This window comes from Pseudomonas sp. NPDC086251, assembly GCF_044746405.1.
Classification (GTDB): domain Bacteria; phylum Pseudomonadota; class Gammaproteobacteria; order Pseudomonadales; family Pseudomonadaceae; genus Aquipseudomonas.
The window spans coordinates 1-56,396 of record NZ_JBIVBY010000035.1 but is presented as its reverse complement, the minus strand read 5'-3'; the positions used below and the strand labels follow the sequence as shown (position 1 = coordinate 56,396).

Sequence of the window (56,396 nt, the reverse complement as noted above, 5' to 3'; positions counted from 1 at the left end):
GCCATGTGGGGCATTGATGCGCAGGGTGCCGCTGGGTTCGTCGGGGCCGACGCTGGCTTCTTCGCCGGCACTTTTGATCTGCTCCAAGGCAGGCGCGATGCGCTCCACATAACGTTGCCCGATGTCGGTGAGGGCAACACTGCGCGTGGAGCGATTGAACAGGCGCACCTTCAGGCGCGCTTCCAGGCCGGCCACCGCGCTGCTCACGGCGGTGGTGGACATGCCCAATTCCTGTGCCGCACCCCGAAAACTGCTGCGGCGCGCGACGGCCAGCACCACTTCCAGCTCGGTCATACCTGTTCTGTGCATGGATTGTCCTGAAAATACGGATGCTTCATACGCAAAAGGATAGCTTATCGGAACAATAAGTCCCTCATAGACTCGTTGCACACAGGCTCGTGTCAGGCGAGTCATATTGAACGAGGAGGCGCCATGCAGCGCATTGAACACATCTACGTCAACGGCGAATTTGTTACCCCGAACGGTCAGGAATGGTTCGACCTGCACAACCCGAGCACCGAGCAAATCTTCGGTCAGGTTCGGCTGGGCGACGCACTGGACGCACAGCGTGCCATTGCGGCCGCCAAGGCTGCTTTCCCGGCCTGGTCTCGTACCAGTCGGGAGGAGCGCATCGCGGCACTGCGCCGCATGCACCAGGCCGTGGCGGCGAGGGAGGAGGAGTTGCTGGAAGCCATTCTTGTGGAATACGGCGCACCTGTGGTCCGCGGGCGCTGGATGGCGACTTATCCGGCTGATGTGATTGCGCAAGCGATCGATGCATTACAGACGTTCGATTTCGAGGAACAGGTCGGCATGGCCAGGGTCATTCTGACGCCCGTGGGCGTTGCCGGTCTGATCACGCCCTGGAACAGCAATGCGGGTTTCATCTGCAACAAACTGGCCACCGCGCTGGCGACAGGTTGCACCGCCGTTATCAAGCCCAGCGAGATGAGCGCATTGCAGACGCAGGTCGTGGTCAGGGCGTTGCACGAAGCGGGGCTGCCACCGGGTGTATTCAATGTCGTCAACGGACGAGGCGATGTGGTTGGCGAAGAAATCGCCCGCCATCCCGACGTTGCCAAAATCTCGTTCACAGGGTCGTCCGCAGTCGGGCAGCATCTGGTTAAAACCGGCGCGAACACCCTGAAGCGCGTGACGCTCGAACTGGGCGGCAAGTCGCCCACCGTGGTGCTTGACGATGCGGACTTCCAGGCGGTAATGCCCTTGGTCCTGCAGGCCGGATTTCTAAACAGCGGCCAGGCATGCGTCGCGGGCACTCGCATCCTTGTGCCGCGCAGGCGGCTAGCAGAGTTCGAGAGGGTGGCGGAGCAGGGTGTCTCTCAGATCCAATCGGGCGATCCGCGCAACGCAGACACTGACATCGGCCCGATGGTGAGCCAGAAACAATGGGAACGGGTACAGCACTACATTCGTATTGGCCAGGAAGAAGGTGCGAGGTTGCTGGCGGGTGGCGAGGATCGCCCGGAAGGCTTGCACGTCGGATGGTTCGTGAAGCCCACGATTTTCACCAATGCCAACAACCGGATGCGCATCGCGCGCGAGGAAATCTTCGGCCCCGTGCTGACGATCATTCCCTACGACGATGACGCTGATGCGATCAGTATTGCCAACGACACGGACTATGGGCTGAGCGCCCTGGTGCTGGGCAAGAGTCCCGAGCGCTGTTTGAATATCGCCCGGCAGATCGATTCGGGACGTGTGCTCATCAACACCCTTGTCCACGAACCGCGTGCTCCCTTTGGCGGCTTCAAGCATTCAGGTCTGGGGCGCGAAATGGGCAAGTGGGGGATGAGCGCTTATCTGGAGCCGAAAACATTGATCATGCATGACCCGTTGAAATGACTGTGTGGGTTTCCTGCTTGGGGGCACTGGGCGGGAAATGGCAGCAAGCGTCTCCTTCTGGCCGTTTCTGCCGGTCAAGACAAGCAGAAAACGTCCAGAAGCAAACGGTGACATCAGGCAGAAACCGACCGAGAGTAAAGGGGGCACTCCAGGAAAAAAAATGGTTCCTTTGGCGGTCGGAGGAGGGGTTTGGCCGGCGCTACTGCGGTAATTTGGCGATCACCTTGATCTCGAAGTCGAAGCCGGACAGCCAAGTCACGCCGATAGCGGTCGCCGTCGGGTAGGGCGCTTCGCCCCAGTACTCGGCCGCTACTTCCCAGATGGTTTCGAATGTCGAGTCGGGGTCGACCATGAAGATGGTCGTGTCGACCACATCCTCGAAACGACTGCCAGCCTCGGCCAGGATCGCGTTGAGGTTGGCGAAGGCCAGGCGAACCTGCGCCGCGAGGTCCGGCTCGGCCGAGCCATCCTTGCGGCTGCCGACCTGACCGGAGACGAACAGAAAACCGTTGGAGCGAATTGCCGGCGAGTAGCGGTGGAGCTCGTACAGTGCATGGCGGTCGGGCGGGAAAACGACATCACGTTTGCTGGTCATTACATACTTCCTTCGGGGCCATTGCGGCCCGCTGTTGATGATGGAGCCACTGTAAAAAAGCCATCGACCTGAATAAACGGGCAACTCTGGTCATCACTGTTTGTAGAATCCAAACTATCCAGACCCGAGTGAGGCGTGAAATGGACCGTTTCGATGCAATGCAGGCCTTTGCCCGAGTGGTGGAAACCGGCAGCTTCACCAAGGCGGCAGCCACCTTGCACATGAGCAAGACCACCGTGACGCAGCTCGTTCAGCAACTGGAAGCGAGACTGCGCGTGCGCCTGCTCAACCGCACCACACGCAAGGTCAACGTCACCGCCGATGGCGCGGCCTACTACGATCGCGTCATCCGGCTTCTGGTCGATATGGACGACGCCGAGACCAGCTTGTCCAGCGCGTCGATGACACCGCGCGGGCGGCTGCGGGTGGATGTACCCAGTCCGCTGGCGCGAATGCTGCTGATACCCGCCTTGCCGGGGTTCTTTTCACGCTACCCGGAAATCCAGCTGACCCTGGGTGTGAGCGATCGCATGGTCGACATCATTGGCGAAAACGTCGACTGCGTGGTGCGTGGCGGCGAGATCACCGATCAGTCCCTGGTGGCAAGACATGTCGGTGATTTGAAACTCGGCATTTATGCCGCGCCTGGCTATCTGCAGCGCTGCGGTACTCCGGCGCACCCCCGTGAGCTGGAGGAAAGCAGGCACAGTACCGTCGGTTTCCTCTGGTTTCGTACAGGCAAAACCTTGCCTTACGCCATGCAGCGGGATGAGGAGCGCATCGAGGCTCAGGGCCGCCCGCAACTGACGGTCGACGACGGCAATGCGTACCTCGCCGCCGGCCTGGCGGGTCTGGGCATGCTCTGGTTACCGCAGTACATGGCCAAACCGCACCTGGTCAACGGCGAGCTGCTGCCGCTGTTTGAGGACTGGCACATGGCGCCAATGCCGATGTATCTGGCCTTCCCGCCGAATCGTCATGTCAGCGCCAAGGTGCGGGTATTTATCGACTGGGTAATGGAATTGATGGCCGGGCATGCGCCGGTGATCGGGCGGGTTTGAGAGGGCTTTCGGCTATCGGCCAGAAGTGTCGGGTAGGCCAAGGGGGAAACCATGACCACGCAGAAGTTAACCGTTAAAGGCTTGCAGTTGAACGTTTCCATCCGCGGGCAGGGCTCACCGTTGCTCTTGCTCAACGGCCTGGGTGGTTTGATCCATACCTTCGATCCCCTGCGTGATGAACTGGTGGACTACACGACCATTACGCTGGATGTGCCCGGGGTCGGCAAATCGCAAATGCCCCGATGGCCGATGCGCCTGCCGCACCATGCCGACCTGATCGCCGAGATGCTCAAGCAATTGGGAATCGACCAGATCGATGTGTTCGGCGTGAGTTGGGGCGGTGCATTGGCGCAAGAATTCGCCCTGCGCTACCCGCGCAGGGTGCGCCGGCTGATCCTCGCGGCGACCTCGGCCGGCCCGGCGCTACTGGTGAAGCCCGCCGACATCCTGGATTTCTTTGGCAGGAGCAAAACCGCCAAACGGCCCAAGCAAGAAGGCTCGCGAAATTCGATACAGACTCTGCTGCGCTTCGGTGTAGTAAACGGGATGCTCACGGCCAACCCGCGGACCTACTACCATCAGCTCACCGCCTTGGTCGGCTGGACCAACCTGCTGCGGCTGTTTCGCCTGCGCCAGCGCACGCTGATTCTCACTGGCGAACGCGACACCCTGGTGCGGCTGTATAACGCGCACATTCTGCACCGCACCATTCGCCGTGCGAAACTGCACGTCCTGCAGGGCGAGGGGCATTTTTTCGTGGTGACCAGCGCCAGGCGAACCGCCGAAGCGATACGCGAATTCCTCTGCCAGCAGCACGGCGATTAAGAGCCCGCGCTAATGATCGCTAAGGACATCTTCATGCTAAGCCTGCTGCAAGCCGAGCGGAATTGATCGGAGGAAAATGGAGGGGAAGGGGCAGGTTTATTCTCCTTTCCCAAACGACAGCACAGGACCAGCACTTTCAATATCATCGGGTTTGTGAAATCACACCGCCCATGTATTGATTTAAATCGCGCAGATCGTTAATGCTCCATGCGTGCGGCGGTAGCTTTACACCATTCTCACGCAAGGTTCTTGGAATCAAGTCTCCATTTGGGCGAAGTATTATCGAAGATACAATCACGCCCGGATAATCAACTAATCGTTTTTTGAAAGCGAACGTTGTTAGATCAGGTGTGGGTGGATTGCTTTTATTGGCCAGTGGTCCTGTTGCTTTGAGATCCACTCCGTGGCACATGCTGCATCGCTGTAGATAGAGATTTTTTCCATTAGCCTTATCCGCGAAGGACAGTGATGTTTGAATCAGCGCTAAAATGCCTAGCGTCACGATGAATAATATTTTCATTGTTCGTATCTTCCTTGATGGGATCAGCGTTGATTGGACGCGATTTTGAGCGCGGGAAAGATATCAGTCGGCGCGTTGGCCTCACAGTCCTTTCAGATGCTCAACTCGTTTTCCCGGCGCCTCCCAATGACCGCTTCTGGCCGATAACACCCTGTCGCGAAGGGCGGCACTCAACCCTTTGTCGCCTCCCGACTGATCAGGCCTTTTAGGGTCTCTACTTCTAGTTAGGCGCTGTATAGACAGAGGGGCGCGTGTAATGAGCAACGAACAGGCGGCACCTGAGACGAAAGGCGTTACGGTGACCTTACTTGCCACGATTGACCTGGGGCCTGAGATCGAGGGGATGGCAGGGCGCCAACTCAGGATGCGCAGGGTGACCATCGAGCCCGGAGGCGTCTTCGGGCCGATTCACAACCATATCGACAGGCCCGGCACCGTCTACATTCTGCAAGGAACGATCACTGACCATCGAAATGGAATCGCCACGGATTATGGACCGGGCGTGGGCTGGCCCGAGGACAGAAACACCACACACTGGCTTGAGAACAGAGGCACGGTTGAGGCGGTGGAGATCTCGGTCGATATTGTCCGGCAAGCGTAAGTACGCGACCCAAAGCGGGAATGCCAGTCAGTTAAAACGCCGAACCTGTAGGAGCGAGCTTGCTCGCGATAGCCGACTGGCAGAAAAGGTATGTGTTGAATGTGAGACCGCTATCGCGAGCAGGCTCGCTCCCACAGGGATAGCGGTGTTCAAATCCTTAGCTGATCGGCAGCGAAAAGGGGACGCTCGCGATTGACGTCACTTGAACTCAGCCACCAGCCAATCCTTCAAACGCCCACACGCCGGGTCCTCCGCCTTCTTCTCGTTGATCATCAAATACTGCACGGATTCCCTGAGCGTAATCTCCTCCGGCAGCGGCCGAACCAGGCGCCCTTGCTGTACCAGATGCCTCACCAAATGATCCCAGCCCAAGGCGATGCCTTGATCATCCAGCGCCATTTGCACGAGCAGGCTGTAGTCGTTGCTGCTGAAATAGTGCGGGCTTTCCGAGGCCGGGATCTGCAGGTCCTGGGACTGGAAAGCGAACCACACATTCCAGTCGACCTGTTCTGACAGCTGGGAGCGGCCATAAGGGTTCAGGTCCAGCAGCACACTGTTGCGCATGCCCTCAAGGGTGCTCAATTCCGGATGCGCCTCCAGATAACGCGGCGTGCACACGGGATAAACGACTTCATGAAACAAGGGAATTCGCAGATAGCCGGGGCGCAGATCGCTGTTCTTGGTGATGAAGATATCCGGATTGATCCCGGGCTCCATCACCAGAAAATGCTGGGTGGTGATGACATTCAAATCGACATCGGGATGGGCGCTGAAGAAGTCTTTCAGTCGGTGGGACAGCCAGAGCGCCGACAAGGCGGGTGAGCAGCAAAGGGTCAGGGTGCGCTTATCGTTTTTTTCGCGGCGGATTCTTTCGGTGGCTTGAAAGATGTTGAGCAGCGACAGTTGTGCCGCATCGAAGAGTGCCGTGCCCGACGCCGTCAGCCTGACTTCCCGCCCGGTGCGGGTGAATAACTCCGTCCCCAAGTACAGTTCAAGTTCGCGAATCTGCCGGCTGATCGCCGCTTGGGTGACGCACAATGCCTCGGCGGCTCGGGTAAAGTTCCGGTACTTGGCGGCGGCCACGAAGGATCGCATCGCCTTGAACGACGGCATTGAGAGCAGGGCCTGATCAGGCTGGGAGCTTTTAGCCATAACAAAAACTACCTGTTTTCGCGAAAAAAAAGTCGGTTCTGCCCATCGGGCTGCGGGTCCACACTCTACCGCACGAAGGGCTGCGAGCCACGGGCCAGTCAACGGTCGATCAAACGGGTGGCGTGAACACAACATCAAGGAGACGAAATGCCGTACCAATCAGGAAGGGAAGCGTTCATGCAAGGTGTCCGGGCGCTCATTCCATTGAGTCCCGGTGTCATTCCTTTCGGTTTGTTGACGGGGGTCATGGCGATCAACATGGGCCTGTCACCCGGCACGACCATGGGCATGACGCTGCTGTTCTACTCGGGGTCCGCGCAGATGGTTGCCCTGCAACTGCTCCATACGGGCGTGGTGCCGCTGGCGATTGTGGTGACGGCCCTGGTCATCAACTTGCGCTTCATCATGTACAGCGCGTCACTCGCCCCCGATCTGCACCACTTGCCACGGCGCTGGACCTGGCCGCTGTCCTACATGCTTTCTGACCAGTCCTACGCACTGTTCAGTCTCAAGCTTTCCTCTGGCGAACTGGGTCAATTCGCCCACTACTACTATGCCGGCACCGCCGCTGGCATGTGGCTGACCTGGAATGTGTCGGTATTGGCCGGCATCTACCTGGGCGCAGGCATCCCCGAGACCTGGTCATTGGGCTTTGCTATACCGCTTTCGTTTCTGGCGCTGCTGGTGCCCGGCCTCCGTAGCGCGGCAACCCTGGCCGCCGCCTCGGTCGGCGGGTTGCTCGCCGTGGTGGCGGTGAACATGCCCTACAACCTTGGACTGGTCACCGCGTCCATCGGCGGTGTCATCGCGGGCCTGGTGATCGAGAGCATTCGCAAGCGCCCATTGAGCGATGCGCTGACACCAGACATCGAGAGGGAGACACCATGAGTGATCTAGCGATGTGGGGGATGTTCCTGGCGGTCGGTTTGGGAACGTTCGCGATGCGCCTTTCCTTTGTCGAACTGTATGGCCGGCTGCGCATCCCGTCAGTGCTGAGCCGGGCCTTGCTTTACGTACCGGCGAGTGTGCTGGCGGCCCTTGTACTGCCCGCCGTGGTGTACCCCAACGGGCAGGGGGAATTCGTACTGAATAACCGCAGATACCCGCCGCCATTTTAGCGGCGTGGGTGGCTTGGCAGACTCGTAATACGCTGCTGACGCTGGCGGTGGGGATGGGCGGGTTGTGGTTGTTCAAGTATTTAGGTGTGTAATGAGTCTATCGTGCTGCCGGAGGAGGGTGTCGCAAGCTACCAAAACCGCAGTCATCAACCATAAACAAAACGGGCGCCTTCCTTCATGGCGCCCGTTTTCATTCATTCCCATCACTGAAACCGTTGATGCAAATCCGGAAAAATATCTTGAGCAAACCAAGCCGGCAGGCCGGGCGTGACGAACCGGGATTTAGGCGTTCGGCTTTCCACCAGGCGCCGACTTTGATTAGCCGTGAAAGCTCATCGATTGCCGGGCGTGATGTAAGGCCGGTGAAGGTACGCAGATAACCACCGCAATACAAAACGGGCGCCTGAATAAGCGCCCGTTTTCATTTACTCCTTCGCCTGCGCTCGCAAGCGTCGACCGATCACGTCCATCAAGTCGCAGCCGTCGCGTAACGGAATGGCCAGCAGTTGAGAAAAGTCCTTCAAAACCACCGTGTCGCAACCGAGTTCGGCGCGAAAGGCGATGTTTTCCAGCACCTGCGTGACCGTACGAATGCGGTAGTCAGCCATGGCTTGCAGGACGTCGAGTGGGGCTTGGGTGTCGATAAGCAGGGAGGCCGGGATCAGGTCGATTCCGGTGAGGGGCATGTATCTTTCCATAGATGAAACTCCGATCAAATCAAAGGTTGATGCATTCCGATTCGATCAGGTCGCCAAACCCGAATCGCCATTTTGGGCGACGAGATGGACTATAGGCCTCATCAGAACGGCGGGGGAAGGTGAGGGTTTCCGAGGTTTGTGTAGGAGTTTTCATGATGGTGCAAGGACCGTTGTGCTCCTTTCGCGGGCGACGGCTATCGGCCAAAAGCGGCCCCACAGATCTGCCGAGGCACGGGTTCCTTGTCGATGTGCCTGGTATCAATTGGCTTCATCGACGGCATTGATCTTTGTCAACCGTACCCGCTCAGCTTACGCAGCCCACTCCTAAAGTGACTTGCATTGGGGGGCTGGGATACCCACCTGATATGCGGTAAAGGTCCACTGGTTGTGTACCAATCAGCGCTTCACGGATTCACACTGTTCGCGCAGATCATGATTGCCGATATTCCCACAACTACTGCTGCCTGTAGTGGCATTGCAGTAGGCGCGCTGATCGTTGTCATCAATGTTGCCGCATGAACTACTGCCCGTCTCGGCGTTGCACCGCGCACGCAAGTCATGATTATCGATGTTGCCACAACTGCTGCCGCTCTTCTTGGCATTGCAATAGGCGCGCTGGTCATGATCACCGATGTTTTCGCAGGAACTGCTCCCCTTCTCCGCATTACATGCCGCACGCAAATCGTTATTATCGATGTTGCCGCAACTGCTGCCACTCTCCCTAGCATTGCAATAGGCGCGCTGGTCATGATCATCAATATTGCCGCAACCGGCAAACGCGTAACCGCTGAACATCAACATTATGGCAAGAATCAGTTTCATTTCACACTTCCTTGGGCTCTCCAGGAAACAGCCTGGCGCTGGTTGATCCTGTTTCAATGAGCGTCGCGAAACGCTATCAAATTGACATCGATTTATGGGAAAGTTCCGGAAGCGGATTGGGGGGCTGCAGATCAGCGGAACGCCGTCCGAACTTCACAATCACTCGCATTGCGACTTGCCATGGAAGCGCAGATTGATGCCGTGTTTCGAGTGCCCGCTTCGGGTCGATTTCAGCCGGTCGTGGCAGGCAGAAACCGGCCAAGAGCTGCCATTCAACGCGACTCGATAATACTCACCCGACCGTGCATCATGATGCTCGCCATCATCTCCTGTGGCACCAGTGCCAGAAGAGCAGAACACTGTTATCGCGAATCAGGTATTTACACTGCCCGCCCCTGGCGAATGAGCCTATTGAAATGGAAGTCATCTCATGTTTGAACGTAACAAACTGGTTCCAGAGTTAATGGTCACTGACCTGAATAGCAGTCTGGCTTTTTGGGTGTCTTGCCTAGGGTTCGAAGTAGCTTATCAACGCCCAGAGGTTGGATTCGCTTACCTCGACTTGAACGGTGCTCAAGTAATGCTTGAGCAGGTTGATCCGGACGCAGGCCAATGGCTGACTGCTCCCCTTACCAAGCCGTTTGGAAGAGGAATAAACCTGCAGATTGACGTTATGGCCGTAGTACCAATCATCCAAAAACTTGGCCAGGCTGGATTTCAACTCTATCGAGAATGCAAAGACACCTGGTATCGGGCTAGCAATGTAGAAGTAGGCCAGCGCGAATTCATCGTCCAGGATCCCGATGGTTATCTTGTGAGGTTGGTAGAGCGGTTGGGTGAGCGGCCGGTTTGATGAATCTGAACACAGACCAGGGCGACCGTCCGTTTAGGGTCGGTTTCAGCCGGTCGTGGAAGGCAGAAATCGGCCAGAAGCCACCATTCAGCTCGACTCGATAATACTCAGCCGACTGTGCATCAGGATGCTCGCCACCTTCTCCTGTGACACAAGTGCCAGAGGTGGCCACGAAAGGATGTGAGCGATGATTGTTATTAGCGAGCCGGTCTCGGTTGCTCAAGTTTTTGCGCAGCGAGCTGAGTTTCAGTCCAGCTTCAGCCACTTGGGCCGAGATCTGAACCGGCTTGGGCATCAACCTCATGCTGTGCCTGTGGTCTCCCGCCAGAAGGGGACCAGAACGGGCCTTGCCTGACCACTGTAGGCTCCTTGTCGGAGCACTGGACAAGGCTGGTAGGGCATGTTCTATTCTTGCCTTTGATTCGGGAAATTTCCTATAGCCCGGGTCGACTCTGATGAGGCGCTTCAGGATTAAGCGTCTCCGCCAGCTCGCTAGCCACCGTCGTTGTCACTTATCAGGGATGAGATTCATGCAAAGCGATTGTCCAACCAATAACAACGTGCCCATGCAGTCCGTCGACGTGCACCAATTACTCGATGCCGAACTGAGCAGACGCGGCCTTGGGCATTTCGAGGTGTATCAGTGTGGGCCGACGCTGGATGAAGCGGAAATCATCACCAATTATCCCGATGCGCTGGACCGCGGTGACTCTGCGGATGACTTCTACCAACGCGGTCAATTGCTGTCGTTGTCCAAGCGCCGCATAAAACCGTTTTTCTGGAGCGATGAAAACATCCTCGCGCCCGCAGCAGAAGCGGTCCCGGTGCCGGGGCCCTGTGCACCCGTCGGTGAGGGAGCCAGTTTTATCGTGCATGGCAATCGGGGTTTTTATTCCATCCTCAACCTGTGCAGCTTCGGCGAACACCAGCAGTTTCGCGAGAGAGTACTGGCTAACAAAAGTGAGCTGCAGATGCTGCTGGTCTCGGTCTACGACGAGGCCTTGGAAAGCGACGTAGCCGTGCGCGCCCCGGTTTTACCGGAAACTGTACTCACGCCTCGGGAAACGGAGGTGTTGTCCTGGACCAGCCTGGGCAAGACCTATAACGAAATAGCGCTCTTGGTTTCAATGAGCCCGCGCACCGTCAAGTTCCATATGAAGAATATCTTCAGCAAGTTGGACGTCACCAACGGAAAGTCCGCAATTCGCAAAGCCTTGCAACTGGGCTACATCCGCGAACAGGCCTGATCAGCCGGCACTCCCATCTGCCAATGCCACGCCAGCCGGTGAATTTTCACCGGCTGGCGTGCGCGCGCGCGTGATTTGGCCCTACCTGTCTAAAAGGGCAGCTTGTTCGCGATCAAGCGGTGCTTTAGTTTTTTTGCAGCCGATGAGACTAGCTCAGGCCAAAAAACAATAGCCGCAACACCTGAAAAAACCTTCGCCCAGCAATGAGCCTGGTGTTGCAGCGTGCCGCTTAATTATGGAGTGATTATGCTGGTCGATAAAAACAAAGAGCCTGTTGGCGAATACGCTGCGGGTATTTCCCGAGAAACCTTCGGGATGCTCAAGCATCTGTGCAAGAAAGATAACTATCACTGGGCCATAGCGCTGGGTAAGGACTACGCAATCATCGTCTTTGCCATCTACCTGTCCCTGGGTGTCAGCTACTGGTTCTATCCGCTTTCGCTATTTCTGATCGGTACCACCCAACGTGCCCTGACGAACGTGCTACACGAGTCAACCCACAAGGTCTTGGCGAAAAACCGTGCGATCAACGATTTCGCCGGTACATTTCTCTCGGGCTACCTGGTTTTCCACCTGTATCAGTCCTACAGCACATCGCACATCAAGAACCACCATGTGCACTTGGGGCATCCGGAAAAAGACCCTGACTACAATTTTCATCTCAAATGCGGCCTGTACGACTTGCAACAGAGCGAGCATGAGTTTTTCTTGAAAAACGTGGTGATGGCGCTGTCCGGCTACAGGACCCTTCAGTACATCAAGTACGTGGTCAAGGACCGGGTCCAGGGCCAGGACCCGCGCATCCGCAATGAACGCTGGGTGATGTGGGCCTACTGGACGGTCATTTTGGCGGTGAGCGTGTGGTTTGGCGTGGTCGCTGAACTGGTGCTGTTCTGGCTGGTACCGCTATTCACCACCGCCGTAGCCGTAGGCTGGATCATCGAACTCGCCGAGCATTATCCGCTGCCTGCCGCAGAGACCGACAAGCTCCTGCTGACCCGTAACCGTAAAGGCAACGCGCTGGAAAACTTCTTTTTTGGTCGCCATGACGATAACTATCACCTTGTGCACCACCTGCACCCGTCGATACCCCATTGGAATATGCGCAAGGCACATAAGCTGCTGATGTCACACCCTGAGTACGCGCGCTGGGACAACATGTGGGCCGGTATTTTTACTCGCGACCGCAATAGCCGCCATAAAGAAACCCTGCTCAGTTACGCGGCCAAGTTCCGCGCCCACAAGATTGTCAATCAGGGCGACGATTCGAGTTTCGCACGTCGCATGCTCAACCAGGCTTCAGGGGTTTAACGCCATGAACACGACTCATAACAGCTTGCTGGCTACCCTGGCCCTGAAGAAACTGGCGGCGAACAAGACCTATCGTGACTTGTTCCTGGCCAGCGAGACGCTGCGTGATTTCCTGCGTCCCGCAGCCCTTCGCTACATCATTTCCGAAGACCGCCTGGAGATGCTCGACAAGCTGGCTGCCCTGTTGGGAAAAGGCTATCGCACGGGTGTCGAGTTCGTCGGCGAGGAAGCGACGACGTTGGCCGAAGTGACCACTGCAACCGAGGAATACCTGAAGCTGATCGACTTGATCGGGCAGCATCCCGAGCTCGGCGAACCACCTCAACTGGGGTTCGACCTGTCTAACGTCGGCACTATCATTTCCCGGGAACTGGCGATCGAGAACTGCTCGAAGATCCTGACCCATGCGGCCGACAAGAATGTCGGTGTGATCATCAGTATGGAGCGCTCCCAATGGACGGATTCGATCCTCGATATCTTCCTGCAACTGAGCGGGCGCTTCCCCAACGTGGGGGTCACCCTGCAGGCGCAGTTGAACCGAACCCCGGATGATCTGGGGGCGGTCCTGGAAACCGGCTGCAAAGTGCGTCTGGTCAAAGGCGTCTACGCTGAGCCTGCCGCGATTGCTTTGCCCCGTGGTGAGGCCCTCAACGAGCGTTACCTGGGGCTGCTGGACCGGATCAATGGCGGCCGTGGGCAGTTTGCTTTCGCGACCCAGGACCCGTTGCTGATTGAAGAAATCCTCACCAGCCACATCGCCAACCGCGGCGAGCTGGAGATGCTCCACGGCGTGCGCCCTGAACTGATCAAGGCGGTAAAAGACCAAGGCCAGGTCAGGGCCCGGGTATCGGCGGTGTATGGCATCAACTGGTACTTGCATCTGCTGCACCGTGTGGCTGAGTTTCCGCAGAACATTTTCCTGGCGCTGGATGACGTGGCTTCGCCACGGGCCTCTGAAACCGCCACTCATTACTGAAAAGGACATTCTTATGAAGCAGTACGTCGCGTTGGTGGATGTCTACTCGAGCGGTAATTTCCTGCCGCAATATTTCCGGGATGCCGGTTTCAGCCTGATCCATGTACAGAGCACCCCCGAGTTGATGCCGAGCATGCTCGGGCCGAACCTGTCGGAGTTCGAGCACAATTTGGCCTTCAACGACAATGCCGAAGACATCGTGCGACGTCTGCGTGAATTCAACGTAGTCGCCGTCATTGCCGGCCAGGAGCCTGGCGTGCCCTTTGCCGACTACTTGAGTGAACAGTTGCAATTGTCCACCTCCAACGGCAGCGCTGGCTCACGCGCTCGCCGCGACAAGTTTGAAATGATCAAAAAAGTCGCTGCCGCGGGCCTGTTGACTGCACGGCAGATCAAATCGTCGGACCCCGCCGAGCTGCTGGCCTGGGTAGAGGCCGGTCAAGTGTTTCCCTGCGTGATCAAGCCGCTGAGCTCAGCCTCGACCGACGGGGTTTCGATCTGCCATAACGTCGAGGACGTCAAGCGTGCTTGTGAGGAAGTGGTGTCTAACCTGGATATCTTCGGCTTGGCCAATACCGAGATTCTTTGCCAGTCCTACCTCAAAGGCCCCGAGTACATCGTCGATACCGTCAGCCGTGATGGGCAGACCTACGTCTGCGGGATCTGGCGCTATGTGAAGCGCGAAATCAGCGGCGGCAAGAACATCTACGACCGCGACGTGCTGATTGCCCCGGACAGTGCCGAAGCCGATGTGCTGGTGGACTACATCGTGCCGGTACTCAAGGCGTTGGGTATCAATAACGGCCCGGCCCATTCGGAAGTGATCCTCACCGAAGCCGGCCCCGCTCTGGTGGAAGTCGGTGCTCGCTTGAACGGCAACATGGAACCCAAATTCCATGACATCAGCCTGGGCGGCAACCAGGCGCACCTTACCTATCTGGCGTACTGCGACAGTGAGGCGTTCAAGGCAAACTACGCCGGCAAGCGCTACCTCAAGCTCAAGGAAGCCTGTGTCATCAACACCGACACCACGCTGCAAGGTGAGGTGACCGGATTCAATGAAGCGGCCATTCACCTGATTGAGGGGCTGCGGTCGGTGCATAAGCTGAGTGTCAAATACAAGGCTGGCAAGCTGATGAAAAGGACCGTGGACCTGCTCAGCAGTCCGCTGCGGGTGTTCCTGGTATCGGAGAGCCAGCGCGATATTGACCGGGATTACGAGCAGATCCGCCAGCACAAAGACACCGTCTATGTGATCCGCTGAATATGGGCACTTATCGCGCGGTACGCGGGCTCAACGCTCGCTTGCAGTTGCTGTTCCTGATCACCCTGGTGTTCCGGATGGGCACCATGGCGTTCCCTTTCTATGCGGCGTACCTGATTCATCAGCACGCCGTATCGGCGGGCACCGCAGGCTTGCTGGTGGGTGTCTATGGCGCAGGGGCGTTGTTTGTCGACTTGATCATCGGCGGAGTGATCAAGCGGTGTTCCGCCAATCGGGTGATCCTCGGTTCGTTGCTGCTCAACGCGCTGCTGCTGCTGATCATTCCATCGGTGGATAACCCCGCCGTGCTGTTTGTGCTGTCGTTTCTGTGGGGCGCCTGTTATGAGGCATTCACCCCCGCGACGTTCTCCGAAACCGTCAGCCATAGCAGCAGTGAGTCGCGCAAAGTGGCGTTCTCTTGCAACCGCCTGGCGATCAATATCGGCATGGCGATCGGGCCACTGCTGGGCAGCCTGATTTTCCTGAGTAACGCCGACGCGGTGTTCTACATCAACGCGGCGTTGTCCCTGGTGGCCTTCGTTGCCTGCCTGTGGTTCGGGCGTGCGGTGCCAGTCGCCCAAGGGGCTGCCGTCGTCAGCAAGGGCAGTGGGTTGCCGGAGAGCGCACCACACGAGCGCTCGCGCTTGCTGGTGATTTTACTGGCCGCATTGCCGGTGCACATTGCCTATGCGCTGCCACCGACCTTCCTGTCGGCCTACATCATCAATTACACCGAATTGCCGGCGTACTACGTCGGTCTCATTTTTTTCGTCAATGCACTGTTGGTGATCGTGTTCGAAGTGCCGATCAACCAGCGTATGTCGCACCTTTCGAGCAGCCGGTCGCTGGTGGCCGGTTTCCTGGTGGCCGGCGTGGGGTTCTTCCTGATGGGCTTCAGCCATATCGGCGCAGTGTTGCTGGTGGCCACGGTGTTCTGGAGCCTGGGGGAGATGATCGTGTTTCCGGGCATCACCCACTACGTCAGCAGTATCTCCAGCCGTCATACCGTGGACCGCAACCTCGGCTACTACTCGGCGGGCGTCAATATCGGCGTGATGCTCACGCCGTCGCTGGCGTTCATGCTGGTGTCGCAGCCATCCCTGCCTTCCCCGTGGCTGCTGGCGGGCACGGTATTGCTATTGTTCGCGGTGGCGGTGGGGGTGATGAAAGCGTCGACTGTCTTGTGGAACAAGGAAGCGTGAAATGAATGGAGTACATCTGAACACTGCCGGTGCGGGCCTTATGTCGTCGGCCACTCTGAATGCGATCCAGCGTTTTACCGCCATTGAAGCGCAAATGGGCAGCTATGAGACCGAACTGGCCTACGAAGAATTGCTCAACGTCGACCTGTATCGGGTGACGGCCGGGCTGTTGAATGCACAGCCTTCGCAGATTGGCTTTTTCAGCAGTGCCACCGAAGCCTGGACCAGCATTCTCAGCAAACTGCAATTCCCCCGAGGTAAGCGGGTTTGGGTGTCGACCTCGGAATACGCGGCGAACCTGATCTTCTTCAACTACCTCAAGCAATCGCGTGAGATCCGCGTCGAAGTGATCCCGACCACGGCCACCAGCCCGCTCGACCTGGAATGGGTGCAGCGGCATTTGGACGAGGACGTGTTTCTCGTCAGCGTTTCGCACCTGCCCTCGTGCTGTGGGGTGATCAATCCAGTGGAAGCGCTGGGTAGACTGCTCAAAGGCTCGAACGCGTTGTATGTGGTGGATGCGTGCCAGTCGTTGGGGCAGTTGCCGCTGGATGTGCGCGACATCCGCTGTGATCTATTGACGGGCGCGGGCCGCAAGTTTCTCTGCGGGCCCCGTGGCAGTGGGATTGCCTACGTGTCGCCGCGCCTGCTTGGCCAGTTGCAGCTGAATTTTGCCGATTTGCACGCCGCCAGCACGGATGGCCAGGTCAACCGGGTGGACCTGTCCGGCGCGCGGGTGCTGGAGATCGCTGAAAAGAGCTTTTCGGCGCTGGTGGGGTTGCACACAGCGTTGCAGGAGTACGTGCAGGTGGGCGGCGGGCAAGTGAGCACGGAGCCCTATGCGCTGTTGGTGCAGGAGTTGCGGCGTCTGCCGCAGTTAACGCTTATGTGTGACCAGTTCGAACAGACCGGGATTGTTTCTTTCGTGCCGCACAACATGCCGGCCCAGGCATTTGTCCGCCAGGCCCGCGAGCTGGGGCTCAACCTATGGGCGGGCACAGCCGCCCATACCCCTTTGCTGCTCAAGGACCTGGGCGTCACGCACTTCGTGCGTGCCTCAGTGAGCCGGCACATCACCCTCGCCCAGATCCAACAGGCGCTGGTGATCCTGCGGAGTCTTTAGCTGCGGCCACTCAGAGGCGGGTAGCCAGAGGCCAACCGACTCGCGCTGCACGGAGGAGGGTGGCCTTAACCACCAAGCGGTGAAAGGGGGCAATGACGAAGAGGTAGGTGCGGCCTAGACGGTTGTGGCACTGGACCACGGTTGAAAGAACGAGTTGGTGACTGCCTTCTGGTTCTGCCTCTCCAGCGCATAGAACCGATATCCGGAAATCGAGGTGCTTGTCGTCCTCTCCCAACACGATTTCGGTCTGGTCCGTGCTGTAGACCTTGAAGGCGCCAACCCGATGAGCAAGTGAGGCCAAGTGCTTGGTTGTCTTGAGACCAAAAGACGCAACGATAGTGTCGCGGACTTTCAGGAGCCATCCGACCCAGAATGGCTGGTGGGAAAAGATGAATCGAGCCAGCAAGTCTGGATTGCTGGATGTGCCCGCAGGGAGCCGAATCGCAAAAGCGTCCGCCAGGTTCGTCGACGTGTAAAGGTGGGTGATGCCGGACCTCGAGGGGACTGGCACGGACGTAATGAGCTCGAATTCTCTAAGCATTGGGGATCTCTCCTGAGGTGTAACTACTCGTCAGACGACCTGCCATATTGCGTTTTTTGTTGCGATGGCTTGTCGTATAACGCTCCTTTTCGCCCTGCAAGTGCTTGTCCAGCTTAGAAGTGATTGCTGCAAACGCGGCATTATCCTGAGGGACACACGACAAGTGCGGCGCCAAGCCCTGCGGCCTTCTGGATTCGAAAGCAGCGTCGATAACGCTACCCATTTGCCCTCATGGTGTCCACCGGTTGCATCCACAGCCGACAACGGACATTGCCCATACGTTCTAATCTTCACAATGGGAACGCGTTGGTGTTGGCTGCCTAGCGTAGAATTTCCGAAACACGAGCCCACCCGAGACGGACCCTCAATGCAAACCCCCGCCACCCCACACTCCCTCTGGAAAACCTACCTCCTTTTCCTGGCCCCCATGGTCCTCTCCAATTTCCTCCAATCCATGTCGGGCACCATCAACAGCATCTACATCGGCCAAATGCTTGGCACTCAAGCCCTGGCCGCCGTCTCCGGCATGTTCCCCATCGTCTTCTTCTTCATCGCCCTGGTCATCGGCCTCGGCGCGGGGGCGGGCGTGCTCATCGGCCAGGCCTGGGGCGCCCGTGAACCGCATCTGGTGAAGACCATCGCCGGCACAACTCTGTTGTTGGGCGCAATGATCGGCCTGACCGCCGCCGTACTCGGCAGCGTGTTCGCAAGGCCCGCGCTGGAAGGCTTGGGTACACCGGCCGATGTGATCGACGACGCCGTGTCCTACGCCCACGTGATGATGTGGATCATGCCGTCGCTGCTGGTCTACGTGCTCTTCACCCAACTGCTGCGCGGGGTGAGCGATACCGTGTCGCCGCTGATTGCGTTGGTGGTGTCGACGTGTATCGGGTTGGCGCTGACGCCGGCGTTGATTCGGGGGTGGTTCGGGTTGCCGATGATGGGGATTCAGAGTGCGGCGTATGCGGGGTTGGCGGGTAATTTGTCGGCGATGGGGTGGCTGGCGTGGCGGTTGATTCGCAAGGGGCATCCGTTGGCGCCGGATCGGGAGATGTTCGCGGCGATGCGCCTGGACCTGGTGATTCTCGGCAAGGTGTTGCGCATCGGGTTGCCGACCGGGTTGCAGATGGTGGTGTTGTCGGTGTCGGAGCTGGTGATTCTGGCGCTGGTGAATCAGCACGGTTCGCAGGCGACGGCGGCGTATGGCGCGGTGACGCAGATCGTCAATTACGTGCAGTTTCCGGCGCTGTCGATTGCGATCACGGCGTCGATTCTTGGCGCGCAGGCGATTGGTGCAGGGCGGCTTGAGCGCATGGGGCCGATTCTGCGCACGGGGCTGTTGATCAACGTGTGCCTGACCGGTGGCCTGGTGGTGTTGGGTTATCTGTTGTCGCACTGGTTGCTGGGGTTGTTCCTCACGGATGATTCCACCCGGGCGAAGGCGGAGCATCTGTTGCACATCATGCTCTGGAGTCTGTTGGTGTTCGGCTTCCAGGCGATTGTCGGCGGCATCATGCGCGCCAGCGGCTCGGTGCTGGTGCCGATGGCGATTTCGATTGTGTGTGTGGTCGGGGTGCAGTTGCCGGTGGCGTATGTGCTGGACGGGCACTTCGGGTTGCAAGGCGTGTGGATGGCGTTTCCGGTGGCGTATTTGGGGATGCTGGTGTTGCAGACGGCGTATTACAAAATGGTCTGGCAGCATCAGAAAATCGAGCGGTTGGTGTAGGGGCGCGACCACCGCGATCTGTCCCTGATTGAAACCCGGATCGGCGGCGCAAGTTTCGCCGATTATCAGGACTTCACCTTAGTGGGTGAGTGGAATGATAAAAGTATGACTTTTCAGTGGGGTAGGTCGCAAATACGATCAGCACGCTATTACACTTTTCGTAAGGTGCCTAACAACTAATGGATCCAATAAGCCGTATTGGAAACCACCAGTAATTCACCAGACTAGTTGTCATGGGCCTGACAGGGAAGTTGATACGTTAGTACACGAGTGTGCGACGTTCACACTAACCGCCGTTTGTCGGTGGGTTGCTCAAAAAATGAACATTCCAGGCTCCCGGGCCTCTGATCCTGCAGCACGTCACCCAAGACCTGCTCCTGCAGCCGCAGAAAAGAAGTGGAAAATTAACCTCATGTGCATTGAATGCGATGGGGGTTTTTTTACCTGAAATTCAGGAGGCAATAATAAGCCGGTATTGATTTGCCAAGCGAATCAATGGGCTAAGCAGTGCCAAGTCGATGAGTTGGCATATCTTATAAAAGTAAGATCGCGCAGGGTTTTAAAGAGTTGAATGCCCTGTTAAATACCGATCTGTACTATCGAATAAGGTGGAGAAAGTACCGTGGCGATAAATACAATTATGAGCCTGCTCGAAAATAAAGAATGTATGGAGTTTTTGCGGTTGGGCGTTATATACGTTCATCTAGTGTCGTGTTGTGTGGCCATTGGATTGGTATTGACCAGCGATATTGCGATGGTCAGAGATTTGTTAAAACGTAAAACATTCACTGAGCATGATAACGCTCACATGGAAAGTCTCCAGAAGTCTGTCATCGCCGCATTGATAGCGTTGTGGGTGACAGGTGCCGCCATCATCGGTATTGATTACCTGGAAAAAGGCATGAATTACTTTATGAACCCGAAGCTTCACGCCAAAGTGATTATTGTCGTGTTGCTGAGTTACAACGGCCTCTTGTTGCATCGCCTGGTATTGCCCGCGCTGCAAAAGGCCGGTTCGTTGCTCAATCTTGGCTTCAGCGCACGGATGCTGGCGCTGTTCTGCGGGTCGCTGTCGGCCGTGTCCTGGATGTATGCGGCCATGTTGGGCGTTGGGCGCCCATTGGCCTGGAAATACTCCCTTACCGAACTGTTGATGGCGTATCCGGTACTGATTGCACTGGGGTTCCTGACAATGCTGGTGTTGACTCAGCGTGTGAGACGACAGGGCGCCGTCGCTATGTCTCCACGGACAGTCGCGAGCGCAGGCTAGGCCGATTCCGCGTGTAAGCCTCAGGGCTTGTTCGGAACAGACAAGGGCGACCTTCTGGGTGCAGGTGACAATCAAGTCCTGCATCAGGGAGGTCGCTTTTTTTTTGTCATTCGAGCTGACGCCGGCGAAGCAATCGGCGGGCGCGTGCGTCATGGCCGAGCTTGATGTCAGCCACCGTCAGACCGACAATCCTGAGTGACCCTGTGATGCGAACCGTCAGGCGTGATCGCCTGGGGAGGTTTTCCAATGAGTCCCTCATCGTCAACGCTCTTGCAGGACCGGGCCGCGGCCGGTCGGCGTCTGGTGGAACCGCTGCTCAAATACGCACATCGCCCTGATGTGATCGTTCTCGCCTTGCCCCGTGGCGGGGTGCCGGTGGCTTATGAAGTGGCCGCAGCGCTGGAAGTTCGCCTCGACCTGATGCTGGTGCGCAAGCTCGGGGTGCCGTCCCATCAGGAGTTTGCGATGGGCGCCATTGCCGGCGGTGGCATCCAGATTCTCAATGAACACGCGCTGCGAATGCACCCGATTGACAAGGCCGCGTTTGAAGCCGTGGTCGCACGCGAAACCCGAGAGTTGTTAAGGCGTGAGCAGGCGTACAGGGGAAAGCGCGCGCCGGTGCAGCTCAAGAATCAAGTGGTGATCCTGATCGACGACGGCCTGGCGACCGGGGCCTCGATGATGGCGGCGATCCACGCGGTGCGGGTGCACGCGCCGTCGCGCATTGTCGTGGCTGTGCCGGTGGCGCCGATTGAGACGGCGCAGGCGCTGCGCAGTGAAGTGGATGAGCTGATTTGCCCGATCATGCCGGATTGGTTCATGTCGATCGGGCACTGGTACATGGATTTTTCCCAGACCTCGGATGCTGAGGTGATCAGGTTGTTGCAGCGGGCGTGGCTGCGAGAGTCCGGCGCCGCGCCGCAGCGCTCCGGTCAATAGTCGACCCAGGCCCGGCGCGCCAGCCTTTTTCATCGCCAAAGGTCACCCGCGTTTATCGGGTATCTGCCGGCGCGGATATCCGCGTCGGGGGTGTGAGCTAAGCTCCAGTCAGCTCAGTCCAGAGGTCTCTCGCCATGGGCACCTTGGAAAACTTCTTTATGTCATTCGGCAGCGCGGCCTTTGGTGTGGTGCTGACGTTATGCCTTCCCGTGCTCCTGAGCAGCTGGCGATACTCGCGCCGGGACGATCTGCTCGGCTTCTGGGCGTCTACCTGGCAGGATGCCGACGACCCCAATCAATGGGTCATTGAGACGGTCGATATCGATATCGCCCGTGGACGACTGCGATTGCGCAACGCCAACAATATCGGTGGATACCTGTGGCAGGGCTCTTGTGATCTGTATGACGGTCACTATCTTTACGGCACCTGGAAATCCGTCAAGAAAGGCGCGACCTCTACGGGGGTGTTCAGCTTCCTGATTCTTCCTCAAGCCGAGGTGTTGGTGGGTCAGGCCATGGGCCAGGACAAGCACGGCGTCCCTCGGACGTCGGACTGGATCCTGGCCAGGCGTAAAGAGGATATTTGAGCTCGGGAAGCAGTGGTTGGCCAAGCACGCCACTTACTACCGGGGTGACGTTAAGCCAAACGGTTGATTGTCTGCTCGGCCGTCAGGACGCATGCGCCGCGCCCTTTAGCCAATCGTCAAACCTCGTCGACCCAACAATGGGATTCTCCCCCGGCGTCAGCGATTGGTCGTTGATCGGCGCGCCGAAGTACGGAACCGTGTCGTCCGAAACCGCCTGGCGCGGGTCCTTGGTGTGTTGCAGGTACTGCGTGACGAACTCGACCAGCGGCTTGCGTTCAGGGCCGGCGACTTCCACGGTCCCGTTGCTCGGTGCTTGCAGGGCAATATCGGTGAGTGCCGCCGCGACATCGAGCGAGGCAATCGGTTGCAGCGCCGCGGAAGTCAGGTGGATGGTGTCGCCGTCTTCTCGGCCGGAGTAGGCAATGGCGCCGATGAATTCGAAGAACTGCGTAGCGCGGACAATGGTGTAGGGAATGCCGGACTTCTTGATCAGTTTTTCCTGAGCCATTTTGGCCCGGAAGTAGCCACTTTCCAGCATCCGCTCGGTGCCGACGACGGACAGCGCGACATGGTGTTTGACGCCGTCGATTTTCTCCGCCGCGATCAGGTTGTGCCCGGCGGTTTCGAAGAAATGCAACGCCGCGTGATCCTCGAAGGAGGGCGAGTTCGCCACGTCGACCACCACATCGGCGCCTTGCAGTGCCTCCTTCAGTCCTTCGCCACTGATGACGTTGACGCCGGTGCTGGGTGACGCCGCCAGCGCTTCATGCCCCAGCGTCTGCAAGTTTTTGCAGAGTTGGCTGCCGATCAGCCCGGTGCCTCCGATGACGACGATTTTCATGGCCGGTCTCCGATGCGGTGAGTGCTGGAGCCATTAAACACCCGCCGGGTCAGGCGCATGGTGTGAAATCCGTTCGGCCGACAGGTGGTCGGAAGTCAGTACATTGGGTGGCATAAAGGGCGGTTCTTTGCTTTAGTCCACTAACGTTGGTTTGGGTGCCACTCACGACGGGAGCCCCAACCGGAGAACACCATGACCCCTCGATTGCCTTGTTTCACTGCATGGGTCGCCGCACTGGTAGTCGGCGCGTTGCCGTGTGCGCAAGCGGCCGAATACACGCAAGTGAATGAGACCGCCAGCACCATCTCCTTTACTTACAAGCAGTTCAGCTCGCGGGTCTATGGCACGTTCAGCAAGTTCAAGGCCACGCTTGATTTCAACACGGCGGCCCCGTCCGCCGCCCATGCCGCGCTGACCATCCAGCTCAACAGCATCGATGCCGGGAGCAGCGACGCCAATGACGAACTGCAAAAGCCTGCCTGGTTCGATACCGCGAAGTATCCCGAGGCGACGTTCGAATCGACCGGCGTAAAAGTACTGGGTGACAACCGCTATGTGATCACCGGCAAACTCACGCTCAGGGGCGTTACTCAGGTTGTGGAAGTTCCGGTGCTGCTGAAGGCCGAGAACGCCATCGGGATCTTTGAAGGCCAACTAAAGCTCAAGCGCAGCGACTTCAAAATCGGTGAAGGTGAGTGGGCCGACACCGCTGTCTCTGACGTCATCAACATCAAGTTCAAGATGGTTGCGCCACAGCAGTAGCGCTGTTCCACGCTTCTTCTATCAAGGGAGCTCACCATGTCAGTGATTATCAACGGCAAAACCAAACGCATCGGTCTGGCCATGTCGGGTGGTGGCTTTCGAGCGGCTGCGTTTCACCTGGGCGTCATGCGCGAACTGGACAGCCACGGGCTTCTCGACAAGCTTGATCTGCTGAGTTGCGTGAGTGGCGGCAGCATTGCCGGTGCCACGGTGGCGTTGAACTGGAGCGCGGCCAATAAACTGGATTTGCTCGACACTTACTTGCGTACGCGCTCGATTGCGGTGTCATCGTTTATCGCCGGTTCGCTCGATCCGTTCGAGTCGCGACTTGATAAGTTGGCAGGCGCCTACGACAAGGATTTGTTCCTGAAGAAAAAACTGGTGGCGCTGAGTAACGGGCCGCGTATTTATCTGAATGCCACCAACCTCTCGACCGGCAATATGTTCTTTTTCGTGGCCGGCGGCGGTAAGGATTGCGAGATGGGCGAGCACGAACTGGGGGTCATACCGGCCCTCGATTTCCCGATCTGCCAGGCGGTTGCGGCTTCATCTGCTTTTCCGCCGGTGTTTCCGCCGTTAAGGCTCGATTCCAGTGTCTATGGGCCCGCCGCCAACGTTGAATACGTGACGCTGACGGATGGCGGGGTGTACGACAATATGGCCGTCAACCCGTTGGTGCGCGATCGCAATGCGCTCGATTACGTGATTGTCAGCGACGGAGGCAAGCCTTTTGCCAATAACAGCCGACCCACCGAATCCGGCGCCATTGTGCTCAAGGCTGGGCTCGACATCATGATGGAGCAGATCCGCGGGCTGGAGTTTGACCGGCTTCAGTTCCGGTTTCTGGCAGGGAAGGGGCCGAAGCCGATGTGGTTTTCGATCGACAGTCGCACGGGCGAGGCGCAGAAGGGCGACGCGGCGTTTGCCTCATCGATCGACACCAACCTGAGCCGCTTGTCTTCGGAAGAAATGGAGGTGCTGACCCGCCACGGCGCGTCACTGGTGAAGGCGCGGTTGACGGCCTATGCGCCCGAGTTGCTTCCCTGACGAACACAATCAAATGTGGGAGCGGGCTTGCTCGCGAAGGCGGTGTATCAGCAACATTAATGTCGACTGACACACCCTCTTCGCGAGCAAGCCCGCTCCCACAGGTTTTGCATTAAGGCGAGGTCTGTTTTCAGCTCAGGTTCCCGCAGAAGATAGCCTGATGACCGTCGGCCGGGCTTTGACGCACCACCAATGCATAACCGCCAGCACGCAGTGTATCGACGGCGACCGGTGCGCTTTTCCAGAAGTACTGGTTCGAGGCGGGCGAATAGAAGCGCGCGTTCGGACCGTCGTTGATGTCATAGGCGGGTTTGGCTCCCAGGTTTCCACAGCTTCCCGGGTAGATGTAGGCCGTCAAGCGGCCCGGTAATGCGCTGCCTATGGGCTCGCCGCTGACGGCAAACCAGAATATTGTCGCTTTGCCACTGGGCATCATGATGGTCTGGGCGATACTCCCGGGGTTAGTGGAAGTAGCGTTCAGTGGAACGTTGGTGATCTGACTGTCAGGCACGGTCGAACACCCAGAGATCCACCCGACCGCTACCACTAACGCCAGCGAAGATACGATTTTCATCGTGATACTCCCGCTTTGTAAGGACGCGTTGAAGTGATCCCCCTAGTCAATTCTAGCTATCAGGATAGGGCGGGCGATTCTTCGGATGGTCGGTCGTCACGTTTTAGCGCTGCCCCGCGACCTGTCACCGCTGCCAAAATCTGCACCGGCCCCTGTAGGAGCTGTCGAGCTGTGCGAGGCTGCGATCGGCTGCGCAGCAGTCGTAAACCCTGAGTTATCGGTGTGTCAGGTGTACCGCGTGGGCTGATTTTACGACTGCTGCGCAGCCGATCGCAGCCTCGCACGGCTCGACAGCTCCTACAGGGCCGATCGCAGCCTCGCAAGCTCGACAGTTCCTACAGGGGGATGTGCGTTGAAGTGCCGATAAGTCATCTATGCTTCTGCTGATTCTAAAAATGCGGAAGACCGGGCAGATGAACAGCTATCCACCGCCACCGATGCGCAGGCTCCGGGTTTACGCCTTCGACCCGCAGGCGTCCACGCAGTTGGAGACTGCCCGCATCAGCCACGCGACCATCCAGATTCCCTGGGAGGAGCGCTGGGAAGCGAAGATGCAGCCGGGCCCGGTCAACGAGTACTTTGAAGTCATCGATATCGACCCGAGCAGCGGCCAGTTTTACGACCCGGTGGATCTCAACGACCGGCATCTGTTGGCGCAGGACGGGCTGACGCCGTCCGAAGGCGATCCGCGTTTCCACCAGCAGATGGTGTTCGCCGTGGCGATGAAAACCGTCAAGCTGTTCGAGCGTGCACTCGGGCGCAAGGTGTATTGGTGCCCGCGCTGGGACGAGAAAACCTCGTCGTATCAGGAAGTGCGCAAGCTGCGTATCTATCCGCATGCGCTGCGCGAGGCCAATGCCTATTACAGCAAAGAGAAGAAGGCCTTGATGTTCGGTTATTTCAAGGCCTCGATCACCGATCCCGGGGCCAATCTGCCGGGCAGTTGGGTGTTCACCGCGCTGTCGCACGACATCATTGCCCATGAAACCACCCACGCGATTCTCGATGGCCTGCACCGTCGCTACAGCGAGGCGACCAGTGCCGACAGCCTGGCGTTTCATGAGGCCTTTGCCGACATCGTGGCGCTGATGATGCATTTCACCTTGCCCGAGGCCGTGTCCAAATACGTGGCCGCCAATGGCGGCAACCTCAACCAGCGGTCCTGGCTGAGCGGCCTGGCGCGGCAGTTCGGCGAAGCGACGGGGCGTTACGCAGCACTGCGCGAAGCCATCGACGACAAGGACAGCCAGCAACTGCCTGATCCAACCCTGCTGGCGAAGGTGCGCGAGCCCCACCAGCGCGGTGCCATTCTGGTCGCGGCGGTGTTCGACGCGTTCGTCAGCATCTATGAACAACGCTCGTCCGATCTGTTGCGCCTGGCCGATAGCGGCGGCAAAGCGAGCACTCGCCTGCCACCGGAACTGGTGCAGCGCTTGACCCGCGAAGCCATCAAATCGGCGGATCACGTGCTGCGCATGTGCATCCGCGCGCTGGACTACTTGCCGCCGGTGGATGTGCGGTTCGGTGAATTCTTGCGGGGCATCATCACCGCCGACACCGATCTGATTCCGGACGACCCGATGCAGTATCGCCTGGCGATGATTCAGGCGTTCCGGCGTCGCGGCATTCTTCCCGAGAATTGCCTGTCACTGGCCCCCGACAGCCTGCTGTGGGAAACCGCTGACGTCGACCTCGAGGTCAAAGACCTGTTGAACGCGCCCAAAGGCACGCACGCGCTCGACATCACCCCGCAATACCAGCGGCACAAGGGCTTTCGCCAGGCCGAGCGCAATCGCAAGATTGTCTGGTACTGGATGATGAAAGTCTGCGATTCGACACCGGGTTGGGCCGATGCGCTGGGGGTTGTTTTCAATACCGACCGAACTGAGCAGTACATCGCTGGCAGCCTGTTCCCCCGATTCAACGCCACCCAGCCGGCGGTCGAGGTGCACTCGGTGCGGACCTGCCGTCGAGCCGGGCCCGATGGGCAGGACCTGCGCCAGTTGGTGATTGAAGTGACGCAAAAGCGCCAGGGCTTTTTGGACCCTGCAAAGCAGAATGTACAGGATCAGCAGGACCTGGCGGGCAGTACGCCGCCGCTGACCAGCGACTTCCTGTTTCGCGGCGGTGCGACGCTGATCATCGATTTGCGCGATGGCAAGGTCCGCTATGTCATTCGCAAGCGCATCGATGACGGGGCGCGACTGGCTTGCCAGCGGCAGTTCCTCGAGACCGGCACTGACAGTCTGGCGCTGACTTACCGAGGCGCGTGCGCCGAGGATAATCCGTTCGCCATGACCCACCGTGGAGTCTGACGCCATGACCACCCACCCATCACCGGGCACGGTATCGGTACGCATGTACCGGGGCATTCTCGGCGACTGCTTTTTGCTGCGCCATCAGCTGGAAAATGCCGAGGTCAAGCACATCCTGATCGACTGCGGCGTATTGCAGGGCGTCGCGAAAGCCAGGGACCGGATGAAAGAGATCGTCAGCGACCTGCTCGCCACCACCGGCGGCCAGTTGGACCTGCTGGTCGTCACGCATGAGCATCACGATCACCTGTCTGGGTTTCTGTACGAGCAGGAAGCGTTCAAAAACCAGTTCGAGATCCGTGAGTTCTGGCTGGCCTGGACGGAGAACCCCATCGACCCTCAGGCCGTGGCATTGCACCAGCATTTCGACAAGGCCAAACAGGCGCTGTCGGCGCTGGCCGGTCAGCCGAAAATGGCTGCCCTGAAGGAACAAAATTTACACATCAAGACCGTGTTGGACCTGAGTGCATTCATGGGGGTCACCGGCGGCGGGCGTCCGACGGGGGCGAGCACTTTGCAGATGCTCAAGGACAAAGCCACGCCGGCGCGAACGCGTTTTCTGCAGCCGGGCGATGTCGTTACGCCGACCGGCATTGGCGGTCTCAAGGCCTATGTGATGGGGCCGCCCAGAGATGAAAAACGCTTGCGCAAGGACACTCCGTCGCAAGGCGCTGCCAAGGAGGTGTACCTGACCAATGAGGAAGATGCCCATGCCATCGAGCTTCAGGTCGGGCACCTCAACGGCGTGCCGGTACAGGCGCTCGACCTGCCTTTTGCGCGCCCGCATCAACGGCCGCTGGACCAGGTGAAACAAAAGCTGCCGAAGGACCACTCGCTTACGCAAAAACTGTACTTCGACCCCGCTTCAACGCAGCGACAAATCGATGACGAGTGGTACTCATCGGCCGAAACATTGGCGCTGAAAATGGACTCCGACACCAACAACACCAGCCTGGTCCTGGCCTTCGAACTGCCGGACCAGCAGGTGCTGTTGTTTCCGGGGGATGCGCAGGTGGGCAACTGGCTGTCGTGGGCCGACCAGACTTACCCGCGCACACCCGATCCGGCACAGGGCGCGGCGCTGTCCGTCGATGACATCCTGGCACGGGTCACGCTGTACAAAGTTGGGCACCATTGCAGCCACAACGCCACGCTGCGGCAGTTGGGGCTGGAGAAAATGACCGATAACAGGTTGGTGGCGATGATCCCGGTGGTCACTCAAGTGGCTCAGGATAATGACTGGAACATGCCGTATCCCGACCTTTATCAAGCCTTGAAAGATAGAACCAGTGAGCGTGTGTTGATCGGCGACAGTGACGTCGACGAGGAAACCGCAGCCTTCATGAAGACACCGACCGCCGAGCAAAACCGGGCGGTGCTGGACTATCACCCAACGGGCTTGTGGGTGGAGGTCAAAATTTCCTTCTAAACCTGCATACGACCCTGTAGGAGCTGTCGCGCCTGCTCGGCTGCGCTCGGTCCTGTAGGAGCTGTCGAGCTTGCGAGGCTGCGATCGGCTGCGCAGCAGTCGTAAACCCTTCGCACGCGGTTTTCCTGATACACCGCATTGCCTGATTTCACGACTGCTGCGCAGCCGATCGCAGCCTCGCAAGCTCGACAGCTCCTACAAGAGCCGATCGCAGCCTCGCAGGCTCGACAGCTCCTACAGGTGGGGGTATGGCTTAACCTTTCACGGTATCCAACAACCGGTGCAATCGCACGGCATCGGCAAAGGTCGCCGCAGCCTGTGTGCCTTCAGCCACATCCTGCGCATACACGTGGTACAGCTCCGCCAATTCCAGCACGGCCGAGGGCAATGAAGAGGCCGGCAGGCGTTGGTAACTCTCCGGCACGGGAAGTACTTGCAGCGGCAGGTTGTCACCGTGGGCGCCCTCGATCACGTAGTCATCCCCGACATCGCCGAAGGCTGAGCGATTGGTGATTTTCAGGTCACCCGCGTCACCCGTGATATCGAGCTGCACCCCCGAGCCGTTGCGCTTGCCACCCTCGATGTGGATCGAAATCACCGCACCGTCCTCCAGCAACCCGCTGAGCACCAGCTGGTCGGGTGCGGTGCTGTCCAGCACTTCGCCGGTTTCGACGATGGTCACTTGCGGAAACTGGCTGACCATCAACCCCAATACACTGACCGGCCAGCCGGTTGCGGTGAAGAGCATGTCGAGGAAGTGCCCGGCGTAGATCGCGATCACGCTGGAGAAGTTTTCTTCGGCGGCGGTCCAGCGCAGGGCATTGGCGCGCAGGGCCTGGAGGTAATGGGTGCTGACGTGCAAGCGCACCGAGCGCAGTTTGCCGACGTAACCTTGCTGCAACAGGTCTTGCAGGTAGCGGTTGTGCGGCGCGTGGCGCCGTTGCAGGCCGACGATGTGACGCACGCCGGCGTCGTTCGCCAGGTGTACCAGGTTCTCGGAGGCTGCGGTGGTGGTGGTCAACGGCCATTCGCAGTAGACGTTTTTGCCGGCGGCGATGGCGGCGCGCACGGTGTGTTCGTGCTGCGGCGCGGTGTTGAGCACCACCACCAGGTCGACTTCGGGGTGATGGACCAGCGCATCGAGCGAGTCGGCGATGTGCGCAATCGCATACTCGCGGGCTGCCGCTTCGGCGCGGTCACGGTGTTCGCTGTACACCGCTTGCACGCGGTATTGCGGCAGCAGAGCGAGCACCCGCAGGTGGCCGTGGCGTGCCCAGGTGCCGACGCCGACGATGCCGACACGAATGGGGGAGTGTGGGGTTGTCATGGGAATGACCTCGCAGGTTGATGGCTGACGAGGCGAGTCTAGGGAGCATCACTCAAAGGAAAAACGGGTCTGGTGGCCGAACAGTCCGGACGCGGACGGCTCTAATCCGCGGCATCGCGCGAGTCCTGCAACGCTAAGTTCAGACCTTGAGAATGTTGTCCTTGAAGTAATCGATCAACACCCGCAGCCTCGGCACGGTCTGCTTCGATGCAGGCCAGAGCATCCACAGGTTGCCGGTGTGGTCGGTGTAGTCGTCCAGCAGCACCTTCAGCCTGCCGTCGGCCAGTGGTTCGCGGATTGAAAAATCCGGGAGGCAGGCAATCCCCACCCCATCTATCGCCAGGTACGTCAGCGGGTCCATCGTGGTGCAGGCCAGGGCTTTCGATAGATTCGGCTCGATGTGGGTCTCGCCGATGCGCAACGGCCAGCGCTCGATCATGCCGGTGGCCGGAAACTTGTGCAGCAGGCAGACGTGGTGGCGCAGGTCGTCGGGGTGTGTCGGTTCGCCATGGCGTTCCAGGTATTCGGGGGACGCCACCAACTGCAATTGATAGCCGCCCAGTTTGCGCGCCATCAGCCGTGAATCTTGCGGCGCGCCGGTGCGCACCACGGCATCGAACCCTTCCTCGATTACGTCGACCATGCGGTCGGACATGTCCACGTCCAGCTCGATGTCCGGGTAGGCGCGCATGAACCCGGCCAGCACCGGCATGATCAATACGTTCTGGATCGGCACGCTGATGCGCACCTTGCCCCGTGGGCTGGCGGACAGTTCCAGCAATTCCATTTGCGCCGCTTCCACTTCGCTGAGGATGCGTTTGCAACGGTCCAGAAACAGTTCGCCTTCGGTGGTCAGGGTGACGCTGCGGGTGCTGCGGTGGAACAGCCGCACGCCCAGGCGTTCCTCCATGCGGGCCACGCTTTTACCCACTGCTGACGAGGAGATTTCCAGCAGGCGACCGGCTTCGGTGAAGCTGCGGGTTTCGGCCACCTGAATGAAGGCCGTGATACCGCTGAGGCTGTCCATCATATGAGGTGTGCTCGGTGCAGGGAGGGATTAACGCAGAGTAGAGGCGGGTGGGGGATTTGCAAAGGGGAAGTCCGGGATACCGAGGCGCCGCCATCGCGAGCAGGCTCGCTCCCACATTGGATCTTTAGTGAACACCAAATCTGTGTATGGCAAAGATCGTAGGAGCGAGGCTTGCCCGCGAAGGCGGCCTTCGAGCCGACCAATCTCTAGCGGATGGACATCGCCCAACTGTGGGAGCGGGCTTGCTCGCGAATGCGGTGTGTCATTAAACAGGATATCGGCTGACCCTACGCCTTCGCGAGCAAGCCCGCTCCCACATTTGATCTTCAGTGAACACAAAATCTGTGTACGGCAAAGATCGTAGGAGCGAGGCTTGCCCGCGAAGGCGGCCTTGTAGCCGACTAATCTCTAGCGGATGGACATCGCCCAACTGTGGGAGCGGGCTTGCTCGCGAAAGCGGTTTTTCATTCAACGCAACACTCAAGCGCTCTGTTGATAGAACGGATAGTCCGTGAACCCCACCTCAGTACCACCATAGAAGGTGTCACGGTCATACGCATTCAACGGCCGGTTATGCCGAATACGCTCCGGCAAATCCGGGTTGGCGATAAAGTCGCGCCCAAACGCCACAAGATCCGCATCACCCGCTTTCAAAATCTCCTCGGCGGTGGCCGCAGTAAAACCACCCGCAGCCATGATCAGCCCAGCGTAATGACGACGAATCAACTGCGCCGCCACCGGGTTCTGGTCCTTGCTCTCGTCAATCGAATTACCCAACACCCGCGGCTCGATCAAGTGCAGGTAGGCCAGTTTCAACGCCGCCAGTTGCTGCGCGACGTAGACGAACAGTGCTTCGGGATTGCTGTCTTTCATGTCGCCGAAATTGCCGCTCGGCCCAAGGCGGACCGCAACGCGGTCACTGCCCCAAACCGAAATCACCGCGCGGGTGATGTCCAGCAGAAAGCGCGCTCGCTTGGCGATGCTGCCGCCGTAGGCATCAGTGCGGCGGTTGCTGCCGTCCTGCAGGAACTGGTCGATCAGGTAACCGTTGGCGCCATGGATTTCCACACCGTCGAAACCGGCTGCCAGACCCCGTTGCGCGGCACTGCGAAAATCTTCGACCAATGCCACGACTTCCGCTTCGCTGAGTGCGCGGTGCGGTGTGCTCGGCACCCAACCGTTGGCGGTGTAGGCGACGCCGTCGTAGTCGACTGCCGAAGGCGCGACGGGTTGGGCGCCGTCGGGCTGCATGTCGCTGTGGGACTGGCGACCGGCGTGGAACAGTTGCAGGAAAATCCGTCCGCCCTTGGCGTGAACCGCCTCGGTGACGGTTTTCCAGCCGGGGATCTGCGCGTCGTTATACAGGCCGGGCGAACCGAGGTAGCCGTTGCCGGTGGTCGAAACCACGGTGGCTTCGGAGATGATCAGCCCGCCGTCGGTGGCGCGCTGTGAATAGTATTCGGCCATCAACGCACCGGGCACATCGCCGGGCTCTGAGCGCATGCGGGTCAGCGGCGCCATGACCACGCGGTGTGACAGGGCGTGCGGGCCGATCTGGATGTTGGAAAGCAGGGTTGGGTGATTCATGGTGACCTCCGGTAAATGTCTGGAGGCAACCTTAGGCCGTTCGATTCAGGAGAAAAACGGGGCAAAGATCCAGTCTCTTCGGACCGATTGTTCCGTAATCCGCTGGCGCCCGATCCACATTGCAGGGGCCGGGCGCCAATCGATCTCACATCAGTGCACGGCGATCGGTACCGTCACCGACTTGCCAAAGGTCGAACTAATGGTCACGGTCGGGTTCGGTGTCGGCCCGGCGCCGGTGGTGGTGACCGACACTCTCCAGCGGGCGCCGCTGCCGGTCGGGGTGAGGGTCGCATTCCCCAGGCTGAGCGGTCCGGCAGTGGTCGTCGCGGTGACCGTCAGCGTGTTGCCGGTGCCGCGCGACGTGGTCCCGGCCAAGTCCCAGGTGTAGCGGTTGTTGCTGCGGACCGTGACCGACGCACTGGTGACCACCAGGTCTTCGTTGACCGCTGCGCCCGCGACGGCCACCGACACCGTTGCCGGTGGGGAGACCGCGTCCTTGGCGTCACTCGCCTGATAGGTGAAGGTCGCGGTGAACGGTGCGGTGACCGTGGCCGGTGGCGTGTAGATCACGCGCACGCCGTCGGTGCTGACCGTGCCCATGCCGGAATCCGGCTGGCTGAGGCCCACCACTTTGAGCGGCAGGTTGCCGTCGGGGTCGGTGTCGTTGGCCAGCACGTTGATGGTCACGGGTTGGCCGTTGTTGCTGGCGGCACTGTCGGGGTTGGCCACGGGTTTTTTGTTCGATCCCTCCTGATCGTCGTCATCGTCATCATCGCCGTTGTCGCCGTCGCCAGGGGTGCGGAAGGTGGGCAGGGCGGCGGAGTTCACGTAGGTGACACCGTCCCAGCCGGGCAGGGGCGTTGGCATCAACTGGAACTGGCCCGGATGCTCGATATCCCAGCGCAGCAACATCGACGAGTCTTCGTGCTGGGTGTTGTGGCAGTGCTCCATGTAAGTCCCGGCAAATTCGCGGAAGTGGATCGCCATTTCGACATCCACCGAACTGTCGATGCCTTCGCCGATGCGATACACGTCCTTGCGTGCGCCTTTTTCCCATTCCGGCGGCGCCTTGCCGTCGCGGCTGAGGATGATGCCTTCCTCGAAGTGCACGTGCACCGGATGGTTCCAGCCGTTGCCGCCATTCTTGATTTTCCACACTTCCAGCGTGCCGTCGCCGCTGTAGCCGCCATCGGTCGGGCCGTTGGCCAGTTGCGGCGCCGCGCTGATCCGCCGGGCATCCATGCTGTAGCCAAAACCGCCGTCGGTCTTGACGGTCCACGGTGCTTCGTCGGTGCCATCGGAACGGCCGAAAACGAACTCGCGGTGCCGTGCCAGTTTGATCTTGGCCTGGTCGGTGGGATTGTCGCGATTGAGGGTCAGCGGGATCATGATCTTGCCGGCCGGTTTACCCGGTTTGGCCGGTTCGTAGGCCACCGGGTCCATGCTCACGTCCTGGCCGGAATAGGGCTGCACCACCAGTTGCAGGAACTTGCCCACCACCGGGTCGCCCTTGTCCCATTCCGGTCCTTTGCTGCCCTGCTTGATCACCGCTTTGTACTTCCCGGACAACACGTCGGCCAGGCTCAGGCCGTTCTTCTCCGGACCCTTGCCGGTTTTGTGTTCCAGCAGGTTGACGAAGTACAGTTTGTCGCCGGTCTTGATCCCGTTTTTTGCGAAGTTGATGATGATGTCGAAGCGTTCGGCGATGCCTTGGGTCGGCAGGATCGCATTGTGGTTTTGCCGGTCGCCATCGCCGTCCAGGTCCATGCTGCCATCGAAAGGTATGGCGTGTTCCATGAGGTTGCCGTCGTTGCCGATCATGTGGAATGGCACCCGGGCATAGGACACCCCGGACCCCGACGGCCCGGGAAACTCGCCGCCGTTGCCGGCGATTTCACGCACCACGGCAATCTTGAAGTAGCGCGACACCGAGCCGTTGAGAATGCGGAAACGATAACTGCGCGCGCGCACTTTCAGACGCGGCTGGTATTGCCAGTTGACCAGGATCTGGTCGCCCAGAAAGCCATCGGTGTTGAACGGGTTGAACCACAACTGGCCGTTCTGATCCCAGGCCTTGTCCGCCACGACCAGGTTGACGTCGTAGTCGCGGTTGCCCCAAGGCAATGCCGAGCCACTGGGCAGGCGCAGGTTGACGCCATCTTCAATCGCTTCGTTGCCGCGATCCAGGGCGCTGTAGTAGTTCATCATCACTGCGTTGCCCTTGTAGACGTTCTGCGCGGTGAAATCGAGCATGTGGTCGTGGAACCAGTGGGTGCTCATGGTTTCGCGCCAGTCGCCACGAATCTTGATGGTGCCGTTTTCACAGGTCTTGAGACCGGGACTGGCGTCGTTGACGAACAGCTTTTCACCGGGTGCGCAAGGGAACGCTGCGCGCGGGTCCTGCGCCGTGGTGTTGATGGTGTCGTAACCGGCCAGTTGCAGCGGCCAGCGATAGTCGTAGTACTGCCCCGGAAAGAAGAACGCGTTGGCATAACCGTCGCTTTCGGCGGGGGAGTGGCCGTTGTGTTCGTGGGTGCTGATGGTGTGCAGGCCGAATCCGGCGTTGGCCGCAGGGTCGATCGGCAGGGCATTGTAGTGACGCATCAGCAGCGGTTGGCCGTAGCGGACCATGAGCAATTTGGGCGGCACGGTGCCGTCGAAAGTCCACAGCGAATTGTGATTCTGCACCGGCATTTTCGAATGGAAGCGCACGTCGATGCCTTTGGTCGTGCCCGTCGTTTCGGGAATGTCGGAGGTCTGGTAGTAGAGCCCGCCGGGGCCGAATTCGCCGACGGCGTAATTGTGCAATTGCTTGCGGTCACGCAGGCCCAGGTTGGTCCGGGCACCGGCTTGCACCGTCTTGAAATCGACCTGCGGATAAAACTCGTTCCAGCGCTGGTGCGACCAGCCTTTTCCCGGTGGCCGCCCCTCGGCCGGCGAACCCACCGGTTGGCGATTGAGGAAGGTTTCGATTTGCGCCTTCCAGGGGTTGCGGTCCAGCACATTGGAGAACTGCGCCGGAAACGGGTACAGCCCCGGCTGGCGCATAAAGGCGTCCAGCGCCGCACTGGCGGGACCGCTGCGGGCGACGATGTTCGGGTCCTGCTGTGGTGCCGGGCCAACGGTGGGGACGGGGAAGGTCAGGGGTGGTGCCGGGATCGTCGGGTCGAGTTTTTCCGTGCCGAATTCCTCGAACAACAGCAGCTGCTGGCTGAACGGTTCGGCCCCGAACAAAGGGCTGGGTTTGCCATTGGTGGGGAAGTTGAACGAGGTCTGCGCGGCCGGCGGCAACACGTTATCCGCACGCGGTGTATTGCGGTCGCCGTACACACCGTTGGGCAGGGCCAATGAGCCTTGGTTGGTCTCCGGCATGGTTTTCAAGGCTTCCAGCGCAGCGGCGGCTGCTATGGGATCGGCGGGCGGGTTGTAATACGCCGAGGGGTCCGTCGGTGGAGGCTGGCTTACATCGTCCAAAGGGGCCGCGCTGACGGTGCCCAGGCTCGCGGTGATCAGGATCACCGAAGCCACACTTGAACCCCGTAAGCCGCTGAACATGGGTGTTGCGCTTTTCATTTGGTTTCCCCTCGCGTCATGCCGGATTGGCAAAACCCGCCATCCCCGGAGTGGGGACGACAACTGCGGTGCGGGGGTCGTTGCAACAGGCGAGCCAGGGGCGAAAGCCAAAAAAAACCTCAGCCTTATTAATAAGTTGTTTCAGATTGTTTCATAGGCGATTCGGTTCGCGGTGGGGGATATTCCTCATTACCGGGGAAAACGCCCTGATTTCATTGGGTTACTTTCATTAAACGCGGGTGGTCTTGCCAAAATGTATCGGCTTGGAAGAAAATGAGAGTCATTATCAAGTAAATCATGTGTCGGGCCTTTTCCCATGTCCTCCGTCGACCTCTCGCTGCAACACGCCGTGCATACGCTTTACGAGGACCATCACAGCTGGCTCTGTGGCTGGTTGCGCAAGCGACTGGGCTGTATCGACAATGCGGCGGACCTGGCGCAGGACACCTTCATCCGCGTACTGACCCAGCGCAAGGCTCCGGAATTGCGCGAGCCGCGTGCCTACCTGAGCACCGTGGCGCGCAGCTTGATGATCGACATGTTCCGCCGTAAGGCGCTGGAACAGGCCTACCTGGAAACCCTCGCCGCAATCCCGGAGCCGGTGGCATTCTCCCCCGAAACCCGCACGCTGGTCATCGAAACCCTGATGGAAATCGACAGGCTGCTCGATGGCCTCGGTAGCCGGACCCGGGAGATTTTCCTCATGGCGCAGCTTGATGGCCTGAGCTACGTCGAGATCGGCCGTCGGTTGAACGTATCGGTGACCACGGTCAAGAAGCACGCCGTGCGCGCCCTGACGCACTGCCTGCTGTTGCTCGAGGACTGAGCCGTGGCCCGTTCGCAGTCTCTGGACCACGCGACCCTTGAGGCTGCCGCTCGCTGGTATGTCGACCTGCGTGGCGAGGTGCCGGACGAGGCTACCCGTGAAGCGCATCGGCGCTGGCTGGAACGCGATCCGCGCCATCAGCAAGCCTGGGAACGCCTCGCGCGCCTGCAGGACACACTCGGTCAAGTCGCTCCCGGCATCGCTCGGCCGACACTGGCCAGCGCCCGCGCCAAACGGCGTGATGTGCTCAAGGTCTTGTCGATTCTGTTGGCGTCGGGCGCGGCCGGTACGCTGGCCTGGAACACCACACCACTGCCGACATTGATGGCCGACCAGCGCACCGGCACTGGCGAACGCCGTCGCGTACGTCTCGACGATGGCAGCCAGTTGCAACTGAACACGGCCACGGCGGTGGACATTCGCTACAGCGCCAACCTGCGCGAAATACGCTTGCTCCGGGGCGAAATCCTGATTGAAACCGCGCGCGACGACCTGGCCCGGCCCTTCGTTGTGCACACGGCCGAAGGCAGCATTCGGGCCCTGGGTACCCGCTTTATCGTGCGCAGCGAAGCGGGGCGCACGCACGTCAGCGTGCAGGAGCACGCGGTGGAGGTGCGTTCCGCCAACCTGCAGGGTTCTGCGGTGCGCGTCGACGCCGGTCAGCAACTGAGCTTTCGCCAGGATCAGATTGACCCGGTGCAGCGGGCCAACCCTCAGGCAGATGCCTGGACCCGCGACATGCTGGTGGTCAATGACTGGCGCCTCAGCGATTTCATCAAGGAATTGCAGCGTTACCGCCCCGGTCATCTGGGGTGCGATCCAGCCATTGCGGCGCTGCGTATCTCCGGTGCCTTCCACCTCGGCAATACCGACACCGTCCTCGATAACCTGACCTCGACCTTGCCGGTGCGCATTCGGCGTTTCAGCCGCTATTGGACGAGCGTGGAGCCGGTTTGAATGATTATCCGAAAAAAATTCTGCTGGGGGGTTGTTGATTCAGATTCTCATTCGACTTTGTAGGTAGAGGCGCAATCGACGCCGCCATTCACTGCCACCGGGCGATAGGAAACTGCATGACCCCTCGCACTCCCCACCTCCGCAAACCTTCCAACAAACCTTCAGCCAGGCCCTTGAACCGTGCAGTACACGCCGCACTGCTCGGTATGGCGCTGATCGTCCCGCTGGGGATGGCGGTCGTGGCACAGCCGGCCTGGGCGCAGACCGATGCCGAAACGCAATTCGACATCCCGGCCGGTTCGCTGGGCCAGGCCTTGACCCAATTCGCCTCCACCGCCGGGGTGACGGTGTCTTTCGATCCGGTGCATGCCGGCGGTCAGAAGTCGCCGGGATTGCGTGGCCGCTACACGGTCGATGCCGGTTTGCGCCAGTTACTTGCCGGCAGCAAATTGCAGGCGATGCGTCACGACAATGGCAGCTATTCGCTGTTGCCGGTCGTGGATTCTGGTGCGGCGCTGCAACTGGGCGCGACCAGTATTTCGGGCCAGGCCATCGAGTCGGCCTACGGACCGGTCGACGGTTACGTGGCCACCCGCAGCGCCACTGCCACCAAGACCGACACGCCGATCCTCGAAGTGCCGCAAACCATCAACGTGGTGACCGCGCATCAAGTAGAAGTGCAGGGCGCCCGCAACCTGACCCAGGCCCTGCGTTATACGCCAGGGGTGAACACCGGCGGTTTCACCGACCGCAACTCGATAGCCGACGAGATCACCAGCCGTGGTTTCGCCCCCACGCCGTTGTACCTGGACGGGGCCTACATTCCTTACGCCGGTAGCTTGGGCGGCGCGCCGCAAATCGACCCGTACACCCTGGAGCGCATCGAAGTGCTCAAAGGCCCGTCGTCGGTGCTCTACGGGCAGAACCAGCCGGGCGGCCTGATTAACATGGTCTCCAAACGACCGACCAACGAACAGCAAAACCAGATCAAACTGGGCGCGGGCAGCTACAACCGGGTCAACGGCGCCTTCGACACCGGCGGCCCGATCGATGATCAGAAACAGTTCAGCTATCGCCTCGTCGGCGTCACCAACAAGGGCAACGAACAAGTCGACCACAACAACAGCGAACGCATGCTGTTGGCGCCGAGCCTGACCTGGGCGCCGACTGAAGACACCGCATTGACCGTGCTGGCGCAGATTCAGCGTGATGACGGGCTGCCCGATTATCAATCGCTGCCGAGGATCGGCTCGCTGGAACGAGGCCCCAACGGCGAGCGAATCAACCGGCATTTCTTCTCGGGTGACACCCACTTCAACGATTACCGGCGCGACCAATACGTCTTCGGTTATGACTTCAGCCATAACCTCACCGACGACCTGAAGTACCGCTCCACCGCGCGTTACACCGATGTGCGCGACCAGTACAAGGGCTTCTACCTGCGCAGCTTCGTCACCGATGCGGACGGCGTAACCGATTTCACCCGCGCCAACCGTGCCAAGGTCGACTGGCGCCAGCACAACATCGCCTATACCGTCGATAACAACCTGGAATACACGTTCAACACCGGGACGCTGGAACACACGACCCTGGCGGGCGTCGACTATCGCCATTTCACCCGCCAGTACGACGGCTACAACGCCAACAACGTGTTGCCGGTCGACCTCTACGGCAAGAACAACTACGACACCCGCAGCGTGACGCCTGAGCTGACCACGAAGTGGGACAACACCCTGCGCCAGACCGGCGTGTACCTGCAGGACCAGATCAAACTGGACAAGTGGATCCTGACCATCGGCGGTCGTCAGGACTGGGCGGAACTCGACAACAAGGACCTGCTGGCGTCGACCCACGAAGCCAAGCGCGACAATCAGTTCACTGGTCGCGTGGGCCTGACCTACGTCACTGATTTTGGCCTGGCGCCGTATGTCAGTTACTCCGAATCGTTCCTGCCGACCCTGGGCACCGCCGCCCCCGAGCGCGGCGGCAAGGCCTTCGAGCCGACCAAGGGCGAGCAATATGAAGTGGGCGTGAAGTACCAGCCGTTCGACAAAACGCTGATCACCGCGTCGGTGTATCAGGTCAAACAGAAGAACGTGCTGACCGGCGACGATGACTACCCGGAGTACATGGCGCAAAGCGGCGAAGTGCGTTCGCGCGGTATCGAACTGGAAGTCAAATCCAGTATCGACAACGTCGACGTATTGGCGGCGGCCAGCTACATGGACTCGTTCTACACCAAGGACACCTGGGGCAATCAGGGCAACCGCAACGAAGCGCAGTCGCCGGTATCGGCGGCGTTATGGGTGGATTACCACTTCATCCAGGCCAGTCTCAATGGCCTGACCTTCGGCGCCGGCGCGCGTTATACCGGGCGCAAACCGGGTGATGCGGCCAACTCGTTCGACGTGCCATCCTACGTTGTCTACGACACCACCGTCAGTTATGACATGGGTAAACTCGACCCGAGCCTGCGGGGTTTGCAGACGCGTCTGAACGTGCAGAACGTCTTTGACCGCGAGTATGTGTCGGACTGCAACTATTCGTTTGGCTGCTACTACGGGCAGGAGCGGGTGGCTTCGGTTGAGATGAGTTACGACTGGTAAGCGGGGTATGAACGCTGTTGGGTGCTGCTGCGCCTGACGCCATCGCGAGCAGGCTCGCTCCCACATTTGATCGCCGGCGTACACAAATGAAATGTTCACCGACAATCCACTGTGGGAGCGAGCCTGCTCGCGATGGGGCCGGCACATCCAACCCTTCAATCTCCTGACACACCCAAAAGGCTCACCCCCGATACCGCAACGCCTCCAGCAACAACGCAAACGCCGGCGACACCTGGCGCCGGCTCGGGTAATACAGATGGAACCCGGCAAACGGCGCGCACCAATCCTCAAGCACCTGCACCAACCGTCCAGCCGCAATGTGGGGGGCAACCAGATCTTCCGGGAGGTAACTCAAGCCAAATCCATCCAGCGCGGCATTGAGCAACTGATACACACCATTGAACGTGACCTGCCCGGACACACGCGCCTTCAGGCTTTCCTCACCCTTTTCAAACTCCCAGGCATACAAGCCGCCGTGGGTGGGCAAGCGCAAGTTATTGCACTGATGATCCGTCAGATCGCGAGGCGTCTCGGGCCGCGAGCGGTCGGCAAAGTACGCCGGCGAACCCACCACCGCCATGCGCATGTCCGGCCCGATGCGGGTAGCGATCATGCCTTGCGCCACGTCCTCGCCTAGGCGCACACCGGCATCAAAACCCTGGGCGGCAATATCGACAAAACCGTAGTCGCAGCACACCTCGACCGAGATATCCGGGTATTGCGCCAGGAACGGTTTCAACACCGGCCACAGGATGTATTCCAGCGCATGGTCCATCGCGTTGATGCGAATGTTGCCAGCAGGCGTATCGCGCAGCGTGCTCAGCGCCGCCAGCTCAATTTCGATTTCTTCAAAATGCGGCCCGATGGTTTCAATCAGGTGTTGCCCGGCTTCGGTCGGCGACACGCTGCGGGTCGTGCGCGTCAGCAAGCGCAATCCCAAGCGTGTTTCCAACGCCCGAATCGTATGGCTCAGGGCCGATTGGGACACACCGAGTTTGCCGGCCGCCTTGGTAAAGCTCCGTTCCCGCGCAACCGCCAGGAAGGCGAGCAGGTCATTGGCGTTTTCCCGCAACATTCATAAGTCTCCCTCACAGATCTCCCCTGATTCTAGAGAGAAAACCCGTAGGAGCGAGGCTTGCCCGCGAAGAACGATAACGCGGTCTTCCTGATGAACCGCGTTATCGTTCTTCGCGGGCGAGCCTCGCTCCTACAGGAATGGGGGTGGTCAGATCATGGGCGGCAGCTTATCCAGCATCTTGTCCAGGGTGATCGGGTACTCCCGAACTCGAATGCCCGTCGCGTTGTACAGCGCATTCGCGATCGCCGCACTGACCCCGCAGATCCCCAGTTCGCCCACGCCCTTGGCTTTCATCGGCGATGACACCGGGTCGGTTTCATCGAGGAAAATCACTTCCTGATGCGGGATGTCGGCATGCACCGGCACTTCGTAACCGGCCAGGTCGTGATTGACGAAAAAACCCCGGCGCTTGTCCACCACCAGGTCTTCCATCAGCGCCGCCCCCACGCCCATGGTCATTGCGCCAATCACCTGACTGCGCGCCGAGGTCGGGTTGAGGATGCGCCCGGCCGCACACACCGCCAGCATGCGCCGAACGCGCGTCTCGCCGGTGGCGCTGTCGACCGCGACTTCGACGAAGTGCGCACCGAACGTCGACTGCTGATACTGCTTGCTCAGCTCACCGAATTCGATGGAATCCTCAGCGACCAGTTCTTCGGTCTGCGCCGCGTTGCGCAACGGAATGCTTTTGCCGCCCGCGCGTACCTCGCCCGCAACGAACTCAGCCTCGTCGGCGTTCACACCGAGGCGTTGCGCCACCGCCTCCCGAAGTTTGACGCAGGCCGCATACACCCCCGCCGTCGAGCAGTTGCCGCCGAACTGTCCCCCGGACCCGGACGACACCGGAAAGCTTGAGTCGCCCAAGCGCACAACCACCTTGTCGAGTGACACGCCGAGCATTTCCGCAGCGGTCTGGCCGATGATGGTGTAGCTACCGGTGCCGATATCGGTCATGTCGGTTTCCACCGTGACGATGCCCTGGTCATCCAGCCGAACGCGGGCCCCGGACTTCACCAGGAGGTTATTGCGGAAGGCGACCGCGACACCCATGCCGATCAGCCAGCGACCCTCGCGTTGTGTGCCCGGCTGCGCATGCCGCTGCTTCCAGCCAAAACGATCGGCGCCGGTGCGCAGGCATTCAATCATCTGGCGCTGGGAAAAAGGTCGATCGGGTTTGGTCGGATCGACCTGGGTGTCGTTGATGATTCGAAATTCGACGGGGTCGAGTTTGAGTTTTTCCGCCATTTCGTCCATGGCGATTTCCAGCGCCATCATGCCCGGGGTTTCACCCGGTGCGCGCATCGCGTTGCCTTCCGGCAGGTCGAGTGTCGACAGGCGCATGGTCACCCGGCGGTTTTCCCCGGCATACAGCAGTTGGCTGGGTTGTGCGGCGAGCTCGACCTTGCCGTCGGGCAAGTTGCCGGACCAGCCTTCGTGAGCGATGGCGGTGATCTTGCCATCGCTGGCGGCGCCGAGGCGGATGCGCTGAATGGTCGCCGGTCGGTGCGTGCAATTGTTGAAGATCATGGGCCGCGCCAACGCCACTTTGACCGGCCTGCCGGCCATGCGCGCGCCGAGGGCGGCCAGCAGTGCATCGGAGCGGATAAACAGTTTGCCGCCAAAGCCACCGCCGATGTACGGCGAGATCAGGCGCACATTGTTCTTCGGTACGCCGAGGGTGGTCGCCAGATCGGTGACCGACCAATCGATCATCTGGTTCGACGTCCACAACGTCAGCCGGTCACCGTCCCACGCCGCCATAGACGCCATGGGTTCCATCATCGCGTGGGCCTGATCCGGCGTGGTGTAGGTCGCGTCCAATTGCACCGGTGCCGCCGCGAATGCACTGTCGAAATCCCCGTGGAGCGTGTCGCTCATCTGCTCCTTGGGTTCCACCGCCGACCCGCGCGAGCTGGCGAGATCGAACGCGCCGTCCGTGCTCACATAGGACACATCCACTCGTTCCGCGGCGGCTCGTGCCTGTTCGAAGGTTTCCGCCACCACCAGTGCCACGGCCTGGTGGTAATGCTCTATCTCTGGTCCGCCGAGTAACGCTGCGGTGTTGTATTTGCCCTTGCCGAGTTTGCCGGCATTCGCGGCGGTGACGATGGCGAGCACCCCCGGCGCCGACTGGGCCTCCTGCAGATTCATCGAGGCGATGCGGCCCTTGGCGATGGCCGAACCGACCACCACGCCATACGCCTGGTTCGGTACGGCGTTGTGGTGTTCATAGGCGTAAGGCGCATGCCCGGTGGTTTTCAGTGGTCCCTCGATCCGCGTCGTGGCCTTGCCGACGACCTTCATCTGGTCAATCGGGTTGGTGGTGGCCGGTGTGTCGAATTTCATGCCTGAGCCCTCGCGTGTGCCATCACCGACGCGAGCGTGCGCTCGACCAGGGTCAGTTTGAAGGCGTTTTCATCGGTGGGCGTCGCACCGGCGAGCAACTGCTCGGTCAGGGCTTTTGCGCCTTGAGCCATCGCGGTTTCGGCAGTCTCCACGCGCCAAGGTTTGTGCGCGACACCGCCCAGCGCGACACGGCCGGAGCCGTCTTTTTGGATCACCGCACCCACCGAGATCAGGGCGAAGGCGTAGGAGGCGCGGTCTCGGACCTTTTGATAAATGTGCACGCCACCGAGCGGAGCGGGGAGCGTGACGGCGGTAATCAATTCATGGGCGGCCAACGTGGTTTCAATGTTGGGTGTGTTGCCAGGCAGCCGGTGCAAGTCGGCGATGGGAATCACCCGTGTCGTGCCGTCGGGCCGGACCGTCTCGACCTGCGCATCAAGCGCCCGCATGGCCACGGCCATGTCGCTGGGATGAGTGGCGATGCAGGCCTCACTCACTCCGATGATGCCCAGCGGGCGACTGAAGCCGCCAATGGCCGCGCAACCGCTGCCGGGCTGGCGCTTGTTGCACGGCTGATGGGTGTCGTAGAAATACGGGCAGCGGGTGCGTTGCAGCAAATTGCCCGCCGTGGTCGCCCGGTTGCGCAACTGGCCGGAAGCGCCAGCGAGCAGGGCACGGGAGAGCAACCCGTAGTCCTTGCGCACGCGTGCGTCGGCAGCGAGGTCGGTGTTCCTGACCAGCGCACCGATTCGCAGGCCGCCCTCCGGGGTGGCTTCGATCCGGTCCAGCGCCAGGCCGTTGACATCGATCAGGTGCGTCGGCGTCTCGATGTCCAGCTTCATCAGGTCCAGCAGGTTGGTGCCGCCGGCGATGAACCGTGAGCCCTCAACCCGAGCGGCCAACTCGGCGGCTTCCGCGGGGGATTTGGCACGTAGATAGGTAAAGGGCCTCATACCGTGGCCTCCGCGACTTCAGTGATCGCCTCGATGATGTTGGAGTAGGCACCGCAGCGGCAGATGTTGCCGCTCATGCGTTCCTGGAGTTCGCTGGCGATCAGCTTGGGCTGTTCCGTAAGGCTTGGACTGGCATGACTGGGAATGCCATCACGAATTTCCCCCAGCACCGCCACCGCCGAACAGATCTGCCCCGGCGTGCAATAACCGCACTGATAACCGTCATGCTTGATGAACGCGGCCTGCATCGGGTGCAGGTTTTCCGGTGTGCCCAGCCCCTCGATGGTGGTGACGGTCGAACCCTCGTGCATCACCGCCAGGGTCAGGCAGGAATTAAGACGGCGGCCGTCGATAATCACCGTGCACGCGCCGCACTGGCCATGGTCGCAACCCTTTTTGGTGCCGGTCAGTTGCAGGTGTTCCCGTAGCGCGTCGAGCAGCGTGGTGCGGGTGTCGAGCTCCAGTGTTTGCGCTTGACCGTTCACCTGGAAAGACACCTTGGCGGTGATCGAACGTGCGGCGTTGGCGGCGCTGGCGCGGGCAGAAATGAACGGTGGCAGCGCCACGGCCGCTGCCGTCACGGCCCCCACAATCAGAAATTTTCGCCGGGTTATCGACATCAGGTCACGGTGGTCCATGGGTTCGATTCCTTTGCGTTGTTGGCGTTGCCTCATCAAGGAGTGACCCGTGCGCTGGCGGAATGTTTTTGCGTTTTTTGGCTATAGAGTTATGCGTGGTGCTCATGAATGGGGTTTTGCGGTGTCGGGACGGACGCCTTCGCGAGCAAGCCCGCTCCCACATTAGATTTTCAGTGGACACAAAATTTGTGTACGACGAAGATCAAATGTGGGAGCGGGCTTGCTCGCGAAGGGGCCGGCACCTCCAGCACAGCAATCACCTGACACCCCATCAGCACGTTATGATGGGCACGCCAGCGACAAACGCTTCACACTCGCCCCCCGGAGTCAGCCCCCGCAATGCCCCAGATCACCCATTTCAAAACCCCGTGCCCCGAGCACATCAATAGCCAGATCCTGCAGATGGTGGTCGACTACCTGACCGACATCAGCCTGGTCGCTATCCCGCCGAGCAACCTGTTGTACAACGTGTACCAGTACGCGATCGGCTACGAGGTTCACCTCTATCTGGAGGCGTTGAACGGGGCGAAAGGGCTTACCGTGGAATTGCTCGTCGCCACCGACGATGACGACCCGGAAAAGGTCCTCGGCTTTTTGCTGTACCTGCCGGTCAAGGACGATCCCGACGCCTGCGCCGTGGCGTACATGGCTGTGCGGGCCGGCCATCGGCGCCAGGGGATTGCGCCGCGGATGCTGCGGGAGATGGTCGGCCGCTATCCGCATGCCGAGCTGACCTGTGCCGTGGCCAAGGTGCCGTATTTCGAGTCGATGGGCTTTCAGGTGCTGGGTGTGCGCGGGACGCAGGTGCTGATGAATACCCGCGATCACGGCACCAATGGCTTGCGGGCCTTGCTCGACGTGGCGTCGATCTACAGCTCGCTGGAAGTGCGGCAGATTCATACCTACCTGCTGCAAAAACACGGCAAGCGGGCGATGCTCGATGCGGAAAAACAGCGTGACCGGCATCTGGACCAGATGACGTACAAGGCCAATGAGTTTGTCCGCGAACGTCTGGCCGAACGCGATTAACTGTGGGAGCGAGCCTGCTCGCGATGAGGCCATCACATCCAACATGGATGGCGCCTGACCCACCGTCTTCGCGAGCAGGCTCGCTCCCACAGGGGATGTGTGTTGGGTTTCAGAATGTACAAAGCCCGGTCAACTGCCGGGCTTTTTCTTGTCTGGGTTTCGCACAGATAAAAAAAGAGCCTCAACGCTCTTTGATGGGGAGGAAGTAGAGCCCTTGAGGCTCAAGATGCGCATGAAGCAAGTGGTGAGCTTGGTAGGGGTTCAGTGCACTCACCACTTACGCAACGGCTTGAGCAAACAAGCGGCTGCGCAGTTCTATCGTAGAAAAGTGGGGTTTTGCGCTCAAGTACCGCTAGTCGAATCCCCCCGCCAGCCGGCGCTTTGCAGGGCTTTGAGCAGCGTTTCGGCATCCAGTCCCGGCACCGCATGGCCATTGCCCTCGGCGGTGTCGGAAGCCAGCAAGGCATTGATGATCGCTTCCTCCACGGCTTCGGTCGCGGCGAGGAACAACTCGCTGATGTGGTCGTTGTTGACCATGCTCAGGTTGTCGGTTGTTGGCGCCTTCTTGCTTTCATAAGCGGCGGGTGGCACCTCATTGCCGGTCGCAAAGGCAATGAAAATGTCACCGCTGTGGTCTTCATTGCCGCCGCCGGTGCGGGCAAGTCCGAGGCTGGCGCGTTGGGCCAGGCGCGTGCACTGATGCGGCAACAACGGCGCATCGGTGGCCAGGCAAACCACGATCGAGCCCATGCCCGGATGCGGCAGCGAAGCCTTGAGGAACGGCGAGTCAGCCTGTTCCATGTAGCGCCCGACCGGGTAACCGTCGACGCGCAATTCGTTGCGGATGCCGTGGTTGGCCTGAACGATGGCGCCGACGGTCCAGCCGCCCTGAGCGCTGTTCAGCCGGCGCGAAGCGGTGCCGATGCCGCCCTTGAATTCATGGCAGATCATCCCGCTGCCGCCACCGACGCAACCTTCCGCCACCGGGCCGTCCGCTGCTGTGCGCAGGGCTTCGGCCACATGCTCGACCTTCACATGGAAGCCATTGATATCGTTGAGCAGGCCGTCGAAGGTTTCCAGCACCACGGGCATGTTCCAGTAGAGTCGTCCGTCGTCCGGCTGCTGCTCACGGTCCAGCACGATCAGCGCATCGCGCACCACGCCCAGGCTATGGGTGTTGGTGAAGGCGATCGGGCTGGTCAACAGGCCGGCCTCGCGAACCCACTCAAGGCCGGTCGCATCGCCGTTGCCGTTGAGCACATGGACGCCGGCAAAACACGGTTGCCGGCTGGTGGAACCGGCACGCGGCTCGATCACGGTGACGCCGGTGAGGATGTCGCGTCCATTGGCGGTGCGTCCTCGCACATTGCTGTGGCCGACCCGTACGCCAGGCACGTCAGTGATGGCGTTGAGCGGGCCGGGTTGCAGTTGGCCGAACTGAATGTTCAGGTCACGGGCACGTGGTTTCATGGTTTCTCTCATCTTCAATTCCTGGCAGAAAAAATCGGGCTTGCAGGGCGCAGAACCTGTGGGAGCGGGCTTGCTCGCGAAGGCGGTGTGTCAGGCAAAGATGATGTCGACTGACACTCCGCCTTCGCGAGCAAGCCCGCTCCCACAAGGGTTTGCGGTGGGTTTACTGGCCGTTTTTCACATTGCTCCAGATCCGCGTGCGGACGCGTTCGATTGCATGGGGCTGCGGTTGCAAGATGAACAGCTTGGCGATCACCTCGGCGCTGGGGTAGATATTCGCGTAGTCATGCACCTCGGCCGAGAGCAGGGCAGTCGCGTCCATGTTGGCGTTGGCGGTGAGCGCCAGATTGGTGGCCGGTGCGATCACTTCGGGACGCAGCAGATAGTTGATGAACACCAGCCCCTGCTCGGGGTTGCGGCCGTCTTTTACGACGACCAGGTTGTCGGACCACAGCGGTGCGCCTTCTACAGGGATGCTGTACTCGATGTTCACCCCCTTCGCGGCTTCGTTGGCGGCTTGCTTGGCACCAAACACTGTTCCTGACCACGTCAGCGCCACGCAGATATCGCCGTTGGCCAGGTCGCTGCCGATCTTCGACGAATTGAAGTAGGTGATGTACGGACGCAACTTGAGCATCAGCGCTTCGGCTTTTTTATAGTCTTCGGGGTTGCTGCTGTTGGGTGGCAGACCGAGGTAATGCAGGGCTATGGGCATGATCTCGGCGGGCGCGTCCAGAATTGCCACGCCACATTGGCTGAGTTTGGCCAGGTTCTCTTCTTTGAACAGCAAATCCCAGGAGTTCACCGGTGCCTGATCACCGAGGACTTCGCGGACCTTGTCAACGTTGTAGCCAATCCCGTCGGTGCCCCACAAGTAGGGTACGGCGTACTGATTGTCGGGGTCGTTCGCGCGAAGTTTTTCCAACAGCACCGGGTCGATGTGCTTCAGATTGGGCAGTTGGCTGCGATCGAGTTTCTGCAAGGCGCCCGCCTTGATCAGGGCCGGCAGAATGAAGTTACTGGCGACCACTACGTCGTAACCGCTATGACCTGTCATCAGCTTGGCTTCCAACACCTCGCCGCTGTCGAAGGTGTCGTACACGGGCGTGATGTTGGTGTCGCGCTGAAAGTCCTTGAGGGTGGTCGGGCCGATGTAGTCATACCAGTTGTAGACGTGCACAGTCGGGCCCTCGGCGGCAACCGCCGACAGCGAGACCGCCAGGCAGGCGCCCATCCCCAGATTGAAATACGAACGGTGACGACTCATGATGCGGCACTCCTGGCCTGCTGCAGGCCGGTGATGAACAGGTGCTTGCAGCGTATCGGCAAGGGCTGGATTTACCCATTCCCATCATGGGTTACTCGAAAGGGGTAGTGCGTGGACGCGTTGTTGAAAGAGTTACCGGTGCACCAAGGGCTGGCGCGGGTATTTGCCGCGGTGGGCCAGGACGGATTCTGGCGCGCGCTGGTGGACACCTTGCGGTTGCTGGTGCCGCTGGACAACGCGTTGGTCGCGGTGATGCGGCCGGGGCGAGTGCCGCGCCTGCTGATCGATTTCGACACTCAGGGCAGCGGTGACGAGCAAGAAGAACTGGCCGACTACAGTGCCGGCATGTACCTGCTCGATCCGTTTTATCAGGCGGCTTGCGCCGGCATTGCCGATGGTCTGCACACCCTCGAATCGGTGGCCCCCGACCAGTTCCAGCACAGCGAGTATTACCTGAGTTACTTCCGCGCGGTGGTCGGTGGTGACGAGTTGCAGTTCATGATCAACCTCGACGGCGCCGTGCTCGGTCTGTCCCTCGGTCGCTCGACGCGCTTCACTCTTGAAGAGCAGGGCCGCCTGCTCTGCGTGCGCGACTGGGTACTGGCGGCGATGCGCCGACACCTGCAATTGCAGCCGCCGGAAGGGCCGGTTGCCGAGGCGGTGGCCGGCGACCTGGCGACCCTGTTGGACCGCTTCGACGCACGACTGTCGGTCCGGGAAATCGAAACGGCGCGGCTGATTCTGCAGGGCTTCTCCAGCAAAGCCATCGCCCAGCACATGGGCATTTCGCCGGAGACGGTGAAGGTGCATCGGCGCAACCTCTATCACAAGCTCAATGTGAATGGGCACGGTGAGTTGTTTGCACTGGTGTTGCAGCCGCGTTGATCCTCGGCGCCTCCGCCGATCCCCTGTGGGAGCGGGCTTGCTCGCGAAGAGGCCCGTGCATTCGACATCAGTTCAGCCTGATACGCCGCCTTCGCGAGCAAGCCCGCTCCCACATTTAATCTGCGTCATGGGATGGACTTTCTGCGAAGGTCATTCCTCAAGCTTGAACACCAGCGCCTTCAATCCGGCCTCCGCATCGGCGTCCGGAAACTCCGGTGGATTTTCCAGCCGTTGTTCAAACCGCAGGCTCGGCGCTTCGCGGGTGACGCCGTCGATCAGGAAGTCCGAACCGAACGCCGGGTCGTTCATGCAAGCCAGCACGGTACCCTGCGGGCTGAGCAGTTCCGGCAGGCGGCGCAATACGCGTTGGTAGTCCTTGGTCAGCAGGAAGCTGCCTTTCTGAAACGACGGCGGGTCGATGATCACCAGGTCATAAGGGCCTTTGCCGATCACCTTGCCCCAGGATTTGAACAGGTCGTGACCAAGAAACGTGACCTTGCCCAGGTCGTGGCCGTTGAGGCGGTGGTTGTCGCGGCCACGGCTCAAGGCCGGGCTGGACATGTCCAGGTTGACCACGTGCGTCGCGCCACCCTCGATGGCCGCCACCGAGAATCCGCACGTGTAGGCGAACAGGTTCAGCACCCGTTTGCCCTCGGCATTGGCCCGCACCCAATCGCGCCCGTAACGCATGTCGAGGAACAGGCCGGTGTTCTGTTTACGGCCCAGGTCCACCCGATACTTCAGGCCGCCTTCGGTAATGGTCAGTTCGTCGATCTCGTCGCCCAACAACCATTCGGTGGTGCTTTGCAGCAGGTAGCGGTGTTGCAGCAATAGCGTATGCGCGCCCGATTGTGCCCACTGCGGTGACTGAGTGATTGCCATCAGCAGCGCTTTCAAATCGTCCAGCTGCGCGGGTTCAGGCTCTTTGAACAGCGACACCAGCACCACGCCCTGCAGCCAGTCGACCGTCAATTGCTCCAGCCCCGGCCAGCACCGGCCGCGACCGTGGAACAGCCGGCGGGTTTCTGCGGGGGCCGATGCCAGGGCCGTCAGCAAATGGGCGTTGAGGGTGGAGAGGGCGTCTGAGTTCATCGGGCAGCGTCGGCAATGTGAAGGGGCGGCATTTTAACCACAATCGGGCCACGACTGGGCCACACAAAACCACTGAGGGAGCGGGCTTGCTCGCGAAGAGGCCATTACATTCAACATTGAGGGCGCCTGACACACCGCCTTCGCGAGCAAGCCCGCTCCCACAGGTTAATGGGCGGTAGTTATCACGATTAATTTAACTCTGCGTGAGGATTTGGCGATCTACCGGCCCCCATACTCGGCCCCAACGAACAACAACCGGGAGCCAGACATGTCGACGTCAGTTGCTTCACCCAGGCCCAGCCATCCTCGCTGGCTACGGTTGACCCATTGGCTGAACGCCCTGGCGGTGCTGGTCATGGTCACCAGCGGTTGGCGCATCTACAACGCGTCGCCCCTGTACGACTTCAGCTTTCCCAAGTCGATCACGTTGGGCGGCTGGCTTGGCGGCGCGCTGCAATGGCATTTCGCGGCGATGTGGTTTCTGGCCGCCAACGGCCTCGTCTACCTGCTCATCAATCTCTTCAGTGGTCGCCTGAAACGACGCTTTTTCCCGGTTTCGCCATCAGGTGTCCTGCATGACTTGGGCGCAGCGTTGAGAGGACGGTTGGAGCATGCCGACCTGAGTCATTACAACCAGGTGCAACGGCTGGCGTACCTGTTCGTGATGGTCGACATCGCGCTATTGGTAATCTCCGGGCTGGTGCTGTGGAAGTCCGTGCAGTTCCCGTTGTTGCGCGAATTGCTGGGCGGCTACGAAGGGGCGCGGCAGGTGCACTTCATCGCGATGTCGCTGTTGGTGGCGTTCGTCGCGGTGCACCTGGTGATGGTCACGCTGGTGCCCAAAACATTATTGGCGATGATCGTCGGTCACAAGGAGCCGGTATGAAAAAGCGCATCGAAGGCTCAGGACTGGACGAATCGTCCATCCTGACCGACGCCAGGAAAATCATTGCCCCACAGATCGAGGACCGTTCACGTCGGGCTTTCCTGATGCGTGGCCTGACCCTTGGCGGCCTGGCGATGTTGTCCGGCTGCAACCTCACCGACAACGAAAGCGTCGAGACCGCGCTGTCCTCCATGTCCCGGTTCAACGATCGGGTGCAGGGCTGGTTGTTCAACCCCAATGCGCTGGCGCCGACCTATCCCGCATCGATGATCACCCGACCGTTTCCGTTCAATGCCTTTTACGGCATCGACGAGGCACCGATGGTGGAGGAAGCCAGTTATCGACTGGAAGTCACCGGCCTGGTGGCGGACAAGCGCAGCTGGCGGCTTGAAGAACTGCGCGCCATGGCCCAGACCGAGCAGATTACCCGGCACATTTGCGTCGAAGGCTGGAGCGCAATCGGACGCTGGGGCGGGGTGCGGTTCAGCGACTTCCTGAAACGGGTCGGTGCCGATACCGATGCCAAATATGTCGGCTTCAAGTGCGCCGACGACTACTACACCAGCATCGACATGGCCACCGCACTGCATGCGCAAACCCTGCTGACGCTGACCTACGACGGCGCCGTGTTGCCTCGCGAGTACGGCTTCCCGATGAAACTGCGCATGCCCACCAAGCTCGGCTACAAGAACCCCAAACACATTCAGGCGATTTTCGTCAGCAACACCTACAGCGGCGGCTACTGGGAAGACCAGGGCTACAACTGGTTTGGCGGCAGCTGACGACGCTTGGCAACTTCATCGTGCAGCCACCGCTGCGCTCATTCGTAACCTGTGCTTCAAGGAGTTTGATCATGAAAAAGTTAACCACGGTTGTGCTGTCCATGTGCCTCGCCGTAGGCGCCGCCAGCGTGTTCGCCGCCGACACCATGAGCAACGACAGCATGAGCAAGGACTCGATGTCCAAAGACGCCATGCACAAAGACACGATGAAAAAGGACGCCATGTCCAAGGACACCATGAAGAAAGACAGCATGTCCAAAGACACGATGAAAAAAGACACCATGTCCAAAGACAGCATGAAAAAAGCCGCCCCTTCACAATAACCACAGACAACCACAATCCCCTGTGGGAGCGAGCCTGCTCGCGATGGAGTGTCAGTCACCACGCCGTATCTGACACACCTTCGCGAGCCAGCTCGCTCCTACAGAGGTTTTCAGGGTCACAGCCCTGCAAATTTGTCGCTCGCCCGTATCAAAAATGAATTTCCGCCGAGTCCGCTGCTCATACCAGATAAGCAGCGGATTTACGCCCGCGAAAACATTGGTGAGATCAGGGAGCGGCACAGTCATGAGTCCAGTATCGGAAGCGGGCAGGAACCTTCCAGGCGGGTTGATTCTTGTGGTGGAGGATGACCCGCTGATCCTCGAGTTTCTCTGTGAGATTCTTCAGGAAGAAGGCTTTGTGGTTGAGCCGCATGTCAGCGCGGACGCCGCGTCGGTGTACCTGAACGAGCATGCAAACAAGGTGGGTTTATTGCTGACCGACATCACCATGCCGGGAACACTCAATGGTGCGGACCTGGCCAATCTGTTCGGCGACCGCTGGCCGGACAAACCGATCATGATCATGTCCGGGTTCGAAACGCCGGAAAGCTCAGGGGTCAGGCATGCGGTTTCGTTCATCAAGAAACCGTGGGCGCTGGGGCAACTGCTTGATTGTGTGGAAGGTGCGCTGAAGTCGCGCCGTACTTTGTAGGAGATGCTGGCGGCTCGGGCCGCGTTCGGACGATCTTTTGATCTTCGCTTCTAAAAAACAAGATCAAAAGATCGTAGCCTTCTGCAGCGCCTACATTGATCGTGTACATTCGCTGGCAGACCTTTGAGAAAGGAAGCGACCTTTTGTCTGCTCACGAATCCGTTTTCAATACCCCGTACCGAGCTTTCCTGTTCGACATGGACGGCACCGTCCTCAACTCCATTGCCGCCGCCGAGCGGATCTGGGCTGCCTGGGCCGTGCGCCATGGGGTCGATGTCGAGTCTTTCCTGCCGACCATCCATGGCGCTCGCGCCATCGACACCATCAATCGCCTCGCGTTGCCCGGGGTGGATGCCGAGGCTCAAGCGGCGTTTATCACCCATGCGGAAATCGAGGATGTCGAAGGCATTGTCGAGGTGCTGGCAGCGGCGGATTTCCTGAAGTCGCTTCCCGCCCATCAATGGGCCATCGTCACCTCGGCGCCCAAGGCCCTGGCGTTGCGCCGAATGGCGGCGGCGGGGATTCCAGAACCGGCGGTGATGGTCACGGCCGAGGATGTCAGCGCTGGCAAGCCTGATCCTGCCGGCTATCGACTGGCTGCCAAGCGGTTGGGTGTTGACGTGACAGAGTGCCTGATTTTCGAAGACGCCACCGTGGGCATCCTCGCGGCCGAAGCAGCGGGCGCGGGCCTGGTGGTGGTGACGGCGACTCACGATCACCCGATCGAGACCGCGCATGCCACATTGGCCAACTATCAGTCAGTTACTACGCTTGCCGGCCCAGACGGGAATCTCCGCCTACAGAAAATCTAATGTGGGAGCGGGCTTGCTCGCGAAGGCGGTGGATCAGTCGACATCAATGTTGAATGTGACGGCCCCTTCGCGAGCAAGCCCGCTCCCACAGTTGATTGATGGTGTTCATAGGTTTGTGGTCGACATTAGTAAACCCCAGGAATCAACCGCCAGCTCCGGGCGCAATAGGCTTCGTATTCACTGCCAAACTGCGCCCTCAGCAGCGCTTCTTCCGAATGAATGCGCGCAATCAGCGGGATCAGCGTCAGCGCCGCCAGCAGCAGGCCAACACCGGAACGAAAGGCCAGCGCCCAACCCACGGCATTGACCACCAGCCCCAGATAACTGGGGTTGCGCAGGCTGCGATAAATCCCGTCGGTGACCAGGCTGTGCCCCGGCTGAATCGCCACCAAACCACTGAAACGCTTGCCCAGCACAAACACCGGCCAGATCCGCAGTGCGCCGCCGACGATGAACAACAACGCCCCGAGCCAGCGCACACCTTCGCCACCGAAGGTCCAGAAGTCGATCCGGTCTGTGTAAGCCGGCAGATAACCACTCAACAATCCGATCACCCCGAAGGCCGGGAGCACCCAGCGATTGGCCCGGTCTTCGCGCTCCCCGGAACTCAGATTGACCTCGGTGAACAGCGACGCGACGGTCATCACCAACGTGGCCAGCACGATGACCACCAGCGGTGCATGGGAGAAAAAAGCCGCAAAACCGCCCATCCCCCACACTGCCAGACCGAGATAGGCGAGCGTGCCGACGACGGCAAAAAACGCCAGTTTGGCCGAGATTTTCATCTGACCCTCCAAAAGTGCACACACCTCTCATTGTAGGAGCTGGCTTGCCCGCGAAGGACGTTAACGATGACGGTTTTCAACAGGCTAAACGTGGCGTATTCGAGTCCTTCGCTGGCAAGCCAGCTCCTATGTATGGACTCGCCCCCGCATTCAACCCGCTTTTGAACACTGCTACCCGGTTGCATCTATGTATCAGGCCTGTTCGAGGAAGCCTGCAACGGCTTCTGGCC

Annotated in this window: 51 protein-coding genes and 1 pseudogene (1 of these 52 running past the window's edge); 31 read left to right on the top strand and 21 right to left on the bottom strand. The window is 59.9% G+C overall.

Annotation, left to right across the window (positions count from 1 at the left end):
• On the bottom strand, positions 1-309 hold the start of the coding sequence (locus ACIPL2_RS29450; RefSeq protein WP_401362655.1) for a LysR family transcriptional regulator. The gene continues 594 nt to the left of window position 1, outside the view; 309 of the gene's 903 nt are visible here — the first part of the coding sequence; it begins with the start codon at positions 307-309; its stop codon lies beyond the left edge, outside the window.
• Positions 310-432: 123 nt separating this feature from the next.
• Here ACIPL2_RS29450 and ACIPL2_RS29445 point away from each other — a divergent pair, with 123 nt between their 5' ends.
• Complete coding sequence (locus tag ACIPL2_RS29445; RefSeq protein ID WP_401362652.1) at positions 433-1,863, top strand: aldehyde dehydrogenase family protein; 1,431 nt, start codon at positions 433-435, stop codon at positions 1,861-1,863.
• Between the two features lie 199 nt (positions 1,864-2,062).
• Here the strand turns inward: ACIPL2_RS29445 and ACIPL2_RS29440 are convergent, their stop codons facing one another.
• Positions 2,063-2,458 (bottom strand): RidA family protein, encoded by a 396-nt coding sequence (locus tag ACIPL2_RS29440; protein WP_401362650.1) that lies wholly within the window; start codon positions 2,456-2,458, stop codon positions 2,063-2,065.
• A 140-nt stretch (positions 2,459-2,598) separates the two neighbouring features.
• Here ACIPL2_RS29440 and ACIPL2_RS29435 point away from each other — a divergent pair, with 140 nt between their 5' ends.
• On the top strand, positions 2,599-3,519 hold the full coding sequence (locus tag ACIPL2_RS29435) for a LysR family transcriptional regulator (protein ID WP_401362647.1): 921 nt from the start codon (positions 2,599-2,601) through the stop codon (positions 3,517-3,519).
• 51 nt (positions 3,520-3,570) lie between these two features.
• A complete protein-coding gene (locus ACIPL2_RS29430; RefSeq protein ID WP_401362644.1) occupies positions 3,571-4,344 on the top strand; it encodes an alpha/beta fold hydrolase in 774 nt (257 codons plus the stop codon).
• A gap of 142 nt (positions 4,345-4,486) precedes the next feature.
• On the opposite strand, the gene ACIPL2_RS29425 is transcribed toward ACIPL2_RS29430, so the two are convergent.
• Positions 4,487-4,864 (bottom strand): c-type cytochrome, encoded by a 378-nt coding sequence (locus ACIPL2_RS29425; RefSeq protein WP_401362641.1) that lies wholly within the window; start codon positions 4,862-4,864, stop codon positions 4,487-4,489.
• A gap of 256 nt (positions 4,865-5,120) precedes the next feature.
• Here ACIPL2_RS29425 and ACIPL2_RS29420 point away from each other — a divergent pair, with 256 nt between their 5' ends.
• Positions 5,121-5,465: a cupin domain-containing protein gene (locus ACIPL2_RS29420; RefSeq protein ID WP_401362639.1), complete on the top strand. Its 345-nt coding sequence runs from the start codon at positions 5,121-5,123 to the stop codon at positions 5,463-5,465.
• Between the two features lie 198 nt (positions 5,466-5,663).
• Here the strand turns inward: ACIPL2_RS29420 and ACIPL2_RS29415 are convergent, their stop codons facing one another.
• The gene (locus tag ACIPL2_RS29415) at positions 5,664-6,617 is read right to left on the bottom strand and encodes a LysR substrate-binding domain-containing protein (RefSeq protein WP_401362636.1); all 954 of its coding nucleotides are present in this window, start codon (positions 6,615-6,617) and stop codon (positions 5,664-5,666) included.
• Positions 6,618-6,764: 147 nt separating this feature from the next.
• Between ACIPL2_RS29415 and ACIPL2_RS29410 the strand changes: the two genes are divergently transcribed.
• Entirely contained in the window at positions 6,765-7,505 is a 741-nt protein-coding gene (locus ACIPL2_RS29410; protein WP_401362633.1) for an AzlC family ABC transporter permease, read from the top strand.
• Positions 7,502-7,827 (top strand): annotated as a pseudogene (locus ACIPL2_RS29405) (AzlD domain-containing protein). Before ACIPL2_RS29410 ends, ACIPL2_RS29405 begins: the two are co-directional and overlap by 4 nt.
• Before the next feature lie 333 nt (positions 7,828-8,160).
• Here ACIPL2_RS29405 and ACIPL2_RS29400 read toward each other — a convergent pair.
• Complete coding sequence (locus tag ACIPL2_RS29400; RefSeq protein ID WP_207266103.1) at positions 8,161-8,433, bottom strand: hypothetical protein; 273 nt, start codon at positions 8,431-8,433, stop codon at positions 8,161-8,163.
• Positions 8,434-8,829: 396 nt separating this feature from the next.
• Positions 8,830-9,255, bottom strand: coding sequence for a hypothetical protein (locus ACIPL2_RS29395; protein WP_401362630.1), 426 nt, complete (start codon positions 9,253-9,255; stop codon positions 8,830-8,832).
• Between the two features lie 430 nt (positions 9,256-9,685).
• Here ACIPL2_RS29395 and ACIPL2_RS29390 point away from each other — a divergent pair, with 430 nt between their 5' ends.
• The 7 genes from ACIPL2_RS29390 to ACIPL2_RS29360 all read left to right on the top strand — a co-directional run bounded on the left by ACIPL2_RS29390 (position 9,686) and on the right by ACIPL2_RS29360 (position 17,231).
• A complete protein-coding gene (locus ACIPL2_RS29390) occupies positions 9,686-10,108 on the top strand; it encodes a bleomycin resistance protein (protein WP_401362628.1) in 423 nt (140 codons plus the stop codon).
• Positions 10,109-10,638: 530 nt separating this feature from the next.
• Positions 10,639-11,355: a helix-turn-helix transcriptional regulator gene (locus tag ACIPL2_RS29385; protein WP_401362625.1), complete on the top strand. Its 717-nt coding sequence runs from the start codon at positions 10,639-10,641 to the stop codon at positions 11,353-11,355.
• A gap of 246 nt (positions 11,356-11,601) precedes the next feature.
• On the top strand, positions 11,602-12,666 hold the full coding sequence (locus ACIPL2_RS29380; RefSeq protein ID WP_401362622.1) for a fatty acid desaturase: 1,065 nt from the start codon (positions 11,602-11,604) through the stop codon (positions 12,664-12,666).
• Between the two features lie 4 nt (positions 12,667-12,670).
• Positions 12,671-13,642: a proline dehydrogenase family protein gene (locus ACIPL2_RS29375; protein ID WP_401362619.1), complete on the top strand. Its 972-nt coding sequence runs from the start codon at positions 12,671-12,673 to the stop codon at positions 13,640-13,642.
• A gap of 13 nt (positions 13,643-13,655) precedes the next feature.
• Complete coding sequence (locus tag ACIPL2_RS29370; protein WP_401362617.1) at positions 13,656-14,906, top strand: ATP-grasp domain-containing protein; 1,251 nt, start codon at positions 13,656-13,658, stop codon at positions 14,904-14,906.
• Between the two features lie 2 nt (positions 14,907-14,908).
• Positions 14,909-16,108, top strand: a complete 1,200-nt coding sequence (locus tag ACIPL2_RS29365) for an MFS transporter (protein WP_401362614.1) — start codon at positions 14,909-14,911, stop codon at positions 16,106-16,108.
• 1 nt (position 16,109) lies between these two features.
• Entirely contained in the window at positions 16,110-17,231 is a 1,122-nt protein-coding gene (locus tag ACIPL2_RS29360; protein ID WP_401362611.1) for an aminotransferase class V-fold PLP-dependent enzyme, read from the top strand.
• Between the two features lie 10 nt (positions 17,232-17,241).
• Here the strand turns inward: ACIPL2_RS29360 and ACIPL2_RS29355 are convergent, their stop codons facing one another.
• Complete coding sequence (locus ACIPL2_RS29355) at positions 17,242-17,772, bottom strand: DUF2867 domain-containing protein (RefSeq protein WP_401362609.1); 531 nt, start codon at positions 17,770-17,772, stop codon at positions 17,242-17,244.
• A gap of 367 nt (positions 17,773-18,139) precedes the next feature.
• On the opposite strand from ACIPL2_RS29355, the gene ACIPL2_RS29350 reads away from it, so the two are divergent.
• From ACIPL2_RS29350 to ACIPL2_RS29335, 4 genes are all read left to right on the top strand, one after another.
• Positions 18,140-19,498 carry an MATE family efflux transporter gene (locus ACIPL2_RS29350; RefSeq protein ID WP_401362606.1) on the top strand — a complete coding sequence of 453 codons (1,359 nt, stop codon included), beginning with the start codon at positions 18,140-18,142 and terminating at the stop codon, positions 19,496-19,498.
• Positions 19,499-20,120: 622 nt separating this feature from the next.
• Positions 20,121-20,768, top strand: a complete 648-nt coding sequence (locus tag ACIPL2_RS29345) for a hypothetical protein (protein WP_401362603.1) — start codon at positions 20,121-20,123, stop codon at positions 20,766-20,768.
• A gap of 246 nt (positions 20,769-21,014) precedes the next feature.
• Positions 21,015-21,707, top strand: coding sequence for a phosphoribosyltransferase (locus tag ACIPL2_RS29340; protein ID WP_401362601.1), 693 nt, complete (start codon positions 21,015-21,017; stop codon positions 21,705-21,707).
• Between the two features lie 134 nt (positions 21,708-21,841).
• Positions 21,842-22,294, top strand: coding sequence for a hypothetical protein (locus ACIPL2_RS29335; RefSeq protein ID WP_401362599.1), 453 nt, complete (start codon positions 21,842-21,844; stop codon positions 22,292-22,294).
• Positions 22,295-22,376: 82 nt separating this feature from the next.
• Here the strand turns inward: ACIPL2_RS29335 and ACIPL2_RS29330 are convergent, their stop codons facing one another.
• Positions 22,377-23,135, bottom strand: coding sequence for an SDR family oxidoreductase (locus ACIPL2_RS29330; RefSeq protein ID WP_401362597.1), 759 nt, complete (start codon positions 23,133-23,135; stop codon positions 22,377-22,379).
• Between the two features lie 192 nt (positions 23,136-23,327).
• On the opposite strand from ACIPL2_RS29330, the gene ACIPL2_RS29325 reads away from it, so the two are divergent.
• Both ACIPL2_RS29325 and ACIPL2_RS29320 read left to right on the top strand, forming a co-directional pair.
• Positions 23,328-23,897 (top strand): YceI family protein, encoded by a 570-nt coding sequence (locus ACIPL2_RS29325; protein WP_401362595.1) that lies wholly within the window; start codon positions 23,328-23,330, stop codon positions 23,895-23,897.
• A gap of 36 nt (positions 23,898-23,933) precedes the next feature.
• Positions 23,934-24,944 (top strand): patatin-like phospholipase family protein, encoded by a 1,011-nt coding sequence (locus tag ACIPL2_RS29320; protein ID WP_401362593.1) that lies wholly within the window; start codon positions 23,934-23,936, stop codon positions 24,942-24,944.
• 130 nt (positions 24,945-25,074) lie between these two features.
• On the opposite strand, the gene ACIPL2_RS29315 is transcribed toward ACIPL2_RS29320, so the two are convergent.
• A complete protein-coding gene (locus ACIPL2_RS29315; protein ID WP_401362592.1) occupies positions 25,075-25,518 on the bottom strand; it encodes a hypothetical protein in 444 nt (147 codons plus the stop codon).
• A 413-nt stretch (positions 25,519-25,931) separates the two neighbouring features.
• On the opposite strand from ACIPL2_RS29315, the gene ACIPL2_RS29310 reads away from it, so the two are divergent.
• Both ACIPL2_RS29310 and ACIPL2_RS29305 read left to right on the top strand, forming a co-directional pair.
• Positions 25,932-27,833 carry a hypothetical protein gene (locus ACIPL2_RS29310; protein WP_401362590.1) on the top strand — a complete coding sequence of 634 codons (1,902 nt, stop codon included), beginning with the start codon at positions 25,932-25,934 and terminating at the stop codon, positions 27,831-27,833.
• Positions 27,834-27,837: 4 nt separating this feature from the next.
• Positions 27,838-29,262, top strand: coding sequence for an MBL fold metallo-hydrolase (locus ACIPL2_RS29305; RefSeq protein ID WP_401362588.1), 1,425 nt, complete (start codon positions 27,838-27,840; stop codon positions 29,260-29,262).
• 253 nt (positions 29,263-29,515) lie between these two features.
• On the opposite strand, the gene ACIPL2_RS29300 is transcribed toward ACIPL2_RS29305, so the two are convergent.
• From ACIPL2_RS29300 to ACIPL2_RS29285, 4 genes are all read right to left on the bottom strand, one after another.
• Positions 29,516-30,589, bottom strand: a complete 1,074-nt coding sequence (locus ACIPL2_RS29300; RefSeq protein ID WP_401362586.1) for a Gfo/Idh/MocA family protein — start codon at positions 30,587-30,589, stop codon at positions 29,516-29,518.
• A 139-nt stretch (positions 30,590-30,728) separates the two neighbouring features.
• Entirely contained in the window at positions 30,729-31,616 is an 888-nt protein-coding gene (locus ACIPL2_RS29295; protein ID WP_401362695.1) for a LysR family transcriptional regulator, read from the bottom strand.
• A 483-nt stretch (positions 31,617-32,099) separates the two neighbouring features.
• Entirely contained in the window at positions 32,100-33,206 is a 1,107-nt protein-coding gene (locus tag ACIPL2_RS29290) for an alkene reductase (protein WP_401362584.1), read from the bottom strand.
• A gap of 150 nt (positions 33,207-33,356) precedes the next feature.
• Positions 33,357-36,779, bottom strand: a complete 3,423-nt coding sequence (locus ACIPL2_RS29285) for an Ig-like domain-containing protein (RefSeq protein ID WP_401362582.1) — start codon at positions 36,777-36,779, stop codon at positions 33,357-33,359.
• A gap of 316 nt (positions 36,780-37,095) precedes the next feature.
• Here ACIPL2_RS29285 and ACIPL2_RS29280 point away from each other — a divergent pair, with 316 nt between their 5' ends.
• The 3 genes from ACIPL2_RS29280 to ACIPL2_RS29270 all read left to right on the top strand — a co-directional run bounded on the left by ACIPL2_RS29280 (position 37,096) and on the right by ACIPL2_RS29270 (position 41,168).
• Positions 37,096-37,605: a sigma-70 family RNA polymerase sigma factor gene (locus ACIPL2_RS29280; RefSeq protein WP_401362580.1), complete on the top strand. Its 510-nt coding sequence runs from the start codon at positions 37,096-37,098 to the stop codon at positions 37,603-37,605.
• Between the two features lie 3 nt (positions 37,606-37,608).
• Positions 37,609-38,562, top strand: coding sequence for a FecR domain-containing protein (locus ACIPL2_RS29275; RefSeq protein ID WP_401362579.1), 954 nt, complete (start codon positions 37,609-37,611; stop codon positions 38,560-38,562).
• A 116-nt stretch (positions 38,563-38,678) separates the two neighbouring features.
• Positions 38,679-41,168, top strand: coding sequence for a TonB-dependent siderophore receptor (locus tag ACIPL2_RS29270; protein WP_401362577.1), 2,490 nt, complete (start codon positions 38,679-38,681; stop codon positions 41,166-41,168).
• Between the two features lie 181 nt (positions 41,169-41,349).
• Here ACIPL2_RS29270 and ACIPL2_RS29265 read toward each other — a convergent pair whose 3' ends face one another.
• The 4 genes from ACIPL2_RS29265 to paoA form a co-directional block, all read right to left on the bottom strand.
• Positions 41,350-42,243 (bottom strand): LysR family transcriptional regulator, encoded by an 894-nt coding sequence (locus ACIPL2_RS29265; protein WP_401362575.1) that lies wholly within the window; start codon positions 42,241-42,243, stop codon positions 41,350-41,352.
• A 150-nt stretch (positions 42,244-42,393) separates the two neighbouring features.
• On the bottom strand, positions 42,394-44,592 hold the full coding sequence (gene paoC / locus ACIPL2_RS29260; protein WP_401362574.1) for an aldehyde oxidoreductase molybdenum-binding subunit PaoC: 2,199 nt from the start codon (positions 44,590-44,592) through the stop codon (positions 42,394-42,396).
• Positions 44,589-45,545 carry an FAD binding domain-containing protein gene (locus ACIPL2_RS29255; protein ID WP_401362572.1) on the bottom strand — a complete coding sequence of 319 codons (957 nt, stop codon included), beginning with the start codon at positions 45,543-45,545 and terminating at the stop codon, positions 44,589-44,591. Before ACIPL2_RS29255 ends, paoC begins: the two co-directional genes overlap by 4 nt.
• Positions 45,542-46,165 carry an aldehyde dehydrogenase iron-sulfur subunit PaoA gene (gene paoA / locus ACIPL2_RS29250; RefSeq protein ID WP_401362692.1) on the bottom strand — a complete coding sequence of 208 codons (624 nt, stop codon included), beginning with the start codon at positions 46,163-46,165 and terminating at the stop codon, positions 45,542-45,544. Before paoA ends, ACIPL2_RS29255 begins: the two co-directional genes overlap by 4 nt.
• 357 nt (positions 46,166-46,522) lie before the next feature.
• On the opposite strand from paoA, the gene ACIPL2_RS29245 reads away from it, so the two are divergent.
• Positions 46,523-47,212 (top strand): GNAT family N-acetyltransferase, encoded by a 690-nt coding sequence (locus tag ACIPL2_RS29245; protein ID WP_401362571.1) that lies wholly within the window; start codon positions 46,523-46,525, stop codon positions 47,210-47,212.
• Between the two features lie 342 nt (positions 47,213-47,554).
• On the opposite strand, the gene ACIPL2_RS29240 is transcribed toward ACIPL2_RS29245, so the two are convergent.
• Both ACIPL2_RS29240 and ACIPL2_RS29235 read right to left on the bottom strand, forming a co-directional pair.
• Positions 47,555-48,682 carry a P1 family peptidase gene (locus ACIPL2_RS29240; protein ID WP_401362568.1) on the bottom strand — a complete coding sequence of 376 codons (1,128 nt, stop codon included), beginning with the start codon at positions 48,680-48,682 and terminating at the stop codon, positions 47,555-47,557.
• A 163-nt stretch (positions 48,683-48,845) separates the two neighbouring features.
• Positions 48,846-49,949 carry a polyamine ABC transporter substrate-binding protein gene (locus ACIPL2_RS29235; RefSeq protein WP_401362565.1) on the bottom strand — a complete coding sequence of 368 codons (1,104 nt, stop codon included), beginning with the start codon at positions 49,947-49,949 and terminating at the stop codon, positions 48,846-48,848.
• A 111-nt stretch (positions 49,950-50,060) separates the two neighbouring features.
• Between ACIPL2_RS29235 and ACIPL2_RS29230 the strand changes: the two genes are divergently transcribed.
• On the top strand, positions 50,061-50,834 hold the full coding sequence (locus tag ACIPL2_RS29230) for a LuxR C-terminal-related transcriptional regulator (RefSeq protein ID WP_401362562.1): 774 nt from the start codon (positions 50,061-50,063) through the stop codon (positions 50,832-50,834).
• A gap of 150 nt (positions 50,835-50,984) precedes the next feature.
• Here ACIPL2_RS29230 and ACIPL2_RS29225 read toward each other — a convergent pair whose 3' ends face one another.
• Positions 50,985-51,926, bottom strand: a complete 942-nt coding sequence (locus tag ACIPL2_RS29225; RefSeq protein ID WP_401362559.1) for a class I SAM-dependent methyltransferase — start codon at positions 51,924-51,926, stop codon at positions 50,985-50,987.
• A gap of 268 nt (positions 51,927-52,194) precedes the next feature.
• On the opposite strand from ACIPL2_RS29225, the gene ACIPL2_RS29220 reads away from it, so the two are divergent.
• The 5 genes from ACIPL2_RS29220 (at position 52,195) to ACIPL2_RS29200 (ending at position 55,381) form a co-directional block, all read left to right on the top strand.
• Positions 52,195-52,812: a cytochrome b/b6 domain-containing protein gene (locus ACIPL2_RS29220; protein WP_401362556.1), complete on the top strand. Its 618-nt coding sequence runs from the start codon at positions 52,195-52,197 to the stop codon at positions 52,810-52,812.
• The gene (locus tag ACIPL2_RS29215) at positions 52,809-53,594 is read left to right on the top strand and encodes a molybdopterin-dependent oxidoreductase (protein WP_401362553.1); all 786 of its coding nucleotides are present in this window, start codon (positions 52,809-52,811) and stop codon (positions 53,592-53,594) included. Before ACIPL2_RS29220 ends, ACIPL2_RS29215 begins: the two co-directional genes overlap by 4 nt.
• Before the next feature lie 71 nt (positions 53,595-53,665).
• Entirely contained in the window at positions 53,666-53,917 is a 252-nt protein-coding gene (locus ACIPL2_RS29210; protein WP_401362550.1) for a pentapeptide MXKDX repeat protein, read from the top strand.
• Between the two features lie 244 nt (positions 53,918-54,161).
• Positions 54,162-54,569, top strand: coding sequence for a response regulator (locus tag ACIPL2_RS29205; protein ID WP_401362547.1), 408 nt, complete (start codon positions 54,162-54,164; stop codon positions 54,567-54,569).
• Between the two features lie 143 nt (positions 54,570-54,712).
• Entirely contained in the window at positions 54,713-55,381 is a 669-nt protein-coding gene (locus tag ACIPL2_RS29200; protein ID WP_401362544.1) for an HAD-IA family hydrolase, read from the top strand.
• 125 nt (positions 55,382-55,506) lie between these two features.
• On the opposite strand, the gene ACIPL2_RS29195 is transcribed toward ACIPL2_RS29200, so the two are convergent.
• The gene (locus tag ACIPL2_RS29195; protein ID WP_401362542.1) at positions 55,507-56,166 is read right to left on the bottom strand and encodes a methyltransferase family protein; all 660 of its coding nucleotides are present in this window, start codon (positions 56,164-56,166) and stop codon (positions 55,507-55,509) included.
• Positions 56,167-56,396: the final 230 nt, after the last annotated feature.

Excerpts from the sequence above, each read along its gene's own strand:
- ACIPL2_RS29255 (WP_401362572.1), bottom strand. The coding sequence starts at position 45,545 with ATGAGGCCCTTTACCTATCTACGTGCCAAATCCCCCGCGGAAGCCGCC.
- ACIPL2_RS29235 (WP_401362565.1), bottom strand. The coding sequence starts at position 49,949 with ATGAGTCGTCACCGTTCGTATTTCAATCTGGGGATGGGCGCCTGCCTG.
- ACIPL2_RS29330 (WP_401362597.1), bottom strand. The coding sequence starts at position 23,135 with ATGAAAATCGTCGTCATCGGAGGCACCGGGCTGATCGGCAGCCAACTC.
- ACIPL2_RS29195 (WP_401362542.1), bottom strand. The coding sequence starts at position 56,166 with ATGAAAATCTCGGCCAAACTGGCGTTTTTTGCCGTCGTCGGCACGCTC.
- ACIPL2_RS29420 (WP_401362639.1), top strand. The coding sequence starts at position 5,121 with ATGAGCAACGAACAGGCGGCACCTGAGACGAAAGGCGTTACGGTGACC.
- ACIPL2_RS29440 (WP_401362650.1), bottom strand. The coding sequence starts at position 2,458 with ATGACCAGCAAACGTGATGTCGTTTTCCCGCCCGACCGCCATGCACTG.
- ACIPL2_RS29220 (WP_401362556.1), top strand. The coding sequence starts at position 52,195 with ATGTCGACGTCAGTTGCTTCACCCAGGCCCAGCCATCCTCGCTGGCTA.
- ACIPL2_RS29210 (WP_401362550.1), top strand. The coding sequence starts at position 53,666 with ATGAAAAAGTTAACCACGGTTGTGCTGTCCATGTGCCTCGCCGTAGGC.
- ACIPL2_RS29335 (WP_401362599.1), top strand. The coding sequence starts at position 21,842 with ATGGGCACCTTGGAAAACTTCTTTATGTCATTCGGCAGCGCGGCCTTT.
- ACIPL2_RS29380 (WP_401362622.1), top strand. The coding sequence starts at position 11,602 with ATGCTGGTCGATAAAAACAAAGAGCCTGTTGGCGAATACGCTGCGGGT.
- ACIPL2_RS29315 (WP_401362592.1), bottom strand. The coding sequence starts at position 25,518 with ATGAAAATCGTATCTTCGCTGGCGTTAGTGGTAGCGGTCGGGTGGATC.
- paoC (WP_401362574.1), bottom strand. The coding sequence starts at position 44,592 with ATGAAATTCGACACACCGGCCACCACCAACCCGATTGACCAGATGAAG.
- ACIPL2_RS29385 (WP_401362625.1), top strand. The coding sequence starts at position 10,639 with ATGCAAAGCGATTGTCCAACCAATAACAACGTGCCCATGCAGTCCGTC.
- ACIPL2_RS29410 (WP_401362633.1), top strand. The coding sequence starts at position 6,765 with ATGCCGTACCAATCAGGAAGGGAAGCGTTCATGCAAGGTGTCCGGGCG.
- ACIPL2_RS29375 (WP_401362619.1), top strand. The coding sequence starts at position 12,671 with ATGAACACGACTCATAACAGCTTGCTGGCTACCCTGGCCCTGAAGAAA.
- ACIPL2_RS29415 (WP_401362636.1), bottom strand. The coding sequence starts at position 6,617 with ATGGCTAAAAGCTCCCAGCCTGATCAGGCCCTGCTCTCAATGCCGTCG.
- ACIPL2_RS29245 (WP_401362571.1), top strand. The coding sequence starts at position 46,523 with ATGCCCCAGATCACCCATTTCAAAACCCCGTGCCCCGAGCACATCAAT.
- ACIPL2_RS29390 (WP_401362628.1), top strand. The coding sequence starts at position 9,686 with ATGTTTGAACGTAACAAACTGGTTCCAGAGTTAATGGTCACTGACCTG.
- ACIPL2_RS29280 (WP_401362580.1), top strand. The coding sequence starts at position 37,096 with ATGTCCTCCGTCGACCTCTCGCTGCAACACGCCGTGCATACGCTTTAC.
- ACIPL2_RS29300 (WP_401362586.1), bottom strand. The coding sequence starts at position 30,589 with ATGACAACCCCACACTCCCCCATTCGTGTCGGCATCGTCGGCGTCGGC.
- ACIPL2_RS29400 (WP_207266103.1), bottom strand. The coding sequence starts at position 8,433 with ATGGAAAGATACATGCCCCTCACCGGAATCGACCTGATCCCGGCCTCC.
- ACIPL2_RS29215 (WP_401362553.1), top strand. The coding sequence starts at position 52,809 with ATGAAAAAGCGCATCGAAGGCTCAGGACTGGACGAATCGTCCATCCTG.
- ACIPL2_RS29305 (WP_401362588.1), top strand. The coding sequence starts at position 27,838 with ATGACCACCCACCCATCACCGGGCACGGTATCGGTACGCATGTACCGG.
- ACIPL2_RS29320 (WP_401362593.1), top strand. The coding sequence starts at position 23,934 with ATGTCAGTGATTATCAACGGCAAAACCAAACGCATCGGTCTGGCCATG.
- ACIPL2_RS29365 (WP_401362614.1), top strand. The coding sequence starts at position 14,909 with ATGGGCACTTATCGCGCGGTACGCGGGCTCAACGCTCGCTTGCAGTTG.
- ACIPL2_RS29340 (WP_401362601.1), top strand. The coding sequence starts at position 21,015 with ATGAGTCCCTCATCGTCAACGCTCTTGCAGGACCGGGCCGCGGCCGGT.
- ACIPL2_RS29435 (WP_401362647.1), top strand. The coding sequence starts at position 2,599 with ATGGACCGTTTCGATGCAATGCAGGCCTTTGCCCGAGTGGTGGAAACC.
- ACIPL2_RS29425 (WP_401362641.1), bottom strand. The coding sequence starts at position 4,864 with ATGAAAATATTATTCATCGTGACGCTAGGCATTTTAGCGCTGATTCAA.
- ACIPL2_RS29270 (WP_401362577.1), top strand. The coding sequence starts at position 38,679 with ATGACCCCTCGCACTCCCCACCTCCGCAAACCTTCCAACAAACCTTCA.
- ACIPL2_RS29350 (WP_401362606.1), top strand. The coding sequence starts at position 18,140 with ATGCAAACCCCCGCCACCCCACACTCCCTCTGGAAAACCTACCTCCTT.
- ACIPL2_RS29360 (WP_401362611.1), top strand. The coding sequence starts at position 16,110 with ATGAATGGAGTACATCTGAACACTGCCGGTGCGGGCCTTATGTCGTCG.
- ACIPL2_RS29265 (WP_401362575.1), bottom strand. The coding sequence starts at position 42,243 with ATGTTGCGGGAAAACGCCAATGACCTGCTCGCCTTCCTGGCGGTTGCG.
- ACIPL2_RS29325 (WP_401362595.1), top strand. The coding sequence starts at position 23,328 with ATGACCCCTCGATTGCCTTGTTTCACTGCATGGGTCGCCGCACTGGTA.
- ACIPL2_RS29205 (WP_401362547.1), top strand. The coding sequence starts at position 54,162 with ATGAGTCCAGTATCGGAAGCGGGCAGGAACCTTCCAGGCGGGTTGATT.
- ACIPL2_RS29395 (WP_401362630.1), bottom strand. The coding sequence starts at position 9,255 with ATGAAACTGATTCTTGCCATAATGTTGATGTTCAGCGGTTACGCGTTT.
- ACIPL2_RS29295 (WP_401362695.1), bottom strand. The coding sequence starts at position 31,616 with ATGGACAGCCTCAGCGGTATCACGGCCTTCATTCAGGTGGCCGAAACC.
- ACIPL2_RS29225 (WP_401362559.1), bottom strand. The coding sequence starts at position 51,926 with ATGAACTCAGACGCCCTCTCCACCCTCAACGCCCATTTGCTGACGGCC.
- ACIPL2_RS29285 (WP_401362582.1), bottom strand. The coding sequence starts at position 36,779 with ATGAAAAGCGCAACACCCATGTTCAGCGGCTTACGGGGTTCAAGTGTG.
- ACIPL2_RS29370 (WP_401362617.1), top strand. The coding sequence starts at position 13,656 with ATGAAGCAGTACGTCGCGTTGGTGGATGTCTACTCGAGCGGTAATTTC.
- ACIPL2_RS29355 (WP_401362609.1), bottom strand. The coding sequence starts at position 17,772 with ATGCTTAGAGAATTCGAGCTCATTACGTCCGTGCCAGTCCCCTCGAGG.
- ACIPL2_RS29430 (WP_401362644.1), top strand. The coding sequence starts at position 3,571 with ATGACCACGCAGAAGTTAACCGTTAAAGGCTTGCAGTTGAACGTTTCC.
- ACIPL2_RS29240 (WP_401362568.1), bottom strand. The coding sequence starts at position 48,682 with ATGAAACCACGTGCCCGTGACCTGAACATTCAGTTCGGCCAACTGCAA.
- ACIPL2_RS29445 (WP_401362652.1), top strand. The coding sequence starts at position 433 with ATGCAGCGCATTGAACACATCTACGTCAACGGCGAATTTGTTACCCCG.
- ACIPL2_RS29310 (WP_401362590.1), top strand. The coding sequence starts at position 25,932 with ATGAACAGCTATCCACCGCCACCGATGCGCAGGCTCCGGGTTTACGCC.
- ACIPL2_RS29290 (WP_401362584.1), bottom strand. The coding sequence starts at position 33,206 with ATGAATCACCCAACCCTGCTTTCCAACATCCAGATCGGCCCGCACGCC.
- paoA (WP_401362692.1), bottom strand. The coding sequence starts at position 46,165 with ATGTCGATAACCCGGCGAAAATTTCTGATTGTGGGGGCCGTGACGGCA.